At 71.8% G+C, this 57,671-nt stretch carries 51 protein-coding genes, 1 rRNA gene and 2 pseudogenes (1 of these 54 running past the window's edge); 13 read left to right on the top strand and 41 right to left on the bottom strand.

What is annotated here, in order from left to right; genetic code table 11:
- Positions 1-119, bottom strand: partial view of a class I SAM-dependent methyltransferase gene (locus PV682_RS36370; protein ID WP_319736016.1) — the beginning only. The gene continues 493 nt to the left of window position 1, outside the view; 119 of the gene's 612 nt are visible here — the first part of the coding sequence; its start codon is at positions 117-119; its stop codon lies off the left edge, out of view.
- A 107-nt stretch (positions 120-226) separates the two neighbouring features.
- On the opposite strand from PV682_RS36370, the gene PV682_RS36365 reads away from it, so the two are divergent.
- On the top strand, positions 227-358 hold the full coding sequence (locus PV682_RS36365; RefSeq protein ID WP_262414469.1) for a hypothetical protein: 132 nt from the start codon (positions 227-229) through the stop codon (positions 356-358).
- A 1-nt stretch (position 359) separates the two neighbouring features.
- Here PV682_RS36365 and PV682_RS36360 read toward each other — a convergent pair whose 3' ends face one another.
- The 6 genes from PV682_RS36360 to PV682_RS36335 form a co-directional block, all read right to left on the bottom strand.
- On the bottom strand, positions 360-809 hold the full coding sequence (locus tag PV682_RS36360) for a GNAT family N-acetyltransferase (protein ID WP_319736015.1): 450 nt from the start codon (positions 807-809) through the stop codon (positions 360-362).
- A 113-nt stretch (positions 810-922) separates the two neighbouring features.
- Complete coding sequence (locus tag PV682_RS36355; RefSeq protein WP_319736014.1) at positions 923-1,789, bottom strand: alpha/beta fold hydrolase; 867 nt, start codon at positions 1,787-1,789, stop codon at positions 923-925.
- A 469-nt stretch (positions 1,790-2,258) separates the two neighbouring features.
- Positions 2,259-3,059 carry a slipin family protein gene (locus PV682_RS36350; protein WP_319736041.1) on the bottom strand — a complete coding sequence of 267 codons (801 nt, stop codon included), beginning with the start codon at positions 3,057-3,059 and terminating at the stop codon, positions 2,259-2,261.
- Positions 3,060-3,214: 155 nt separating this feature from the next.
- Positions 3,215-4,114, bottom strand: a complete 900-nt coding sequence (locus tag PV682_RS36345) for a S1 family peptidase (RefSeq protein ID WP_109363750.1) — start codon at positions 4,112-4,114, stop codon at positions 3,215-3,217.
- A gap of 462 nt (positions 4,115-4,576) precedes the next feature.
- Complete coding sequence (locus PV682_RS36340) at positions 4,577-5,500, bottom strand: LLM class oxidoreductase (RefSeq protein WP_319736013.1); 924 nt, start codon at positions 5,498-5,500, stop codon at positions 4,577-4,579.
- A complete protein-coding gene (locus PV682_RS36335; RefSeq protein ID WP_319736012.1) occupies positions 5,497-7,317 on the bottom strand; it encodes an FAD/NAD(P)-binding protein in 1,821 nt (606 codons plus the stop codon). Before PV682_RS36335 ends, PV682_RS36340 begins: the two co-directional genes overlap by 4 nt.
- A gap of 681 nt (positions 7,318-7,998) precedes the next feature.
- Between PV682_RS36335 and PV682_RS36330 the strand changes: the two genes are divergently transcribed.
- Positions 7,999-8,439, top strand: a complete 441-nt coding sequence (locus tag PV682_RS36330; protein WP_055725150.1) for a cell division protein SepF — start codon at positions 7,999-8,001, stop codon at positions 8,437-8,439.
- A gap of 45 nt (positions 8,440-8,484) precedes the next feature.
- Here the strand turns inward: PV682_RS36330 and PV682_RS36325 are convergent, their stop codons facing one another.
- Together PV682_RS36325 and PV682_RS36320 are read right to left on the bottom strand one after the other, a co-directional pair.
- Entirely contained in the window at positions 8,485-9,651 is a 1,167-nt protein-coding gene (locus tag PV682_RS36325) for an acyl-CoA dehydrogenase family protein (protein WP_319736011.1), read from the bottom strand.
- 103 nt (positions 9,652-9,754) lie between these two features.
- On the bottom strand, positions 9,755-11,335 hold the full coding sequence (locus PV682_RS36320; protein ID WP_319736010.1) for an MFS transporter: 1,581 nt from the start codon (positions 11,333-11,335) through the stop codon (positions 9,755-9,757).
- A gap of 222 nt (positions 11,336-11,557) precedes the next feature.
- Here PV682_RS36320 and PV682_RS36315 point away from each other — a divergent pair, with 222 nt between their 5' ends.
- Both PV682_RS36315 and PV682_RS36310 read left to right on the top strand, forming a co-directional pair.
- Positions 11,558-12,841: a mannosyltransferase family protein gene (locus PV682_RS36315; protein ID WP_319736009.1), complete on the top strand. Its 1,284-nt coding sequence runs from the start codon at positions 11,558-11,560 to the stop codon at positions 12,839-12,841.
- A 239-nt stretch (positions 12,842-13,080) separates the two neighbouring features.
- A complete protein-coding gene (locus PV682_RS36310) occupies positions 13,081-14,091 on the top strand; it encodes a phosphatase PAP2 family protein (RefSeq protein WP_319736008.1) in 1,011 nt (336 codons plus the stop codon).
- Between the two features lie 81 nt (positions 14,092-14,172).
- On the opposite strand, the gene PV682_RS36305 is transcribed toward PV682_RS36310, so the two are convergent.
- Positions 14,173-14,388, bottom strand: a complete 216-nt coding sequence (locus PV682_RS36305; RefSeq protein WP_055719224.1) for an I78 family peptidase inhibitor — start codon at positions 14,386-14,388, stop codon at positions 14,173-14,175.
- Between the two features lie 352 nt (positions 14,389-14,740).
- Here PV682_RS36305 and ctaD point away from each other — a divergent pair, with 352 nt between their 5' ends.
- Positions 14,741-16,378, top strand: coding sequence for an aa3-type cytochrome oxidase subunit I (gene ctaD, locus PV682_RS36300; protein WP_319736007.1), 1,638 nt, complete (start codon positions 14,741-14,743; stop codon positions 16,376-16,378).
- Positions 16,379-17,450: 1,072 nt separating this feature from the next.
- Here the strand turns inward: ctaD and PV682_RS36295 are convergent.
- The 3 genes from PV682_RS36295 to PV682_RS36285 form a co-directional block, all read right to left on the bottom strand.
- Entirely contained in the window at positions 17,451-17,945 is a 495-nt protein-coding gene (locus PV682_RS36295; RefSeq protein ID WP_319736006.1) for a hypothetical protein, read from the bottom strand.
- Between the two features lie 103 nt (positions 17,946-18,048).
- Complete coding sequence (locus PV682_RS36290; protein ID WP_319736005.1) at positions 18,049-18,588, bottom strand: LysM peptidoglycan-binding domain-containing protein; 540 nt, start codon at positions 18,586-18,588, stop codon at positions 18,049-18,051.
- A 116-nt stretch (positions 18,589-18,704) separates the two neighbouring features.
- Positions 18,705-19,427: a LysM peptidoglycan-binding domain-containing protein gene (locus PV682_RS36285; protein ID WP_319736004.1), complete on the bottom strand. Its 723-nt coding sequence runs from the start codon at positions 19,425-19,427 to the stop codon at positions 18,705-18,707.
- Positions 19,428-19,949: 522 nt separating this feature from the next.
- Here PV682_RS36285 and PV682_RS36280 point away from each other — a divergent pair.
- On the top strand, positions 19,950-20,726 hold the full coding sequence (locus PV682_RS36280) for a hypothetical protein (protein ID WP_319736003.1): 777 nt from the start codon (positions 19,950-19,952) through the stop codon (positions 20,724-20,726).
- A 62-nt stretch (positions 20,727-20,788) separates the two neighbouring features.
- Positions 20,789-21,178 (top strand): hypothetical protein, encoded by a 390-nt coding sequence (locus PV682_RS36275; RefSeq protein WP_319736002.1) that lies wholly within the window; start codon positions 20,789-20,791, stop codon positions 21,176-21,178.
- A gap of 47 nt (positions 21,179-21,225) precedes the next feature.
- Here PV682_RS36275 and der read toward each other — a convergent pair whose 3' ends face one another.
- The 5 genes from der to aroH form a co-directional block, all read right to left on the bottom strand.
- Positions 21,226-22,707 carry a ribosome biogenesis GTPase Der gene (gene der, locus PV682_RS36270; protein WP_407705801.1) on the bottom strand — a complete coding sequence of 494 codons (1,482 nt, stop codon included), beginning with the start codon at positions 22,705-22,707 and terminating at the stop codon, positions 21,226-21,228.
- Between the two features lie 53 nt (positions 22,708-22,760).
- The gene (locus PV682_RS36265) at positions 22,761-23,429 is read right to left on the bottom strand and encodes a lysophospholipid acyltransferase family protein (protein ID WP_319736039.1); all 669 of its coding nucleotides are present in this window, start codon (positions 23,427-23,429) and stop codon (positions 22,761-22,763) included.
- 332 nt (positions 23,430-23,761) lie between these two features.
- On the bottom strand, positions 23,762-24,451 hold the full coding sequence (gene cmk / locus PV682_RS36260) for a (d)CMP kinase (protein WP_109363739.1): 690 nt from the start codon (positions 24,449-24,451) through the stop codon (positions 23,762-23,764).
- Between the two features lie 318 nt (positions 24,452-24,769).
- Positions 24,770-25,855: a prephenate dehydrogenase gene (locus PV682_RS36255; protein ID WP_319736001.1), complete on the bottom strand. Its 1,086-nt coding sequence runs from the start codon at positions 25,853-25,855 to the stop codon at positions 24,770-24,772.
- Positions 25,852-26,214 carry a chorismate mutase gene (gene aroH, locus PV682_RS36250; protein WP_319736000.1) on the bottom strand — a complete coding sequence of 121 codons (363 nt, stop codon included), beginning with the start codon at positions 26,212-26,214 and terminating at the stop codon, positions 25,852-25,854. The genes PV682_RS36255 and aroH overlap by 4 nt, the downstream gene beginning before the upstream one ends.
- A 165-nt stretch (positions 26,215-26,379) precedes the next feature.
- Here aroH and PV682_RS36245 point away from each other — a divergent pair, with 165 nt between their 5' ends.
- On the top strand, positions 26,380-26,799 hold the full coding sequence (locus tag PV682_RS36245; RefSeq protein ID WP_319735999.1) for a Rieske (2Fe-2S) protein: 420 nt from the start codon (positions 26,380-26,382) through the stop codon (positions 26,797-26,799).
- Between the two features lie 63 nt (positions 26,800-26,862).
- On the opposite strand, the gene PV682_RS36240 is transcribed toward PV682_RS36245, so the two are convergent.
- The 11 genes from PV682_RS36240 to PV682_RS36190 form a co-directional block, all read right to left on the bottom strand.
- Positions 26,863-27,882: an ADP-ribosylglycohydrolase family protein gene (locus tag PV682_RS36240; RefSeq protein ID WP_319735998.1), complete on the bottom strand. Its 1,020-nt coding sequence runs from the start codon at positions 27,880-27,882 to the stop codon at positions 26,863-26,865.
- A complete protein-coding gene (locus PV682_RS36235; RefSeq protein WP_319735997.1) occupies positions 27,879-28,598 on the bottom strand; it encodes an NUDIX hydrolase in 720 nt (239 codons plus the stop codon). Before PV682_RS36235 ends, PV682_RS36240 begins: the two co-directional genes overlap by 4 nt.
- A gap of 200 nt (positions 28,599-28,798) precedes the next feature.
- Positions 28,799-29,923 carry a pseudouridine synthase gene (locus PV682_RS36230; RefSeq protein WP_319735996.1) on the bottom strand — a complete coding sequence of 375 codons (1,125 nt, stop codon included), beginning with the start codon at positions 29,921-29,923 and terminating at the stop codon, positions 28,799-28,801.
- Positions 29,923-30,489: an SMC-Scp complex subunit ScpB gene (gene scpB, locus PV682_RS36225; protein ID WP_319736038.1), complete on the bottom strand. Its 567-nt coding sequence runs from the start codon at positions 30,487-30,489 to the stop codon at positions 29,923-29,925. The genes PV682_RS36230 and scpB overlap by 1 nt, the downstream gene beginning before the upstream one ends.
- Positions 30,490-30,539: 50 nt before the next feature.
- Positions 30,540-31,481 (bottom strand): segregation and condensation protein A, encoded by a 942-nt coding sequence (locus tag PV682_RS36220; RefSeq protein WP_319735995.1) that lies wholly within the window; start codon positions 31,479-31,481, stop codon positions 30,540-30,542.
- A 17-nt stretch (positions 31,482-31,498) separates the two neighbouring features.
- A complete protein-coding gene (locus PV682_RS36215) occupies positions 31,499-32,059 on the bottom strand; it encodes a hypothetical protein (RefSeq protein WP_319735994.1) in 561 nt (186 codons plus the stop codon).
- Complete coding sequence (locus tag PV682_RS36210; protein WP_075661776.1) at positions 32,044-33,213, bottom strand: ParA family protein; 1,170 nt, start codon at positions 33,211-33,213, stop codon at positions 32,044-32,046. The genes PV682_RS36215 and PV682_RS36210 overlap by 16 nt, the downstream gene beginning before the upstream one ends.
- 370 nt (positions 33,214-33,583) lie before the next feature.
- Positions 33,584-34,699 (bottom strand): alanine dehydrogenase, encoded by a 1,116-nt coding sequence (gene ald, locus PV682_RS36205; protein ID WP_319736037.1) that lies wholly within the window; start codon positions 34,697-34,699, stop codon positions 33,584-33,586.
- A 120-nt stretch (positions 34,700-34,819) separates the two neighbouring features.
- The gene (locus PV682_RS36200) at positions 34,820-36,877 is read right to left on the bottom strand and encodes a tetratricopeptide repeat protein (protein WP_319735993.1); all 2,058 of its coding nucleotides are present in this window, start codon (positions 36,875-36,877) and stop codon (positions 34,820-34,822) included.
- Positions 36,878-37,108: 231 nt separating this feature from the next.
- A complete protein-coding gene (locus tag PV682_RS36195; RefSeq protein ID WP_319735992.1) occupies positions 37,109-37,735 on the bottom strand; it encodes an NUDIX hydrolase in 627 nt (208 codons plus the stop codon).
- 87 nt (positions 37,736-37,822) lie between these two features.
- Positions 37,823-39,472, bottom strand: a complete 1,650-nt coding sequence (locus tag PV682_RS36190) for a CTP synthase (RefSeq protein WP_319736036.1) — start codon at positions 39,470-39,472, stop codon at positions 37,823-37,825.
- Between the two features lie 474 nt (positions 39,473-39,946).
- On the opposite strand from PV682_RS36190, the gene PV682_RS36185 reads away from it, so the two are divergent.
- The 3 genes from PV682_RS36185 to PV682_RS36175 all read left to right on the top strand — a co-directional run bounded on the left by PV682_RS36185 (position 39,947) and on the right by PV682_RS36175 (position 44,257).
- Complete coding sequence (locus PV682_RS36185) at positions 39,947-41,749, top strand: glycoside hydrolase family 15 protein (protein WP_109363733.1); 1,803 nt, start codon at positions 39,947-39,949, stop codon at positions 41,747-41,749.
- Between the two features lie 4 nt (positions 41,750-41,753).
- A complete protein-coding gene (locus tag PV682_RS36180) occupies positions 41,754-42,455 on the top strand; it encodes a hypothetical protein (RefSeq protein ID WP_319735991.1) in 702 nt (233 codons plus the stop codon).
- Between the two features lie 62 nt (positions 42,456-42,517).
- On the top strand, positions 42,518-44,257 hold the full coding sequence (locus PV682_RS36175; RefSeq protein WP_319735990.1) for a PucR family transcriptional regulator: 1,740 nt from the start codon (positions 42,518-42,520) through the stop codon (positions 44,255-44,257).
- Positions 44,258-44,261: 4 nt separating this feature from the next.
- Here the strand turns inward: PV682_RS36175 and PV682_RS36170 are convergent, their stop codons facing one another.
- The 5 genes and pseudogenes from PV682_RS36170 to PV682_RS36150 all read right to left on the bottom strand — a co-directional run.
- Entirely contained in the window at positions 44,262-45,383 is a 1,122-nt protein-coding gene (locus PV682_RS36170) for a glycosyltransferase family 4 protein (RefSeq protein ID WP_319735989.1), read from the bottom strand.
- A gap of 334 nt (positions 45,384-45,717) precedes the next feature.
- The gene (recN, locus tag PV682_RS36165; protein ID WP_319735988.1) at positions 45,718-47,460 is read right to left on the bottom strand and encodes a DNA repair protein RecN; all 1,743 of its coding nucleotides are present in this window, start codon (positions 47,458-47,460) and stop codon (positions 45,718-45,720) included.
- 89 nt (positions 47,461-47,549) lie between these two features.
- A complete protein-coding gene (locus PV682_RS36160) occupies positions 47,550-48,455 on the bottom strand; it encodes an NAD kinase (RefSeq protein WP_055721544.1) in 906 nt (301 codons plus the stop codon).
- Complete coding sequence (locus tag PV682_RS36155) at positions 48,452-49,267, bottom strand: TlyA family RNA methyltransferase (protein ID WP_319735987.1); 816 nt, start codon at positions 49,265-49,267, stop codon at positions 48,452-48,454. Before PV682_RS36155 ends, PV682_RS36160 begins: the two co-directional genes overlap by 4 nt.
- Before the next feature lie 13 nt (positions 49,268-49,280).
- Positions 49,281-49,463, bottom strand: a pseudogene (locus PV682_RS36150) (hypothetical protein); the annotation flags it as partial.
- A gap of 63 nt (positions 49,464-49,526) precedes the next feature.
- Between PV682_RS36150 and PV682_RS36145 the strand changes: the two are divergent.
- Positions 49,527-49,874 carry an SCP2 sterol-binding domain-containing protein gene (locus PV682_RS36145; protein WP_319735986.1) on the top strand — a complete coding sequence of 116 codons (348 nt, stop codon included), beginning with the start codon at positions 49,527-49,529 and terminating at the stop codon, positions 49,872-49,874.
- Here PV682_RS36145 and PV682_RS36140 read toward each other — a convergent pair.
- From PV682_RS36140 to PV682_RS36125, 4 genes are all read right to left on the bottom strand, one after another.
- A complete protein-coding gene (locus PV682_RS36140; protein ID WP_319735985.1) occupies positions 49,858-50,670 on the bottom strand; it encodes an ABC transporter ATP-binding protein in 813 nt (270 codons plus the stop codon). The genes PV682_RS36145 and PV682_RS36140 overlap by 17 nt on opposite strands.
- Before the next feature lie 100 nt (positions 50,671-50,770).
- Complete coding sequence (locus PV682_RS36135; protein ID WP_407705799.1) at positions 50,771-51,835, bottom strand: FecCD family ABC transporter permease; 1,065 nt, start codon at positions 51,833-51,835, stop codon at positions 50,771-50,773.
- The gene (locus tag PV682_RS36130; protein ID WP_319735984.1) at positions 51,832-52,866 is read right to left on the bottom strand and encodes a FecCD family ABC transporter permease; all 1,035 of its coding nucleotides are present in this window, start codon (positions 52,864-52,866) and stop codon (positions 51,832-51,834) included. Before PV682_RS36130 ends, PV682_RS36135 begins: the two co-directional genes overlap by 4 nt.
- A gap of 96 nt (positions 52,867-52,962) precedes the next feature.
- Positions 52,963-53,988: an HAD hydrolase-like protein gene (locus tag PV682_RS36125; RefSeq protein WP_319735983.1), complete on the bottom strand. Its 1,026-nt coding sequence runs from the start codon at positions 53,986-53,988 to the stop codon at positions 52,963-52,965.
- A 72-nt stretch (positions 53,989-54,060) separates the two neighbouring features.
- On the opposite strand from PV682_RS36125, the gene PV682_RS36120 reads away from it, so the two are divergent.
- A complete protein-coding gene (locus PV682_RS36120) occupies positions 54,061-55,347 on the top strand; it encodes a DUF1015 domain-containing protein (protein ID WP_319735982.1) in 1,287 nt (428 codons plus the stop codon).
- Positions 55,348-55,419: 72 nt separating this feature from the next.
- On the opposite strand, the gene PV682_RS36115 is transcribed toward PV682_RS36120, so the two are convergent.
- The 3 genes and pseudogenes from PV682_RS36115 to rrf all read right to left on the bottom strand — a co-directional run.
- Entirely contained in the window at positions 55,420-56,277 is an 858-nt protein-coding gene (locus PV682_RS36115; RefSeq protein ID WP_319736034.1) for a tetratricopeptide repeat protein, read from the bottom strand.
- Positions 56,278-56,532: 255 nt separating this feature from the next.
- Positions 56,533-57,450 (bottom strand): annotated as a pseudogene (locus PV682_RS36110) (hypothetical protein); the annotation flags it as partial.
- Between the two features lie 129 nt (positions 57,451-57,579).
- A 5S ribosomal RNA gene (rrf, locus tag PV682_RS36105) occupies positions 57,580-57,671 on the bottom strand; the annotation flags it as partial.

Here is a 57,671-nt window from a genome sequence, read left to right as displayed (position 1 = left end):
CCCCACGCCCGCCGCACCACGGGATCCCGCAGCCCGTGATCCGCCTCCTCGTCGAAGGACCCGGCGGCCTGGTCCCAGTCGACCCCGCCCGCCACCGCACCACCACGTCGATCACTCATGTCCCCAGAGTGACACCCGCCACTGACAACCGGCCCCCGATGAGCCACCCTCCCCCAAAGGGCCCGCCCCGCACCCACGGAACCAGGCGGCCCCCGAAGGAGGCCCCATGCGCCGCACAACCCTCCAGAAACCCCAGAAGAAGCAGTCCCCCCGCTCCCGGGAAACCCCGGACCCCACCCCCGCCACCCGCCCCGAGATCCGCAAGGACATCGCCCGCACGTGGTGGCCGGAGACGTGAGTCACACGAGGCGCTTGCGGTAGTGGACCCGGTCGTAGACCCCGTCCACCCGCCGTTCGACGACCTCGTACCCGTACCTCGGGTAGATCTCCTGGTTCTCCCACATGAGCGCGTTGGTGTAGAGCCGTACCTCCCCGAGCCCCGCCGCCCGCGCCCGCGCGTCCACGAACCGCAGCAGCCGCCCGCCGAGCCCCTGCCCGTGGGCGTCGGGGTGCACGGCGATGCTGTCGAGGAACAGATGGTCGTCATGGTCCCGGAGTACTACGACGCCTACGACCGGCTCCCCCACGACGAACACCCGCCCGGCGTCGACGTCCGCCGCGTGGTCCGCCTCCATCGGCTGGGGTACGACCCCGATACGCGCGATGTACGGCCGGTAGGCCGCGTCCGTCACACTCCGCACGGCCGGTACGTCGGCGGCGACGGCCGCCCTGATCTCCTGGTTCTCCATGCCCCGGACCGTACCCACCCCGGGAAACCCCGAAGGGCCGCCGCCCTGGGGACGACGACCCTCCGAAGGCCGTTCGAAGGTCATTTGAGGGTCACGTGAAGGTCAGGTGCATGTCAGCTGAAGACCGATGCGCAGGTCGTCGGCTTCGCCCGCGCCGGGTCCAGCGCGTTCGCGACCTCGTGGAACGCGATGCGGTCCGTGAGGCCGATGAGGGCGTGCTCGGAGAGGTCGAGGGGGCAGAGGTCCTGGATGAGGATGTTCTTGACGTTGGGGCCGGTCAGGAACTGGGACCGGTACGGGGTGACGACCTCGTCGTACTTCGTGGCGAGGACGGTGTACTTGACGCCCGGAACCGTGTCGCCCCCGGCGTTCAGCTTCGTCAGGAAGTCCGACCCGACGATCTGCTGCGCGAGCGCCGGCGTGTTGAGGTTGAGCCACTCGCGGGCCCCGGGGAAGTAGGGGAGCAGGTTGGTCAGCCCGCTGAGCGTCGTCCCCCGGTTGCTGGGCGAGATCGCGACGAGCTGGTTCACCTTCGCGGCGCCACCGAGGAACTTGAGGTAGTACCGGGGCATCATCCCGCCCTGGGAGTGCCCGACCAGGTCCACTTTCGCCGCGCCGGTCGCGGCCAGCACCTTGTCCACGTACGCGGCCAACTGCTCGGCCGACCTGTCGATCGGCCCGAGCCCGTGAATCAGCGGCACACCCTCCAACTGGCCGTAGTCCAGGGCGAAGACACAGTAGTCACGGCCGACGAGGTAGGGGCCCAGACCGAGCCAGTTGTCCACGGAGTTGGCGAGCGTCCCATGGACGAGCACGACCGGCCGGGGATGCGCGGCCGACGGCTTGCACGAGTAATCATTCCACCCACTGCTGACAGCGGACGAAGACTCCGCCTGCGCGGCGGACACAGGAACGGTGACGGCGCCGGCCGCCAGCAACAGTGCGGTCAGAGGTCTGAACAGACGTCTCCAGTGCAGCATCGATCGATCTCCTTGCGGCTCAAGGGGGGAGGTGCAACGGCACTAAGCCCTGTGATCCGGATCACGAGGATGCTGTTCACTCTTCAAGTTACGGACGAGTAGCCGAACTGGGAAGTTACGCGTCAGTAAAAACTCAGAACTCCATCCCACCCCCCACAACCCTCGCCAACCCCTTCCGCGGCATCTCCACAGCAGCCTCTTCGGCGGCCCGAGCACCCACCCACCCCGACTCGGTCAACACCACCACCCGCACTCGACGAGCCCGTCGGCGTACACGATCAGACCCCATCAGCTCCCGCCGCCGCACATGACACCAGGCGGAGGGAACTCGCTCCCCGTCCACCACCCGATACATGGGCCGCCGCCAAGCCATGCGGAAACACCAGGCCGACCAGGCCGTGCGGACGGCCTCAAGGCGGCCGGGATGCCCCGACCACCACGGCACGTACCCCCGAAGCCGCCGAGCCCGCTAGGCCGGCTTCCCCCCACCCTCCGGCGGCAACTGCTGCGGCGGCGCCGCCCGTTCCAGGAACCGCAGGAGTTCCACCGGGAACGGCAGCACGAGCGTCGAGTTCTTCTCCGCGGCGACGGCGACCACCGTCTGGAGCAGGCGGAGTTGGAGGGCGGCCGGGGTGTCGGCCATCTCCTGGGCCGCCTCGGCGAGTTTCTTGGACGCCTGGAGCTCCGCGTCCGCGTTGATGACCCGGGCCCGCCGCTCGCGGTCCGCCTCGGCCTGGCGGGCCATGGAGCGCTTCATCGTCTCGGGCAGGGAGACGTCCTTGATCTCGACGCGGTCGATGGTGACGCCCCACTCGACGGCAGGGCTGTCGATCATCAACTCCAGCCCCTGGTTGAGCTTTTCGCGGTCGGAGAGGAGATCGTCGAGCTCGCTCTTGCCGATGATGGACCGCAGCGACGTCTGCGCCATCTGCGACACGGCGAACCGGTAGTCCTCGACGCGCACGACGGCCTCGGCGGGCGCGGTCACCTTGAAGTACACGACCGCGTCAACCCGCACGGTCACGTTGTCCCGGGTGATCCCCTCCTGCCCGGGTACCGGCATCGTGACGATCTGCATGTTCACCTTGCGGAGCTTGTCGACCCCGGGAATGATCATCGTCAGCCCCGGCCCCCGCACATCCGGCCGCAGCTTCCCGAGCCGGAACACCACCCCCCGCTCGTACTGCTTGACGACCCGCGCGGCGGCGGTCGCGTACACGACCCCGGCGGTCACCAACCCCGCCCCCACCGCCACCAGTTCCTCGACCACAACGGCCACCGCCCTCCGTGCGTCAGACCTGCGTCCAGGGGCTCCTTCGACGGTAACCCGCCCCGCGTACAAGGGGGAGCCCCCGCACGCCGGTTGCGTACGGGGGCTCGGAGCGCCGGGCCCGGTGCACTCGGGCCAGAATCACTGACGGTACGTCAGAACACGCTGACCCCGTACGCGTTGAGCGCCTCGACCACCGGCTGGAAGAACGTCGTCCCGCCGACGGAGCAGTTGCCGCTGCCGCCCGAGGTCAGCCCGTAGGCGATCCCGCTGGTCGAGTACAGCGCGCCACCGGAGTCGCCGCCCTCGGCGCAGACGTTGGTCTGGATCATGCCGTAGACGACGTCGCCGCCGCCGTAGTTGACGGTCGCGTTGAGGGCCGTCACCCGGCCGCTGTGGATACCGGTGGTCGAGCCGTCACGGTAGACCGTGGTGCCGACGCTCGGCGTGCCCGCGCTGGTGATGTCCGTGTTCCCCGCGGTCCCGGACTTGGTCACCGAGTTGTTGGTGTACCGGACCAGCGCGTAGTCGTTGGTCGGGAAGCTGTACCCGGCGTTGGAGCCGAGCACGGTCGACTGGCCGGAGTTGGAGTACCAGGTCGACGCGACCTCGGCGCAGTGACCGGCGGTCAGGAAGTAGTTCGTGCTGCCGCTGCGGACGTTGAAGCCGAGCGAACAGCGGTAGCCGCCACCGTAGATGGCGTCGCCGCCGGCGATGAGCTTGTTGAACTTGCCGGGCGTGTGCTTGATCGTGAGGGCGCCGGCCTTGCTGCCCGCGTCCTTCTTGATCTGCGCGATCTCCGCGGCGGAGACCGTGCTGTCGACGGTGACGACCACCCGGTTGGTGGCCGCGTCGACGGCCCAGGCGGTGCCCGGGATGTCGGACTTCAGCACCGAGCCGCTGACGCCGCTGAGTTCGGAGGCGCTGAACGTGTGCGCGTCGGCGGCGTTCGCGGTGGGGACGGCGAAGCCGGCGGCGGCGACGAACCCGGCCGCGAGGGCGACCATGCGAGTGCGTCTCTTGTGGGTGGTGGGGGTGGTGCGCTTGTTCCTCACTTTTCGTTCCCTCCCGGGAAGCCAGGGGGCCCGCGTGGGGTCGGGGCCCGTGAGGCGCAGCCAGGGCCGAGATCCCGCCCCTGAAACCAGGGTTGGAGACCCCCGGCAAGCGCTGAGGAAGGAGTATTCGGCCGAACGGCCGGTCGGCGCAAGAGCCCCTCGACCACCCGCCGGACGCAAGAGCACCTTTCGGCCGAGAACCGGAGTTGAAACTGTGAGGTATGAGCTGTTTCAGGCCAACTTCCGCTTCCGTACGACGACGAGGGGCCCCGAACGGTTCCCCGGAACCCTCAACTCCCAGTTGAGCCGCACCCCCGTACCCACCCGCCACCGGCCCCGACCCGAAGGACCCCGGCGCGCGTCTACCCGGGTCACGCCCCACACCTGCGCGTCCCCGGGGGACGGCCGAAAACACCCCCCGGAACGCCCCCTTCCGTGAACTCCCCACCACCCTCCGCGACATCACCGCGACGCCTCGACGGGCCGCCCCAGCCCCAGGTGCTCGCGCACGGTCGCCCCGGGGTAGAACGTCCGGAACAGCCCCCGGTGTTGCAGCAGCGCGACGGTCCCGTTGACCAGCCGTTCCAGGTCCCGGCGCGGCTCGACCGGCGTCAGATGGAACCCGTCGACGACCCCCTCCCGGTGCCACCCGGCGATCAACTCCGCGAGATCCACGGGCCCGCCCCGGTACGACGGCCCCCGCGCACTCACCCGCGGCCCGCCCCCGCCATGTCCCGGTACGGCGGCCCGCTCCCCGTCCCCGAGGTCGATCACCAGCGCGGCCAGCACCCGCAGGGCGTCCGGGTCCCGCCCCGCCTCCCCGGCGAGCGCCCGCAGCCGCTCCCGCGCGCCCCGCGCCTCCCCGGCGCCCGCGACCCGCACGAGCGCGACATCGCCGTACCGCGCGGCGAAACCCCACCCGGCGGGGTCGCCGGCGTCGACGACCCGCAGCGGACAGGCACCGGGCGAGACACCGGCCCCCGGAGGCGCACCCGCACCCGAGGCCCCACCCACCGCGGAGAACGCACCCGGCACCGGCCCGCCCTCCGGAAACACACCCCCCTCCCCGAACGCACCAGCACCAGCACCAGAAATCCCGAAGTAACCGCTCCCACAACTCTCCGCCGACACCAACCCCCCACCCCTCCCCCCACTCACCCGATCCAGCCCCACCACCCCCGCCCCCTCCACGGACATCGCCACCAGCCCCACCCGCCGGGTCACCGCAGCCGCGTCAGCGAGCGCCCCCACCACATCCCCCGCGCCCCCGAGCGTCACGAAGTCCAGCCCACCCCGCTCGGCCAGCCCCACCAGCTCCGCGCAGTCCTCCCCCTCGGGCACATCCACGGCGGCGGCGAGATGCGGTAACCCCCAGGACGCGCTCACCGCGCACCCTCCCCGCGCAGGAACCCGAGCACAGCCCGGGCCGTGGCGTCGTTCTGCCGGAACGCCGGCCCCCCGGTCCGGGGCCGGGTGAACGCCCCCGGCGTACGCCCGTCCGTATACGGCCCGAGCGCGAACCGCCGGGGATGCGCGCGCCCGTCCGCGTCGAGCACCCGCCCGTCGCGGGGGTCCACCCGCAGCAGCCCCGCGTCCGTCTCCCCGGCCCCCTCCTCCGCGAGCCCCCGCAGCAGCGGATCGAGCGCCCGCCCCACGGACGCCTCCGGCAACCGCGCCTCGACGAGCGCACGAGCCTCGACAACCGCCCCGGGGACGTTGGGACTTGACGCCTGGAACACCCCGTCCTCGGCGCGCACCTCCAGCTCCCCGCCGACGAACCTCAGCACCCCGGCCCGGGACAGCGCGAGCATCTGCCGCAGCCGGGGCCCCGGCGGCCCGGACGCGAGGTAGCTGAAGAACCCGTGCCAGGAGGAAGCGACCTGCCCCCCGAGGGGTATCAACTGGACGTACACGGAGAGGAGTCCGAGGAAGACGGCCAAGTCGACGCTGTACGCGTCATCGTGACGTCGCGTCAGGTCCGCTTCGATGTGGGCCCGCAATCCGTCCTGGAACTCCTCCGGCGATCCGTACCGCATCCCCTCCAACGGCCGGTCCAGGGCCGCCAGATCGAGTCTGTCCCGGGGATCGGGCACGGCCTCGGCGACCAGCGCCCGCAGGTCCGCCCCGCTCCCCGCCGCGTACTTCTCCTCGAAGTCCGCCCAGTCCATCGCCGTCCGCCCGGGATGCGCCGAGAACAGCCGGTGGTAGTGCGCGAACCCCAACTCCTTCTCCACCAGCGGCCACACGTCCCGCCGGTAGTCGAACCCGCCCTCCCTGGCGAGGAGTTCGTCGATCTCGCCGGGCCCGAGGAACCGGGGCAGCGGCGGACGCCCACCGGTGAACTCGTACCCGATCTTCGACCGGTACGGCACACCCCGCCGCGACCCCACGTACAGCACCGGCTCCCGCCCCGACGGCACGTACACCTCACCCTCGTACCGCCCGCCCCGCCCCTCGGTGAGCAGCACCATCAGATCGACGAACGCGAGCCCGAACCCCCGCACGAGCACGGGCGCGCCGGGTTCGAGCGCGGAGAGGTCGCTGTCGGCGGTGAAGTCGGGCGGCAGATGGACAAGCCCGTGCCGAGCGGCGTACGAGGCCAACGCGCGCTGTTCGTCGTCGAGTTCGGCGTCGAGATGCCCGAGAGCGAGGACGACGAGGTCGGCATGGAGAACGTCGCGACCGACCCCCACCCCCTCGGAGCCGGACCCACCCCGCACCCCAGTCGCCGCCCCAGCCCCAGCCCCCGCCCCCGACCCCGCCTCCAGCCACACCTCCTGCCGCCCGTCCCACCCCCCGGTGACCCGCACCGCCCGCCGCGCGTGCCGATGCACCCGCACCCCCGCCGGCAGCGCGGCGACCGCCTGCTCGTAGAACCACCCCAAGTACCGCCCCTGAAGCTGCCGGTCGGCGAACGTGCTCCCCTCGATGCCCGCCCACTCGTGCAGCGTCGGCCCCGGCCGCACCGGCCCCTCCATGGCCACCGTCTCGTCGGTGAACATCGTGACGTCCTCGGCATGGGAGTTCATCCACAGCAGCGGCGACTGCGCGGCACGCCAGATGCGGCCCGCGCCCGGTGGGTGCGGATCGACGAGGTGGATGTCGAGGCCCGAACCGTCGTACAGCTCAGGCGCGTTCGCGGCGATGCGCTCGATCAGCCCGACCCCTCGGGGTCCGGCGCCGACGATGACGAGGGAAGGCATGGAAGGCTCCGTGGCGGAAGTCCCCCGGGCAGGGGGTGGCGGATGCCTTCACACGGGGCGCCGCGCGGCGCCGGTGCGGCCGAGCCCCTCAGCAGGACCGCACTCCGAGGGTACGACCGCGTTTCCCCTCACTGTCAAGGTCGTCCACAGTGTGGGCGGTTCGTCTCAGGTCGGTTGACTCGTATCCGGAGACCTGTTCCACTTGCCCCATGCATCCGCAGCAGTGGCTGGTCACCCGCTCCCACATCGACTTCGGTCGCGTGTGGTCCTGTTCCTGTTGAGCTGACCGCCATCCGCCCCACGGCTCTCGCCGGGGCGCTCCCGATGCCTTCCTCCCCGCCTTCACACGTGCGCCTCCCCTCACCCCGCACACCATCCTGACACTCAGTCAGCAGCCGCACACAGACAGACAATCGGCCCGGAGCGAGCCCGAACGGTCGCATTCGTTCACCCATACGCACCGCTTGTCACCCGTCCGCCACAAAGAATCATATTTCACTCTCAGTCAGCAGCCGTACACGTTACGACCCTTGGGGCACTTGGACTCTCGACGAATCGGCTGTGCACCAGTACCGTCACAAACCCCCCGCGCGGCGTCTATCCACTTGGCGCGACATCCGCATCATGGACGACCATGGGTCCTGCGGATAGCAAGCAAGACCGCTGTGAGAGGAGGCGTCCATGGGATCGGTGCGCAAGGCGAGTGCCTGGCTTGGCCTCGTCGACGACAACGATGACGAGCGTTACTACGACGACGACTACTCCGAGGGGACCGACTCCGGCGACGCCGCCTGGGTCACCGACCCCCGGGTCAAGGTCGCCACGGACACGGCCGAGGAGAAGGGCCGCCGGATCGGCACGGTCACCCCGGACAGCTTCCGGGACGCCCGGGCGATCGGCGAGCTGTTCCGCGAAGGCGTGCCGGTGATCATGAACCTGACGGCGATGGAGGCCGCCGACGCCAAGCGCGTCGTCGACTTCGCCGCCGGGCTCATCTTCGGCCTGCGCGGTTCGATCGAGCGCGTCTCCACGCGCGTGTTCCTGCTGACCCCGTCCAACACCGAGATCGTCAACGGCGACCCCGGCGGCCACCGCACGGACGGCTTCTTCAACCAGAGCTGAGGCAGGGCCGCTCACCGGCCCTGCCCCCTGGGTTCAGGTCCGGGGTCAGCGGAAGGCGTCGAGTCCGGTGAGCGCCTTGCCCAGCACCAACTGGTGCATCTCCACGGTGCCTTCGTACGTCAGCACCGACTCCAGGTTCGTCGCGTGCCGCATCACGGGGTACTCCAGCGAGATCCCGTTGGCACCGAGGATCGTCCGCGACGTACGGCAGATCTCGATGGCTTCGCGTACGTTGTTGAGCTTGCCGAAGCTGACCTGTTCGGGCCGCAGCCGCCCCGCGTCCAGCCGCCGGCCCAGGTGATGCGCGAGCAGCACCCCCTTGTGCAACTCGACCGCCATGTCGGCGAGTTTGGCCTGCGTGAGCTGGAACGCGCCGATCGGCTTCCCGAACTGCTCGCGGGTCCTGGCGTATTCGACGGCGGCCTCGAAGCAGGCGCGCGCCGCTCCCATCGCGCCCCACACGATCCCGTACCGGGCGTGCGAGAGGCAGCTGAGCGGCCCCTTCAGCCCCACGACCTCGGGCAGCACGGCACTCTCGGGCAACCGCACGTCGTCCAGCACCAGTTCACTGGTCACGGACGCCCGCAGCGACCACTTGTGCTTGATCTCCGGCGCGGAGAACCCGGCGGCATCGGTGGGCACGACGAACCCGCGAACCCCGCCTTCGGTCTGCGCCCACACGACGGCGACCCCGGCGACGGACCCGTTGGTGATCCACATCTTCCGCCCGTTGAGCACCCAGTCACCCCCGTCGCGCCTGGCGTAGGTCCGCATGGACCCCGGGTCGGACCCGTGATCGGGCTCGGTGAGCCCGAAGCACCCGATGACCTCCCCCGCGGCCATCCGGGGCAGCCACTCCTGCTTCTGCTCCTCGCTCCCGAACCGATGGACGGCGTACATGGCGAGGGACCCCTGCACGGACACGAGCGACCGGATGCCGGAGTCCCCGGCCTCCAGTTCCAGGCAGGCCAGCCCGTACTGCACAGCGCTGGCCCCGGCACACCCGTATCCCTCAAGGGACATCCCGAGGGCCCCGAGCGCCCCCAACTCCCGGGCCAGTTCCCGCACATCGGGCAGCTCCCCCGCCTCGTACCACTCCGCGACACCCGGCAACACCCGGTCCCCCACCCACCGCCGCACGGTCTCCCGCACAGCGAGATCCTCGGGCGACAACAAGTCATCGATCCCCAGCAGGTCCCCGACGTCGAGCATTCCCACGCTTCCTCCAAAACTAGCACCGCTAGTTACACGCCACTCAGGAACCTACGCCCCACGGTCCTACTCCCACAAGGAACGCCCGCCCGCCGGCAGACGGTCACGGGCGGCGCGCGGGCGGGCAGGCCCCCCGGGGCCCGGGCACCTCGACCTGCACGCTCCGCGGCAACCGCAACGCCATGACCGCCCCCAGCAACAACAGCCCCGCACTGACCAGCAACGTCACATGCAGCCCATGCACGAACGACTCCCGGGCCACCCGCCGCAACACCCCTCCCGCGGGCCCCCCGATCTCCCCGGCGACGTCGTACGCCTCCCCCAGCGAATGCCCAGCGGCGGCGGAGGCCTCGGCAGGCACCCCCACCACCCCCACGACCGCCGGCTTGTAGGCGGCATTCATCACGCTCCCCAGCAGCGCGATCCCGATCCCCGCCCCCAGCTGGTACGACGTCTCCCCCACGGCCGCGGCACCGCCCGCCTGCTCAGCGGGCGCCTCGCTCAGCATCGACTCGTACGCGGCGAACAGCGTCGTCTCCAGCCCGAACCCGAGCAGCACGAACCCCCCGAGCAGCAGCCCGGCGTTGTCGGATCCCCCCATCCCGGTGAGCGTCAGCACGGCGGCGGCGGTCAGCACGAACCCCCCGCAGACCATCCGCCGAGGCCCGACCCGCCGCAGCAACCGGGCCCCGGCGAGCCCCGCGGCCATGGCGGCGATGGTCAGCGGCAGCAACCGCAGCCCGGTCTGAAGCGGCGAGAGCCCCAGCACGAGCTGCAAGTACTGCGCGGCGATCAGCTCCAGCCCCACCAGCGCCAGCATGGCCAGCACGATGCACAGCACGGCGGTCCCGAACGCGGGCCGGGCGAACATCCGCAGATCGACGAGCGGCGAGGGCCGCCGCCGCTGCCGTCGCACGAAGAGGACGAGCAGCCCGACGCCCACCAGGAGCGGCGCGAAGGTCAGCCCCCCGAACTCCCCGCTGCCGAGCCGCTTCACCCCGAGCACGACACAGAACAACCCGGCGGCGGCCATCAGCGCCCCGACGACGTCCCAGGGCCCGTCGCTATCCCCCTTGGACTCGGGCAGCAGCCACCGCCCGACGGGCAGACTGACCAGCATCAACGGAATGTTGACGAGGAAGACGGCCCCCCACCAGAAGTGCTCCAGCAGGAACCCCCCGAGCAGCGGCCCCGCGGCGGCCCCGACGGCGGCGACCGCACTCCAGATCCCTATGGCCAGCGCCCGCTCCCGCCGATCGGGAAACACCTGCCGGAGAATCGACAGGGTCGCCGGCATGATCATCGCCCCGCCCACCCCGAGCAGGGCCCGCGCGAGGATCAGCACCTGCGCGCTCCCGGCGAACGCGGCCAGCCCGGAAGCGACCCCGAAGAGCGCGTACCCGAGCAGCAGCACCCGCCGCCGCCCGACCTTGTCCCCGAGGGTTCCGAAAAGGATCAGCAGAGAGGCGCAGACCAGCGGATACGTGTCGACGATCCACAGCAGTTCGATCGAACCGGGCTTGAGATCCTCGGTGACAGCGGGAACGGCGACGTGCAGCACCGTCGCGTCGACAGCGACCAGCAGCAGACTCACGCACAAGACGACGAGGACGACCCAGCGCTGTCCCCCGGCCCGCTCGGCGGAGCGTCCACGCACAGCTGTGGCCGTCATCGTCCCGGACATGCGCGTACCTCCCAGCTGATTCGCACGTCCGGCGGATTCACTGGGCGGGGACTCCCAGGACTCGGCCGGAGAGGAGCGGTGTCCCCGGCCCACGCAGACGAACGGCGAGTGCATCGCAGCGTACGCGAGTTCGTCGACCGATCACGTGGCGGACCTCTCAGACGCCACCTGCAACCCATGTGGCGTACACCACTCGTCCACACACCCCTGATAATCGAGCCCATGATCGAGACAGCGGCACGCGTCCCGTCGGCCCTTCGCCGGGCGGCCCCGGCCCTGCTGGGCTACGCGGCGGTCCGTGCCCTGGGCCTGGCGGCGCTGGCGATCTGGAGCGCGGCCAGGGACAAGAGCGCGTACACGTTGTTGACGGCGCGCTGGGACGCGTTGTGGTACGTCCGCGTGGCCGAGCAGGGGTACGGCTACGAGGTCCGCCTCCCGAATGGCGACGTCCACTCGAACCTGGCGTTCTTCCCCCTCCTCCCATGGCTGGAGCGCTTCCTCCACTGGCTGACCCCGCTGTCGTACGCCGACGCGGGTTTCATCGTCTCCCTCCTCTCCTCTCTCGCCGCGGCCTGGGGGATCTTCGCGGTCGCGGACCATGTGTACGGCGCCCGCGCGGCGGTGTACGCGGTGCTGGTGTGGGCGGTGCTCCCGGTCGGGATCGTGCAGTCGATGGCGTACAGCGAGTCGTTGTTCACCGCGCTCGCCGCCTGGGCGCTGTACGCCGTCCTGACCGGCCGGTGGGTCCTGGCGGGCGTGCTCGCGTCGCTGGCCGGTCTGACCCGCCCGGTGGGTCTCGCGGTGGTGGCGGCGGTGTGGGCGGCCGGGCTGGCCTCCCTGCTCCGAGAACGGACCCCGGCCGCCCCCGGTTCCCCCGGCGAGCCCGTTCACTCGTCCGTGTCACCCGGCAACACGGCGCCCGCAACCGGCGCGCACGAGGCAGCGCGCGCCCCCGGCACCTCCGTACCCGTACCGCCCCCGCGCGCGGGGGCGCCCACCGGCGCGCGGAAGCCGGTGCGCGCCCTGGGGCTTCTGCTCGCGCCGCTCGGCTCGCTCGGCTACGTCCTGTGGGTCGGCCACCGCACGGGCGACGGCCCGCTCGGCTATCTCGACGTCCAGGCGGGCTGGCGCAACGGTTTCGACGGCGGCTACGCCTTCGCCCGGTTCGTCGCGGAGAAGTTCACCTCGCCGCTCGGCGCCCTCGCGGGCCTGGGCCTGATCGCGGGGGTGGCCCTGCTGCTGCGCCTGTACGCCGTCTGCGTACGGCAGCGCCAGCCGCTGCCCCTGCTCGTGTACGCCGGTGTCGTCCTCGCCCTCGCGCTGTGCGCGTCTAGCTACTTCGGCTCGAAACCGCGCCTGCTGATGCCCGCGTTCCCGGTCCTGCTGCCCCTCGCGCTCGCGCTGGCCAGGTCGCGTACGGCGCGGTCGGTGCTGGTGGTGGGCGGTGCGGCGGTGGCGTCGGCGGTGTACGGGGCCTGGTGGCTGAATGGCTCGGGACCGCCCTGACCCCGCCATGATCGCTTTTCGCGGGCACCGTTAATTCCCGACTACCGCCAGTCGAACTCATTCATAACTCCACCGAAACCCGCACCCCGATTGATCAAAGGAAATGAAGGTACGAACGGCCGCCGATTTCGGATTGAGGGGGAATAAACCCCTTCCTGAGAGCAATCCCACATCACATCGTCATCACAAAGCCGTGGATTCGCGGGGGATCAGACCTCACTCGCTGTAACGTCGATTGGGTGCGTACCGAACGAAACCTCACCCGTCTGGACCGGGTGTTCGCGAGACTGGACCGGGAGCCCGAACGCCCGGCCCACATCGTTTTCCCGCGGATGAGCCGGCACCGGGTCGCACTGCTGTCCGCGACCCTGGCCTTCTACCTCGCGATCGTCTGGCTCGTGGTGACGACCTCGTGGCTGGTCCGGTTCGACTGGCAGGTCATGTTCTTCCGGCCCTACCAGCAGTGGCCGTCGATCCACGCCTTCCTCGACTACTACGTCGTCCTCGGCCAGCGCGGTCCGACGGCCGTGATGGTCGCGGCCTGGCTGGGCTGGCGTTCGTGGCGCCAGCACACCCTGCGCCCACTGCTCACGCTCGGCGCCTCGCTGCTGCTGCTGAACATCACGGTCGGCGCCGCGAAGATCGGCATGGGCCGCCTCGGTCCGCACTACGCGACGACCGTCGGCTCGAACGAGATGGGCCTCGGCGGCGATATATTCCCCAGCGGCCACACCGCCAACGCGGTCGTGACCTGGGGAATTCTCGCGTATCTGGCGTCCACGCCGAGAGCGCGCCGCTGGCTGTCCGCCGTCTCCGCGCTGGTCTCGCTGGGGGTCGGCCTGACCACCGTCTACCTCGGTACGCACTGGCTGAGCGACGTCCTGCTCGGCTGGGCCGCCGGTCTGCTGGTCCTGCTGGCGCTCCCCTGGTGCGAGCCGCTGATCGCGCGCGCCGAGGCCCGGATCCTGGACCTGCGCGACCGCTGGCGCGAGCGCCGCAGCACCGTGCCCGCGCCCGCCGCGCCGGTCACCGTGCCCGTCGCGCTGGCGGCCCCCCGCAAGGTCGTCGACCTGAAGAAGGCCCCGGTCGGTGCCCCCCGCACGCCGAGATCCCCGGCCTACCTGGCACCGGGCCCGCACACCACGCGCGCCGAGCGCACCCCGGTCACCCCGATCGGCAGCCGCCGCCCCCCGCACGCCGACCGGCTCCCACGCGGTACGACGGCCTCGGCCGCCCGCCCCGGCACCTGAGAAACACCGGTACGCACGCCCCGCGACGACGGCGCCGGCCCCAGTTCCCGGACTGGACCGGCGCCGTCGTCGCAGCGCGTCTCAGCCCTTCCAGGCGCGGGTGACGTGGTTGTCGCGGACCTCGAAGTTGAGGCGGCCCACCCGGTACTCCATGGTGATGATCGCGCCGGGCGGCAGGGACCTGACGGTCGACCACCCCCGTTGCCGGGCGCGCTGTTCGGCGTCCTCGGCCGTGCGGCCGACGTACTCCTCGGGGTTGTCCTGGGGCTCCTCGGCGGGAGGGGGAATCGGTGCCATGGCGCCACGCTAGGCCCACCGATCGCGTCGCGTGAAGCCCGGGTTCCCGCTTCTGGTCACACTTCAGTCACAGGATCACGGGGCGCGTTTCGATCCTCCTCCGTCACACGTACGAGCGGATCCGGGCGAGTTACGCGCGTATTCGAACGCAATTACCGCAGGGCCGGACGCGGCACCGGAAATCCGCTCGGTAATTCGTTTCCGGCCGTCTGGCGCATTCCCCTTCCGGGGCCGGTGCGGTGATCTGACGGGCCATGGGAAATGCGAGGCTTCCGCACAGGCCCCCTGTCGGAGCGGGCCCGGCGCGAGCATCATGGCGGGTTCCAGGGAGCCGGCGGCGAAGGAGCGGGCGATGGGGACGCAGACCGTGGCGGCGGCCGTACGGCCGGTGCGGGGCGGGCGGGTGGTCGTCGACTGGCTGACCACCACCGACCACAAGAAGATCGGCCACCTGTACCTGATCACGTCGTTCGCGTTCTTCCTCGCGGGCGGGGTGATGGCCCTGCTGATGCGGGCCGAACTCGCCCGTCCCGGGCTCCAGATCGTCGACAACCACCAGTTCAACCAGCTCTTCACCATGCACGGCACGGTCATGCTGCTGCTCTTCGCGACGCCCAGCTTCGCCGGGTTCGCCAACGAGCTGATGCCGCTCCAGATCGGGGCGCCGGACGTCGCCTTCCCCCGGCTCAACATGCTGTCGTACTGGCTGTTCCTGTTCGGCGGGCTCATCGTCATGGGCTCGCTGTTCGTCCCCGACGGGCCCGCCGCGTTCGGGTGGTTCGCCTACGCGCCCCTCAACAGCTCCGTCCACTCCCCCGGCGTCGGGCCCGACCTGTGGATCATGGGGCTCGCACTCGCCGGGTTCGGGACGATCCTCGGGGCGGTCAACTTCATCACGACGATCATCGGGATGCGGGCGCCGGGGATGACGATGTTCCGGATGCCGATCTTCACGTGGAACACGCTGTTCACGTCGATCCTCATCCTGCTCGCGTTCCCCGTCCTCGCCGCCGCGCTGCTCGTCCTGGAGGCGGACCGGCGGTTCGGCAGCCAGGTCTTCGAGGCCGCCAACGGGGGTGCGCTGCTGTGGCAGCACCTCTTCTGGTTCTTCGGGCATCCCGAGGTGTACATCATCGCGCTGCCGTTCTTCGGGATCGTCTCGGAGATCATCCCCGTCTTCTCCCGCAAGCCGATCTTCGGCTACCTCACGCTGGTCGGCGCGACCATGGCCATCACCGGGCTCTCCGTCGTCGTCTGGGCCCACCACATGTTCGCCACCGGTGCCGTCCTGCTGCCCTTCTTCTCCTTCATGAGCTTCCTCATCGCCGTGCCGACCGGCGTCAAGTTCTTCAACTGGACGGGGACGATGCTGAAGGGCTCCCTCTCCTTCGAGACGCCCATGCTCTGGGCCACCGGCTTCCTCGTCACCTTCCTCTTCGGCGGCCTGACCGGCGTCATCCTCGCGTCCCCTCCCCTCGACTTCCACGTCACCGACACGTACTTCGTCGTCGCCCACTTCCACTACGTCGTCTTCGGCACCGTCGTCTTCGCCATCTTCGGCGGCTTCTTCTTCTGGTGGCCCAAGTTCACCGGCAAGCTCCTCGACGAACGCCTCGGCAAGATCCAGTTCTGGACCCTCTTCACCGGCTTCCACACGACGTTCCTGGTCCAGCACTGGCTCGGCGCGGAAGGCATGCCCCGCCGCTACCCCGACTACCTCGCGGCGGACGGCTTCACGGCCCTGAACACGATCTCGACGATCGGCGCGTTCCTGCTGGGCCTGTCCACGCTCCCCTTCCTCTACAACGTCTGGCACACGGCGAAGTACGGCAAGCGCGTGGAGACCGACGACCCCTGGGGCTACGGCCGCTCCCTGGAATGGGCCACCTCCTGCCCACCCCCACGCCACAACTTCACCACCCTCCCCCGCATCCGCTCAGAGTCCCCGGCCTTCAACCTGCACCACCCGGAACACGCGGAGGGGGTATAGACCCGACAGCCGCCCGAGCGAGAAGTCGGCGCCGCACAGGAAGCGCGGCGCCGTGCAGGCGGAACAGCGAGTGGGCACGGAGCGACGGACGGCACCCGGCCGAGCAGGAAGTGCGGCGCGGTGCAGGCGAAGCAGGGTGGCGTCCCGCCAGGTGGTGTAGCGGACCAAGGCACCGGAATCCGCAGGTCATCGCCGCATCGGCGCGGTTCAGGGCCGCGCATCGCGCTGATGACAGGTCAGCTGCCGCGCAACTCGAGAGCCGTGCGCCAGCGGGTGGCCGACGCGCGGTCTACCGGAACGCGTCGAGCAAGGTCGCTTACACCCCGAGGCGGGACACGACCCGGAGCAGCGGGTGGATCAGCGCGGGACGGCACGCAGCACACGGCCGAGCGGGAGGCGCGGCGCCGTGCAGGCGGAACAGCGAGTGGGCACGGAGCGACGGATCGGCTCGGCACGCGGCACGCGGGGGTGCCTGTCGGTACGGCTTCTTGGCAATCAGGGCTAGCGTGCCAATCCAGGGGCGCGGGGCACCGGTCGCGGTATCCGGCGGGCGAGGTCGGGGCGTTCATCCGCGTGCGCGGGGTGGCCGCAGAGGCTGACCGTCACGCCGTTGCCACTGCCCCCTCCTCCTCGCCCCCTCACGCCCCCACGCGATGGCGCGGCGCCGGGTGGTGCGGCCGGCGGAGCCTCATGGCACTTGTGCGCTCCCCCGCGCGAGGCCGGGTCGGCCCGGCACATGCGTGTGCGCGGGGCGGTGAGGGGCATGCGCCCGGCGAGGGGAGTTGTCGGCCGGGTACGTGGCGGGCCGAACCCGGGGCAGAGCCGTTGCGCCTCAGCCGCCTCGCCCGTCGCATTCGCGTGGACGGGAAGGCCACGGCGTACGGACCAACGCGCGTACGCCCGCCGGGCCCCGTACCCGCAAGCACCCGCACACCGCCCACCCTCGCCCGGACCGCCGGCTCACCCCGCGACAACGCGACAACCCCGAGCCGGCGTCGTACACATCGGTCCCCGCATCCGCGAACCACCGTCACCCGTACCCCGGTTGCCCCCTCGGCGCCCGGCCCTCGCCTCAACACACCGGCGCGCCCGGCGGAGTTGCCGTGGGTGTCGGCTTCGGCAAGCCGCACAGGGTGCTTGCCGAGATCTTCCAGGCCCCGGCCTGTTCGATGGCCGTGCCGGTCGCGTCCTTGGGTGTGGCCGTGCCGGTCAGCGTGTACGTCACCAGCGCCCGCTTGTCCGAGGCGAACCGGATGTCCTTGACCTCGGCGCCGCCGCCCGTGGACGTGTCGTAGGTCTGGAGGACTCCGGTGAGGAGTTTGCCGTTCTCCAGGAGGGACTGTCTGTCCTTGAGGGACGTCTTGGGGGCGAAGAACTTGGTCCAGGCGGCGCGGATGGACTGTTCCGCGGCGGCCGTGTCGGCGGGAGCCGTGGGCCGGGCGGAGGAGGGCGACGGCGAGGGGGTGAAGCGGGGCAGTTTGTCGTCGGGGTCGTGGCTGCACCCGGCGAGGGTGAGGAGAAGCGCGGCCACCCCTACCACGCGCCGCGTGCCGTTCCGGAGAGCCATCTGATGCACCACCATGTGTCGACGTCGGCCTGCCAGAAGGCATCTTGCAGTCAATTGCCGTTGTACGACAGCCACTTGAGCCACAGCGAGATCAAACCGCCACCTACCCGAGGGGCGGCCCGAAGACGGCCGGCGGGCGTTCGCGGGCCGTGGACCGGGGGAGCACGAGGAACGTACCGGGGTTGAGCCGGTCCGGATACGCGCCCACCGCATCCTTGTTGGCCTGGTACAGCGCCTTCCACCCGCCCACGACACGGTACTTGGCGGCGATCCCGGAGAGCGTGTCCCCGGACCTCACGATGTACACGCGCCCCCGCAGCCGGTACCGCTCGGAGCACGCGGGCCACGCCTCCCACCCCTGGAGGGCCAACACCTCCTGCGCGACGGCGATCTGCTGCTCCCGGGACGCGAGGTCGGCGCGGGGCGCGTACGAGAGCCCCCCGAACTCCTTCCAGGTCGGCGCCCAGAACTGGAGCCCGCCGTAATACCCGTTGCCGGTGTTGGCGTCCCAACGCCCGCCGCTCTCGCACTCGGCGACACAGGCCCAGGGCCACTGGTCGCGGGCGCAGTCGTAGGAGACCGGCGCGGGGGACGGAGCGGTGAGGACCGGCAGCAGGGCCGTCAGCAGAGGCACGAGAAACATCGCGTCACCGTAGGCGGCACCCCCGTACCCCTCCCCCAGCCGCGCCGCGCGACGGCGGGGGCCCCACCCGGTCGGCTCACCGGATGGGGCCCGGCCCCGGACACGCTGGCGATGGCTCAGACGAGCAGCCGCTGCCCCGGCATGATCAGGTCGGGGTTCCCCCCGATGACGGCCTTGTTGGCCGAGTACAGCCGACCCCAGGTCGTGCCGTTGCGCTCGGCGATCCCGCTGAGCGTGTCACCGGCGCGGACGGTGTAGTTCGCGCCCGGCGTCGCCCGGACAGTGCCTCGCGCGGTGTTCCCGGTGGAGCGCTCGGGCGCGGAGTTCTTGCGCGAACTCTCGCCGGAGGAGCCCTTCTTGGAGCTGCTCTTCTTGTACGAGCTCTCGCTCTTGTACTTCTTGACCGAACCAGAGCCGGAGTTGGACGACCCGGAGCCCGAAGACCCGGACCCGGACCCGGAGTTGGACGGCGCGCTGCCGTAGGCCCCGGCACGGGACGAGCACACCGGCCAGGCACCCCAGCCCTGCCCGCGCTGGACCTTGCTCGCAACGGCGATCTGCTGCTCCCGGGACGCCTGGTCGGCGGTGGACGCGTACGCGGTCCCGCCGTAGGCACGCCACGTGGAGGCGGAGAACTGGAGTCCCCCGTAGTAGCCGTTGCCGGTGTTGATGTGCCAGTTGCCGCCGCTCTCGCACTTGGCGATCCGGTCCCACACCCCGCTGTCGGCCGCGGCGGCGTTGCCGCTCGCGGCCAGCAGGCCGAGGGGCGCGAGGAGCGCTGCCCCGGCGAGGACAGCGGTCGTGCGGGCGCGGCGGGTGTTATCGGCACACTCGGACATGAAGTTCCCTCTCTACGGACCCGGATTTCCCCCTGACGAGCGGGACGCTATCCGCGTATGGACGCCGATATCGCGTTCCGCCCCCTGTGCGCCGACGTGATGCATCGGCGCGCTGTCTGTCCCAGCGCGGTCGCCGCACAGGTTCCGGGTGGTGCTCTGTGCACCGGCGGAGGAATCTAGGAGCCCTGACGAGCCGTTAGCAACCAACTCCCTGTTTCCGCAGGCCAGTTAGGCGTTACCAGAGGTAACAAAGAGAATTGAACGGCCTTTACATCCACCCATTTCACGATGTGTCGACCATGAACCAGAGCGCCCTGTGAGTCACCTCACGGAACCAACGTCCGTGACCCACCCGTTACTTGACCACGAGTGTTCGAACATGAGCCCAAAGTGACCGACCGCGTCAGGTGGCTCGGTTCAGTCCTCCCAGGTGCGTGACTCCCACCACAGCTCGCCCGTTGAGTCTGAATGAGCCGGGGACCCACCCGGCCCGCCACAGCACCGCATCCCGAGGGAGCCACCGTGCCGCGCATGCTCGACGTCAGCGACGAGGTACGCGCCGAGATCGGCGACGAAGAAGCCGACCGGCTGCTCACCGGAGACAACGCCCCGGGCAGTTACGACTGCACGTCCTGCCGCACCCCGGGCGACTCCGAGCACGAGCGCACCAGCACCGTCCTGTTCATCGGGGACGAGACCGCCGTCCTCGCCTTCGCCCACGCCGGCTGCCTGCCCTCCCAGGTCGTCCAGGTGACGGAGGAACAGCTCCAGGGCGCCGTCCGCTCCATCAGCGGCAGCGCCGCCGAGCCCGCCAAGGCCGTACCGGAGCAGGCGGTCCTCGGGGTGACCAGCGGACTCGTGCTGATCGCCGGGGAGTTGCACCCCGCGCTGGTCGTCGAGCCGACCGCGCCGATCGCGCGCCCCGGCTCCACCGGCTCCGGGGACGACTTCCTGCCGCTGCTCGTCGAGCAGGGCTTCACGCCGGTCGGCCAGATCACCGAGGTGCCGCCGGTACGGCACGGCTGGTCGGTGCTGCTCGCCGTCGGCCAGCTGCACGCGATCCTCCAGCCCGGCCCGAACGGCGCCCAGCCCGCGGCCTGGTGGCAGGCGCACCAGCCGCTCCAGGTCACCGACGGCTGGCGGGCCGCCGCCAACAAGCACCAGCAGGTGCTGATGTTCGCGGCACCGGTCGGCTCCATCGGCCGCCAGCCCCGTGAGGACCTGCTCCGCGACGCCCTCGACAAGGCCGCGGCGAACGGCCGCCTGGTGGCCGCGGCCCTGCCCCTCGCGGGCACGTGACGCTCACCCCGCTCACACCTTCCGCACCGCATCCCTTGCCCGGCCGGGTCGTTTGGAGTGACGTGCACACATACGACTCTTCCCTGTGGCCGTCCTACGCCGCGATCCCGTCCGCCCGCCCCGGACAGGACCCGCAGTCGGCCACCCCGATCTACGACGCGCTCTACGCCGAGTACGTCAAGTCCTTCCGGGCGCTGCCGGGCGACCGGAGCGGGGAGGAGGAGCTGGGGTTCACGGCGTTCGGGGGCGGGCCCGGACACGGCGGCGGGTACGCCGGGGGGTACGCGGGCTCGTACAACGGCTCGTACAGCGCCTACAGCGCGGGGGCGCAGAGCGCGCGGCAGCAGGGACAGTGGCAGCGCGTGGGGACGCTGGGGCAGCAGCAGCCGTACCAGTACCAGGGGGCGCAGAACCTCCCCGCGCTGCCACCGGGACCGCGCCGGGGGTACTGAGCGAAAAGGGCGGCTCCCGAAGGAGCCGCCCTTTTCGCTGCAACCGTTTACTTCTTCTTGCCGCGCTTCTCGCGCACGCGCACCGAGATGTGGATCGGGGTGCCCTCGAAACCGAACTCCTCGCGCAGACGGCGTTCGATGAAGCGGCGGTAGCCCGCCTCGATGAAGCCGGAGGCGAAGAGCACGAAGCGCGGCGGCTTGGTGCCGGCCTGGGTGCCGAAGAGGATGCGGGGCTGCTTGCCGCCGCGGATCGGGTGCGGGTGCGCGGAGACCAGCTCGCCGAGGAAGGAGTTCAGCCGGCCGGTCGGCACGCGCGTCTCCCAGCCCGCCAGCGCCGTCTCGATCGCCGGGACGAGCTTCTCCATGTGCCGCCCGGTGCGCGCCGAGACGTTCACCCGCGGCGCCCAGGCGATCTGCCCCAGCTCCGTCTCGATCTCCCGCTCCAGGTAGTAGCGGCGCTCCTCGTCGAGCGTGTCCCACTTGTTGTACGCGACGACGATCGCGCGGCCCGCCTCGACGGCCATCGTGACGATCCGCTGGTCCTGTACGGAGATGGAGTCGGCGGCGTCGATGAGGATGACGGCCACCTCGGCCTTCTCCACGGCGGCGGCGGTGCGCAGCGAGGCGTAGTAGTCGGCGCCCTGCTGGAGGTGGACGCGCTTGCGGATACCGGCCGTGTCGACGAACTTCCAGGTGACGCCGCCGAGTTCGATCAGCTCGTCGACCGGGTCGCGGGTCGTGCCCGCCAGCTCGTTGACGACGACGCGCTCCTCGTTCGCCACCTTGTTCAGCAGCGAGGACTTGCCGACGTTCGGGCGGCCGATCAGCGCGATCCGCCGGGGACCGCCGACAGCGTTCCCGAACGACTGCTCCGGCGCCTCCGGCAGTGCCTCCAGGACGGCGTCCAGCATGTCGCCGGTGCCGCGGCCGTGCAGCGCGGAGACCGGGTGCGGCTCGCCGAGGCCCAGCGACCACAGGTACGCCGCGTCCGCCTCGCCGCTCTGCCCGTCCACCTTGTTCGCGCACAGCACGACCGGCTTCCCGGCCTTGCGCAGCAGCCGTACGACCGCCTCGTCGGTGTCCGTCGCGCCGACCTTGGCGTCCACGACGAAGACGACCGCGTCGGCCGCCTCGATCGCGTACTCCGCCTGCGCGGCGACCGACGCGTCGATGCCGAGGACGTCCTGCTCCCAGCCGCCCGTGTCGACGACCTTGAAGCGCCGGCCGGCCCACTCGGCCTCGTACGTCACGCGGTCGCGGGTCACCCCCGGCTTGTCCTCCACGACGGCCTCGCGCCGTCCGATGATCCGGTTGACCAGCGTCGACTTCCCGACGTTCGGCCGGCCGACCACGGCCAGCACCGGCAGCGGGCCGTGCCCCGCCTCCTCGATGGCGCCCTCGACGTCCTCGACGTCGAAGCCCTCTTCCGCGGCGAGCTCCATGAACTCCGCGTACTCGGCGTCACCGAGCGCTCCGTGGTCGTACTCGGAGTGGTTGTCGTCGTTCATGAAGTTCCGTACCTCGTTCATCGTGGTGATCGGTGGACCGGCCCGTTATCGGCTGATCCACTACTAAGTGTCGCCTAGCGTCCGGTGAGACGCCTGGCGTTTTCCAGGTGCGCGGTGAGCTGCTTCTGAATACGTTCCGTGGCCTCGTCGAGAGCCTTGCGGGTACGACGTCCGGTGCCGTCGCTCGCGTCGAAGGGGTCGCCGAAGACGACGTCCACGCGCGAACGCAGCGGGGGCAGCCCCTTGACCAACCGTCCCTGGCGCTCGGAACTTCCCAGGACGGCCACGGGGACGATCGGCGCGTTCCCGCGTACGGCGAAGTAGGCGAGGCCCGCCCGCAGCGCCGCGAAGTCCCCCTCACCCCGGCTGCCCTCGGGGAAGATCCCGAGGACACCGCCGTTCTTCAGCACGTCCAGCGCCTGGGTGACGGCGCCCCGGTCGGTCGAGTCCCGGTCCACCTTCAGCTGGCCGATGCTCAGCAGGAAGGGGTCCAGGGGGCCCACAAAGGCTTCCTTCTTGATGAGGAAGTGCGTCGGCCTCGGGGCCACGCCCATCACCATCGGGCCATCGATATTGTGCGAGTGGTTGACCGCGAAGATGACCGGCCCGGTGGACGGCACTCGCCAGGAGCCGAGCACACGGGGTTTCCAGAGGCCGTACATAAGCCCCACACCGATCCGACGCCCCACCTCAGCGCCCCTCTCCGAGGGGGTGGCCGACGGGGAGGGCTGGGTACGCCGCATCAACTGAAGCCGCCGGGCAAGCCGGGAACCCGTGGCGGGCCGGAAGCCGGGGGTGGCGGGGCCGACGGACTGGGCGGGCCGGGGGCCGGGCGTTGAGGCGGCGACGGACTGAGCGGGCCGGGCGCTTCCGGCGGACTGCGGGGGCTCGGAGCCTCCGGTCGGCTGGGAATCCCCGATGGGCCCGACTGGCTGAGCGTTCTCAGCGAGCCGGGTGGGCTGGAGATCCCCGGCCGACTGGGAACCGCCCCCGGCCTGGGTGAGCTGGGCATCCCCGGTCGGCCGGGAGTCCTCGCCGGTCCGAGTGGGCTGGGGATCCCCGGAGGGCTGTGTGGTCACTTGCCCGCCCGCTTCTCCTCGACGAGGGTCACGACGCACTCGATGACCTGCGTCAGCGTCAGCTCCGTGGTGTCCACCTCGACCGCGTCGTCCGCCTTGGCGAGCGGCGAGGTCTTGCGGCTGGAGTCCGCCGTGTCCCGCTTGATCAGCGCCTCGCGGGTGGCGGCGACGTCGGTGCCCTGACCCAGCTCACCGCTGCGCCGGGCGGCCCTCGCCTCGGCGGACGCGGTGAGGAAGATCTTCAGATCGGCGTCCGGCAGAACGGTCGTCCCGATGTCCCGGCCCTCGACGACGATCCCCTTCTCCGCGCCGGCCGCGATGGACCGCTGCAACTCCGTGATCCGGGCACGCACCTCGGGCACCGCGCTCACGGCACTGACCTTGGAGGTCACATCCTGCGTCCGGATCGGCCCGGCGACATCCACCCCGTCCACATGGATCGTCGGCGCCGCCGGATCGGTCCCCGACACGATCTCCGGCTTCCCGGCGACCGCGGCGACGGCGTCCGCGTCATCGACGTCGATCCCATTGCTCACCATCCACCAGGTGATCGCCCGGTACTGGGCCCCGGTGTCCAGATAGCTAAGCCCGAGCTCCCCGGCCACAGCCTTCGACGTACTCGACTTCCCGGTGCCGGAGGGACCGTCGATAGCAACGATCACAGGCTGAGCGGCGCCGTTTTCCACGGGGGGACACCTTCCTGGTGCATGGTGGTGGGATCCGGGACGACAAGAACGCCCCGCACAAGGTTACTGCGTACACATCACGCCCTACTCCGACGCCCAGGGCCACCCACCTCCAGCTCTGCTGCCCACCCCGCCCAGCACATCCCAGCCCGTCCGGCGTTTGAGGACGAGGCCCCTTCAGGGCCGATCCCCACCCACCCGGGGTCCAGGGGCGGAGCCCCGGGCGGGGTCGTCCAAGGGGCAGCGCCCCTTGGGGATGTGGGGGTCCCCCCTGCTCGAAGAGCTTGGGGGAGGGTAGGGGCGGCGGGGGCGAGGAAACTACTGGCGTACCCCCCAGCCCCGCTCCCGCAGAGCCGCCGACAACACCGGCGCAGCCTTGGGCTCCACCATCAACTGCACCAACCCGGCCTGCTGCCCCGTCGCATGCTCGATCCGCACATCCTCGACATTCACCCCAGCCCTCCCCGCATCCGCGAAGATCCGAGCCAACTGCCCCGGCTGATCATCGATGAGCACGGCGACCACCTCGTACACCCGATGCGCGGCACCGTGCTTCCCCGGCACCCGAACCTGCCCCGCGTTCCCCCGCCGCAACACATCCTCGATCCCGGCGACCCCCAGCTTCCGCTGATCGACGTCCCCGGACTCCACGGCCCGCAACGCCCGCACGGTCTCATCGAGATCCGCGGCGACATCGGAGAGCAACTCGGCCACAGGCCCGGGATTCGCGGACAGGATGTCGATCCACATCCGAGGATCGGACGCGGCGATCCGCGTGACATCCCGAATCCCCCCACCGGACAACCGCACGGCGGACTCCTCCGCATGCTCCAGCCGAGCAGCGACAAGGCTGGACACGATGTGCGGCATGTGGGAGACGAGCGCGACGGCCCGATCGTGGGCGTCGGCGTCCATGACGACGGGCACGGCCCGGCAGTGGGAGACCAGCTCCAGCGCGAGATTGAGCACCTCGGTCTCGGTGTCCCGCGTGGGCGTCAGCACCCAGGGCCGCCCCTCGAACAGCTCGGCGGAAGCGGCGAGGGGCCCGGACTTCTCCCGCCCGGACATGGGATGCGTCCCGAGGTACCGGGAGAGATCGACCCCGGCGGCCTCCAGCTCCCGCCGGGGCCCACCCTTGACGCTGGCGACGTCGAGATACCCGTACGCGACCTCGCGCCGCATGGCATCCGCGAGCACGCGGGCGACATGAGCGGGCGGCGCGGCGACGACGGCGAGATCGACGGCCCCGTCGGGAGCCTCGTCGGTCCCGGCCCCGAGCGCGGCGGCGGTCCGGGCCTGCTCCGGATCGTGGTCGGCGAGATGGACGACGACCCCCCGCTGCGCGAGGGCCAGGGCGACGGACGTCCCGATGAGCCCGGTCCCGATGACGAGCGCGGTCCTCACTGGGCGATGTCCTTCCGCAGCCCGGCGGCGGCACCGAGGTAGACGTGGGCGATGTCGGCCCGCGCACGCGCGGACTCGACGTGCGCGAGCAGCCGTACGACGCGGGGCATGGCCCCGGTGATGTCGAGCTCCTGCGCGCAGATCAGGGGAACGTCGACGATCCCGATCTTGCGCGCGGCGGCGGCCGGGAAGTCGCTGTGCAGATCGGGCGTCGCCGTGAACCAGATGCTGATCAGATCGTCGACGACGAGATCGTTGCGCTCCATGACGGCCGTCAGCAGCTCCCCGACCCGCCGTTCCATCTCCCCGGCGTCGTCCTCGTCCAACTGGACGGCCCCCCGGACCGCTCGTACCGCCACGCCACCGCTCCTCGCTGTTCCCGTACACCGCGCCTCTGGACCACCCAGCGTAATCAGCCCCACCGACATCGGCGCGCCCGCCCGCCCCCTGAGACGTCCGACGCCTTTGTGCCACTCCGTCCCGGTTGCTTCTCGTCGCCGCCCGCCGGTGCCAGGATGACGCGCATGACGCTCCCCACGACCCGTCGCACGGTCCTCCTGACATCCCTGATGACGACGAGCGCGGTGGCGCTCACGGCAGCCTGCGGCGGCTCCGACGACGACAAGGACAGCTCCTCCCCGGGCGGTACCCCGGGGGCGACGGACCTCGCGAAGACCTCCGACATCCCGGTGGGCGGCGGCAAGGTCTTCACGGACCAGAAGGTCGTGGTGACGCAGCCGGTGAAGGGCGAGTTCAAGGCGTTCTCGGCGGTCTGCACGCACCAGGGCTGCACGGTGGCCAAGGTCGCGAACGGCACGATCGACTGCCCCTGCCACCAGAGCAGGTTCGGCATCGCGGACGGCGCGGTGAAGGGCGGCCCGGCCCCGCGCCCGCTGCCCGCGAAGGAGATCACGGTGAAGGGCGACACGATCACCCTGGTGTGAGCACCGCACGCGCGCGTGAGAGGCCGCTCAAAAAAGCCCCCTCGCACGCGCGCACAGCCCCCCTCACTCGTCCCACAACGCCCCCAGCGTCACCAGCTCACTCCCGTACTCGATCCGGTCCGCCCACTCCGTGGGCCACGCGTCGATCCCCAGCCAGGCCCCCGCGAACGCCCCGGTCAGACAGGCGATCGAGTCGGAGTCCCCGGAGGAGCAGGCGGCCCGGCGCAGCGCGGTGACCGGCTCCTCGGGGAACAGCAGGAAGCAGTACAGCCCCGTGGCCAGCGCCTCTTCGGCGATCCACCCGGCGCCGGTCGCGAGACACGGATCGGCCTCCGGGTCGGGGGCCCGCAGAGCCGCCTCCAGCCGGTCCAGGACGGCGAGGCACTCGTCCCACCCGCGCGCGATGAAGTGCTCGGGGTTGGGGTCCTGGCTCCGCGTCCACAGGTCCCCCAGCCAGTCCTGCCGGTACCGGGACCGGTTCGCCAGCGCGTACGCGCGCAGGAGCCCGATCAGCTCGGACGGCCCGCTCCCGTGCGCGAGGAGCCGTACCGCGTGCGCGGTGAGGTCGGAGGCGGCGAGCGCGGTGGGGTGGCCGTGGGTGAGGGCGGCCTGGAGCTGGGCGGCGCCCGCGCGCTGTTCGTCGCTGAGCGCGGGCGCGAGCCCGATGGGCGCGACGCGCATGTTGGCGCCGCACCCCTTGGAGTCGATCTGGCTGGCGTCCTGCCAGCGCCGACCGGGGTCGTCGAGCAGTTCGCAGGCCCTGAGGCAGGTCCCGCCGGGCGCGCGGTTGTTCTCCGGGGAGTGGTACCACTTCACGAACTCCTCGCGCACCGACCGCTCCATCCCCTGCGGCCCGAGCACGCCCCGGTCCCTCGCGGACCGCAGCCCGCGCGCGAGGGCCAGCGTCATCTGGGTGTCGTCGGAGACGATCGCCCGCGCGGGCAGGGGCATCTGCCGCCAGGGCCCGAACTTGGCGACGATCTGGGGGACGTCGTTGAACTCGGTGGGGAAACCGAGCGCGTCCCCCAGCGCCAGCCCCATCAGGGCCCCGGAGGCGGCGCGCTTGTGCACGGTGAAACTCATGAGGGGCGTCCTTCTGTGGAGGGCCGGACGAGCGGCGGGTGGAGAGCGGTGGCCGTCCCCGCGCGGTAGAGGGCGGCGGGTTTGCCGCGCCCTCCGGTGAGCCGGGCGCCCGCGCGGGCCGGTTCGACGAAGCCGGGTGTGGCGAGGACCTTGCGGCGGAAGTTGGGCCGGTCGAGGCAGGTGCCCCAGACGGTCTCGTAGACGCGTTGCAGCTCGCCGAGGGTGAACTCGGGCGGGCAGAACGCGGTGGCGAGGCACGTGTACTCGAACTTGGCGCCCACGCGTGCGCGCGCGTCGGCGAGGATGCGGTCGTGGTCGAAGGCGAGCGGCCCGGTCTCGTCGTACGGCGTCCAGCGGGCCTGTACGGCGTCGCCGCCGCCGTGCGGTTCGGGGCCGTCGGGGACGAGGGCGGCGAAGGCGACGGAGACGACGCGCATGCGGGGGTCGCGGCCGGGGTCGCTGTAGGTGCGCAGCTGTTCCAGGTGGAGGCCGGCCGCGTCGGCGAGGCCGGTCTCCTCGGCGAGTTCACGCAGGGCGGCGTCCTCGGCGGACTCCTCGGGCAGGACGAACCCGCCGGGCAGGGCCCACTGTCCGGCGTACGGCTCCCGGCCGCGTTCGACGAGCAGGACGTGCAGGGCGCCCGCGCGCAGGGTGAACACCGCGAGGTCGACGGTCACGGCGAAGGGTTCGTACGCGTGCTTGTCGTAGCCGTCCACAGTCGCCCCCCGCCTTTATGGTCACTCCGACCATAAGCAGCGCGTGCAGTGGCGGACAAGACCCCGGCCGCGACCGGCACCAGCCCTCCACAGAACCCCCGAAAGCCCTCAGTGCACCCCAGGAGCCCTTTTCGGGAACACAATGACGGCCGACCCCGGAGAACCCGGGGTCGGCCGTCACGGAGCCGTACAGCCGCCTTCTAGAGGTCGACCTCCTGCATCAGCATGCCCACCTCGGTGTTCGACAGCCGCCGCAGCCAGCCCGACTTCTGGTCGCCGAGGGTGATCGGGCCGAAGGCGACCCGCACCAGCTTGTCCACCGGGAAGCCCGCCTCGGCGAGCATGCGCCGCACGATGTGCTTGCGGCCCTCGTGGAGCGTGACCTCGACCAGGTAGTTCTTGCCGGTCTGCTCGACGACCCGGAAGTGGTCCGCGCGCGCGTACCCGTCCTCCAGCTGGATGCCGTCCTTCAGCCGCTTGCCCAGGTCGCGCGGGATCGGGCCGACGATGTGCGCGAGGTAGACCTTCTTCACGCCGTACCGGGGGTGCGTCAGGCGGTGTGCCAGCTCGCCGTGGTTGGTGAGCAGGATGACGCCCTCGGTCTCCGTGTCGAGCCGCCCCACGTGGAACAGGCGCGTCTCACGGTTGGTGACGTAGTCGCCGAGGCACTGCCGCCCCTCGTTGTCCTCCATCGTGGAGACGACCCCGGCGGGCTTGTTCAGCGAGAAGAACTGGTACGACTGCGTCGCGACCGTCAGCCCGTCGACACGCACCTCGTCCTTCTCGGGGTCGACGCGCTTGCCCTGCTCCAGGACGATCTCGCCGTTGACCTCCACGCGCGCCTGCTCGATCAGCTCCTCGCAGGCCCGCCGCGAGCCGTAGCCCGCGCGCGCGAGGACCTTCTGGAGCCGCTCGCCCTCCTGCTCGGCGCCGGGGAAGGTCTTGGGCAGCTTGACGTCCTTCTTGCCCGCGTACCGCTCCCGGTTGCGCTCCTCCGCGCGCGCGTCGTACTCGCGCGAGGTCGCCGGCGCCCAGCGCCCGCGCCCGCTGCTGCCCGAGGACTGCTTCGGGCCGCCCTTGGCGCCGCCGCGCGCGGAAGTCCCGCGCCCGGACCTGGGACCCTCCGGGGAGGCGCCGGGGCCCACGTCGTAGCGCCGCTCCTCGGGGCGGGGCTTCTTCGGCCGGCCGCCCTGGTTGTCGTCGCGGTTGTTGCCGGCGCCGCGGTAGTTGCCGCGGCCCCCGCTGTTCCCGCCGCGGCTGCCGCTGTTGCCACCACGGCTCCCGCCGTTGTTTCCGCTGCTGTTCCTGCCGCTGCTGCTTCGCATCAAAGTTCCGTCTTGTCGTCTTCCTCGGTATCCGGAGCGTCCGGATCGAACGACGGGACCCCTTCCAGCGTCTCGGCCTCGATCGCCTCCGCCTCCGGGAGGAAGGGCGCGAGTTCCGGAAGCTCGTCCAGACCGCGCAGGCCCATCCGCTCCAGGAAGTAGTTCGTCGTCCCATACAGGATCGCACCTGTTTCGGGTTCCGTGCCCGTCTCCTCGACCAGGCCCCGCTGGAGCAGGGTGCGCATCACGCCGTCGCAGTTCACTCCGCGCACCGCGGAGACGCGGCCGCGGCTGACCGGCTGGCGGTAGGCGACGACGGCGAGGGTCTCCAGCGCCGCCTGGGTGAGGCGGGCCTGCTGGCCGTCCAGGACGAAGCTCTCGACGGCCGCCGAGTAGGCGGGCCGCGTGTAGTAGCGCCAGCCTCCGGCGACGGCTCTCAGCTCGAAGCCCCTGCCCTGTGCCGTGTACTCGTCCGCCAGCTCCCTGAGCGCGTCCGCGACCTGCCGCCGGGGCCGCTGGAGGAGCTTCGCGAGGTGCTCCTCCGTCGCCGGTTCGTCGACGACCATCAGGACGGCCTCCAGGGCGGGCTTGAGGTCCAGCTCAGCGACGGCCTCGCTCACGTCTTCTCCTCCTCGGTCGGCCGGTCGAACTCGTCCGTCACCGCGGCGGTCGCGTCACCGCCGGTCCACCGCACGAGCAGGTCCCCGAGCGCCGTCTCCTGGTCCAGTTCGACCGCCTTGTCCCGGTACAGCTCCAGCAGCGCGAGGAACCGGGCGACGACGGTGAGCGTGTCCTCGGTGTCCTCGACGAGCACCCGGAAGCTGGCCTCGCCGAGTTCCCTGAGCCGCGCGACGACGACCAGCGCCTGCTCCCGCACACTCACCAGCGGCGCGTGGATGTGATCGACGTACACCTGGGGCTTCGGCTTCGGCTGCATCGCCTTCACGGCGAGCCTGGCGAATCCTTCCGCCCCGATGCTGATCACGACCTCGGGCAGCAGTTCGGCGTGGTGCGCTTCGAGCCCGACGGTACGGGGGTAGCGGCGCCCCTCGACCTCCAGCCGGTGGCTGAGGATGTCGGCGATCTGCTTGTACGCCCGGTACTGCAACAGCCGCGCGAACAGCAGGTCCCGCGCTTCGAGGAGCGCGAGGTCGGCCTCGTCCTCGACCTCGGCGGCGGGCAGCAGCCGCGCGGCCTTGAGGTCGAGCAGCGTCGCGGCGACGACGAGGAACTCGGTCGTCTGGTCGAGGTCCCAGTCCGGCCCCATCGCCCTGATGTGCGCCATGAACTCGTCGGTGACCTTGGACAGCGCGACTTCGGTGACGTCCAGCTTGTGCTTGGCGATCAGCTGGAGCAGCAGGTCGAAGGGGCCTTCGAAGTTGGTGAGCCGGACCTTGAAGACCCCGTCGGGAACCGCCTCTTCACGCCCCTCCGCCTCGACGGGGACCGGCGCCTCTGCGGGAACCGGCGGTTGTTCCCCGGCCCCCGGCCCCCGACCCAGTGCGCGTCGGCGGCCGGCCGGGGCACCGGTGGCAGAAGACGTGTCGTACGAGGTCATAGCCCCCGAAGGTACCCCTACCGCCCCCGCAACCGGCGTACGAGGATGCTCGCGTCACCGCGGGACTCCAGGTCGGCGAGGACGACGGCGACCGCTTCGCGGACGATGCGGCCCCGGTCGACGGCGAGGCCGTGTTCGCCGCGGAGCACCAGGCGGGCGTGCTCCAGGTCCATGAGTTCCTCGGCGGAGACGTACACGGTGATCTTCTCGTCGTGGCGTTCGCGCCCGGAGGGGCGGCGGGCGGCGGCGCGGCCCCGTTTGCGGGGCTCGGCGTCGGCGGGAGCGGCGGGGTTGGCAGAACCTTCCTGCGCCCGCCGCACACGGCCGTCGCCCCTGCTGCGGGACTCGCCGCCGTCGCCCTGGCCGGCGTCGGCGGCGACGTGTTCGGCCCCGTCGCCGTCCCCGCCCTGCGCGGGCACGGCGAGCGGCGCGTCCTCGGCGGACGCCCCCTCGCTCTCACCCGCCTGCCCCGGCACCCGGCCCTCGCCGGGCCGCCGGGGAGTGGACGGCTGGAGCGCCGTTCCCCCTGTCGTGCGGAAGAGTTCGTCGGCCCCCGGCAGACTCACTCGGCGTGACACCGGGCGAGCACCTCCCTGGCGAGCTGGCGGTAGGCGGCGGCGCCGACGGAGTTGGACGCGTACGTGGTGATCGGCTCGCCCGCGACCGTGGTCTCGGGGAAGCGGACGGTCCGGCCGATCACCGTGTGGTAGACGTGGTCGTCGAACGCCTCGACGACCCGCGCGAGCACCTCGCGGCTGTGGACGGTCCGCGAGTCGTACATCGTCGCGAGGATGCCGTCGAGTTCCAGCTCGGGGTTGAGGCGCTCCTGGACCTTCTCGATGGTCTCGGTGAGCAGCGCGACCCCGCGCAGCGCGAAGAACTCGCACTCCAGCGGGACGATCACCTTGTGGGCGGCCGTGAGCGCGTTCACCGTGAGCAGGCCGAGCGAGGGCTGGCAGTCGATGACGATGTAGTCGTAGTCGTCCATCAGCGGCTTCAGCGCCCGCTGGAGGGTCGACTCGCGCGCGACCTCGGAGACCAGCTGGACCTCGGCCGCCGAGAGGTCGATGTTGCTCGGCAGCAGGTCCATGTTGGGGACCGCGGTCTTCAGCAGGACCTCGTCGGCCGACATGCCCCGCTCCATGAGCAGGTTGTAGACCGTGAGGTCGAGCTCCATGGGGTTGACGCCGAGACCCACCGACAGCGCGCCCTGCGGGTCGAAGTCCACGAGCAGCACCCGCCGGCCGTACTCCGCGAGGGCGGCACCCAGGTTGATGGTCGACGTGGTCTTGCCCACGCCGCCCTTCTGGTTGCACATCGCGATGATCGTCGCGGGTCCGTGATCGGTCAGCGGGCCCGGGATCGGGAAGTACGGCAGCGGACGCCCGGTCGGGCCGATGCGCTCGCGACGCTGGCGTGCGGCGTCGGGCGCGAGCGTGGCCGCGTACTCGGGGTCGGGCTCGTATTCGGCGTCGGGGTCGTAGAAGTGCCCGTCGGGCAGTTCGTCGTAGTCGGCGAAGTGGTTGTGGGGCGCGCCACTTCCGTCGCCGGCCATGGCGTTCACGTGATGGCCATCCATGCTCTGGTCTGCTGTCCGCAGGGTCTGCGGACTCTGGTGGGCTGCGAAGGTGCGCACAGCGACGGAGCCGACAGCCTCGGTTCCCTCAGGGCTCCGGCCCCGGACAGGCGTTCCTGCTCGACCACCCCCGGGAGAAAATGTCGACTCATTCACAAGTCGTCTTACCTCCTTGGTGACCAGGGGATTTCTGGACAGGTCAGCGTGGCACCATGCCGACGGTTGGCGACTCTATGGCGTGTCGGCCGTTCGCAGCAACACAATCCGCCGGACCCGGCCGGATGTGTCGGCAAAGAAACATGACGCTGTCAAGGGCGTACGGCCGTCGCACAGCAGGTTTCACCGGTGTGCGAATCGGTCGAAGGGTTACGTTCGCGGCGAGTTGACCGAGCATCGCAAAGTGACCATACACACATTGGGCCGGACCTTATGGACAAGGCCCGGCCCGCTGTGCGTCGTTGACGCTTCTTGTTGACGTATCGCCTTTATCAAAAGGTGACTTGGCCACGCCCGATGGGCGGGTCGCTCACCCCAGCAGCGACGTCAGTTCGACGTGCTCGAGGCCGTGCGCCTCGGCGACCTCGCGGTAGACGACCTTGCCGTCATGGGTGTTGAGCCCCTTGGCGAGCGCGGGATCGCGCCGCAGCGCCTCGGCCCAGCCGTGGTCGGCGAGTTCGACGATGTACGGCAGGGTCGCGTTGGTGAGCGCGTACGTCGAGGTGTTGGGGACCGCGCCGGGCATGTTGGCGACGCAGTAGAACACCGACTCGTGGACGGTGAACGTCGGTTCGGCGTGGGTCGTCGGACGCGAGTCCTCGAAGCAGCCGCCCTGGTCGATCGCGATGTCGACAAGGACACTTCCGGGCTTCATGCGGGCCACCAGCTCGTTGGTGACCAGCTTCGGCGCCTTGGCGCCCGGGATGAGGACGGCGCCGACGACGAGGTCGGCGTCCAGGACGGCCTTCTCCAACTCGAAGGAGTTGGACATGATGGCCCGCACCTGCGTGCCGAACACCTTGTCGGCCTCGCGGAGTTTGTTGATGTCCTTGTCCAGCAGCGTGACGTGGAAGCCGAGTCCGATCGCGATCTGCGTCGCGTTCCAGCCGGAGACCCCGCCGCCGATGACGACCGCCTTGGCGGGCTGGGTGCCCGGCACCCCGCCGGGCAGGACCCCGCGCCCGCCGGCCGAGCGCATCAGGTGGTAGGCGCCGACCTGGGGCGCGAGCCGCCCCGCCACTTCGGACATCGGTGCGAGCAACGGCAGTGCGCGGCCCGGGAGTTCGACCGTCTCGTAGGCGATCGCGGTGGTGCCGGAGGCGACGAGCGCGTCCGTGCACTCCTTGGACGCGGCCAGGTGCAGGTAGGTGAAGAGCGTCTGGTCCTTGCGCAGCCGGTGGTACTCCTCGGCGACCGGCTCCTTGACCTTGAGCAGCAGATCGGCGGCGCCCCACACCTCGTCCGCCGTGTCCAGGATCGCGGCGCCCGCCGCGACGTACTCCTCGTCCGGGATCGAGGACCCCACCCCGGCGCCGCGCTCGATGACGACCTCGTGGCCGTGGCGCACCAGTTCGTGCACGCCGGCGGGGGTGATGGCCACCCGGAACTCGTTGTTCTTGACCTCGCGGGGGATGCCGACCTTCACGTCGATCACGGTCCTCGACTCAAGGGACGTATACGTATGCGTATACCGGGATATGTCGCACTGGTGGCGCGACAGAGCCAGTCTAATGAAGGCGTTCCCGGTGTCCAGCCTTTCAAAGCATCAATCTTCGGCCGATGTGCCACGGATTTCGTAGGCGTTGCTTCCGTGTTCCCCCTCGGATTCAGGCCCGGGGCGCTCCCCGGCCAGCATCCGGTCGGCCGCCGCGCGGTGCACCCGGGCCGCCGCCGGGTCGCCGAGGTGCTCCAGGGTGTCGGCGAGGCGCAGGTGGAGCGCGGCCTGCAAGCGCTCGTCCTCCGCGCGACGCGCCCACTCCACCGCCTCCTGGCAGGTCCGCAGCGACTCCTCCGGCCGGCCCGCGTACTCCTGGACCCGCGCCAGTTCGCTGAGCGCCCGCGCGTGCGCCCCCACGTCCCCGTTCTTCCGGTGCCCGGCGGCCGACGCCCGCCACGCCCGCTGCGCCTCCCCGTACCGGCCGGCGTAGGTCTGCGCGGTGGCGATACGGCCGTACAGGCGCGCGGCGTCGGCGCGTTCGTCCCGGGCGAGCCGCTGGGCGAGGGCGCGGCCGTACCAGTCGGCGGCCCGCTCGTAGTCCCCGAGTTCGAGGTGCGCGCCGCCGATCGACTCCATGGCCCGGCCGGTCGCATACGGGTCGCCCGCCTCGCGTCCGGCGTCGAGGGCGGCCCGGTAGCGGGTCAGCGCCTCCTCGGTGCGGCCGGTGCTCGCGTCGACGTCGGCGAGGTTCAGCAGGGCCGCGGCGCGCTCGCGCGGGAGGTCGCGGCGTTCGGCGACGTCGAGGACGAGGCGGTGGACGCCGTACAGGTCGGGGGCGGCGGCCCGGGTGCCGAAGTGGGCGACCATCGCGCGCACGAACTGGGACATCAACCGGCGTGCCAGGGTGTCGAGTTCACCGTCCGCGACCGCGAGGCGGGCGGAGGCCAGCAGGGCCGGGCGGCGCAGCCGCAGCCAGTCGCCGGCCGCCCGCCGGCTGGAGAAGCGCAGGGCGCGCGGGAGACCCTGGAGGCGGGCGCGGGCCTGCGGGTTCTCCGGTTCGGTGATCGCGCGGCAGGACTGGAGGAGGCGGACCGTGCGCTCCAGCATGCGCGCGCGGGCCAGGTGCAGTTCGGCCGGGCGGTCGTGCGTCTCGGCGGCGGCCTTCAGCAGGGGGTACAGGCAGCCGGGCACCTCGTACTGCGGGATCGGCGAGTCCACCGCGTGCAGCAGGCCCTGCGCGGTCAGGTCGTCCAGGGTGGTGCGGGCGGCGCCGATCGAGCAGCCGGCCAGCGCCGAGGCGGTGTGCGGGTCGACGAGGCCGGCGGGGGCCAGGCTCAGCAGTCGCAGTATCCGCGCGGCCGGCGCCGGCAGTCCCGCGTGCACGAGCCGGAAGACCCGGCTGAGCGGCGTCCCCTCGTCCCCCTCGGCGCGCAGGTGCTTGGCGAGGTCGGCGACGGCCGCCGTGGGCCGCGCGGCCAGCCATCCCCCGGCCAGCACCAGCGCGGCGGGCTGCCCCTGGCACACCTCGACGAGCCCCTCCGCCGAGCGCGGGTCGACGGTCACCCGCACCGACCCGGTCGACCGGGTCAGCAGTTCCAGCGCCGACTTGGTGTCCAGCCCGCCCAGCGTGCACGGCCGCACATCGGCGATCCCGGTCAGCGGCCCCCCGGACACAGCGACGACCAGGCACTCCGGGTTGTCCGGCAGCAGCGCGTCCACGTGTTCGGCACCCGGCGCGTCGTCGAGCAGCAGCAGCGTACGGCGCTCGGCGAGCGCGTCCCGCAGCAGCGCGGAGAGGTCGTCCTGATCGGCCCCTGCGGGCGCCTCGACGTCCAGCTCGGCCAGCAGGTCGCGGGCGGCCCGCTCGACGGGCACGGGCGTGCCGTCCGGCTCGGCGAGCCGGACCCGCAGGACGCCGTCCCGGTAGTGGCCGGCGACCTGGCGGACGAGTTCCTCGGCGAGCGCGCTGCGGCCGGACCCCGGCCGGCCGGCGATCAGCAGCACCCGCGCGCGGGGCGACTTCTTGCCGACCAGGGTGTCCAGGCCGACGCGCTCGATGTCGGCCCGCAGTTCCTTCAACTCCCTGGTACGGCCCAGGAATTGGCCCTCCGTCGCAGCGTGGCCCGACAGCACCGCGCCGTCCGTCTCCACTGCCTGATCCGCCACGGGCCACGCTCCCGTCTCACACACGCGCAACACCGGCACGCACTCTCGGCTCACTCCACGGGAGCCTAGTTCACGCTCTGCAACCTTCCTCGCGGAGCGCGGCCATGACGGCCCCTCAGGTCCCCTGATCGGATCAGCCGATGGTCACACCGGGAACGTGAACCTCTGAGGGAGCGCGAAACGATCACGCAGGGTTCACGTTTGCGTCAGAAACGGTCGGGCGCCGACCCCTCACGCCTCGAACGGCCGCGCGGGCCAGGCCGCCTCGGCCGGACGCAGCGCCGAGAGGCCGTCCCCGGCGCGCGCCGCCGCCAGCGACAGCACCCCCACCACCAGACAGTTGTTGTGCAGCTCCCCCGCGAGGATCCCCCGCACCAGCTCGGCGACCGGCACGCGCGCGTACTCCATGTCCGCCTCCTCGTCCTCCACCTCGAAGCGCTGCCCCTCCGCCTCCGAGAGTCCCCGCGCGAGGAAGACGCGCACGGCCTCGTCGCAGCCGCCGGGCGTGGTGTAGACGTCGGTGAGGACGTGCCAGCTCTCCGCCTTGACGTGGGCCTCCTCGTACAGCTCGCGCTGCGCCGCGTGCAGCGGGTTCTCGCCGGGTACGTCGAGGAGACCGGCCGGGATCTCCCAGAGCTTCTCGCGCACGGGGTGGCGGTACTGCTTGATCAGCAGCACCCGGTCCTCGTCGTCGAGGGCGAGGACGGCGACCGAGCCGGGGTGGACCTGGTAGTCGCGGCGGACGACCGAGCCGTCCGGCATGACGACGTCGTCGGTGCGCACGGACGTCTTCTTGCCGACGAAGGGAGTGTCCGTCGCGCGGACCTCCCACTCCTGCGGGGTGTCCTTGACCGTCATTGCTCTTGCCTCTCCGACGTGCGCAAACGAAAACCGGGGCGCTCCCGTTGAGAGGGAGACACCCCGGCCACCGTACAACCGGCCGTGTTACTTCGAACTCTTGGCGGCCACCGCCGCCTTCACGAGCCCGGCGAACAGCGGGTGCGGCCGGGTCGGGCGCGAGCGCAGCTCCGGGTGGGCCTGCGTGGCGACCAGGTAGGGGTGGACGTCGCGTGGGTACTCGACGTACTCGACGAGCTTGCCGTCCGGGGACGTGCCCGAGAACTGGATGCCGGCCTTCTTCTCCAGTTCCGCGCGGTAGGAGTTGTTGACCTCGTAGCGGTGGCGGTGCCGCTCCTCGACGTACTCCTTGCCGTCGTAGACCTCGCGGACGATGGAGCCCTCGGCGAGCTTCGCCGGGTACATGCCGAGCCGCATCGTGCCGCCCATGTCGCCCTCGCCGGCCACGATGTCGAGCTGCTCGGCCATGGTCGAGATGACCGGGTGGGCCGTGGCCGCGTCGAACTCGGTGGAGTTGGCGTCCGGGATGTCCGCGAGGTTGCGGGCCGCCTCAATGACGATGCACTGGAGACCCAGGCACAGGCCCAGCAGCGGCACCTTGTTCTCGCGGGCGTACTTGATCGCGCCGACCTTGCCGAGGACGCCGCGGTCGCCGAAGCCGCCGGGGATGCAGATGCCGTCCACGTCCGCCAGCTGGGCGGCGGCGCCGGCCGGGGTCTTGCAGTCGTCCGAGGTGACCCACTTGATCTTCACGCGGGCCTTGTTGGCGAACCCGCCCGCGCGCAGCGCCTCGGTGACCGAGAGGTAGGCGTCGGGGAGGTCGATGTACTTGCCGACCAGGGCGAGCGTGATCTCGTGGTCGGGGTTGTGGACGCGGTCGAGCAGGTCGTCCCACGTCGTCCAGTCCACGTCGCGGAACGGCAGGTCCAGCTTGCGGACGACGTACGCGTCGAGGCCCTCGCCGTGGACGGTCTTCGGGATGTCGTAGATGGAGCGCGCGTCCGGGCAGGCGACGACCGCGGACTCGTCGACGTCGCACATCAGGGAGATCTTGCGCTTGATCGCGGTCGGCACCTCGCGGTCGCAGCGCAGCACGATCGCGTCGGGCTGGATGCCGATGTTGCGCAGGGCGGCCACGGAGTGCTGGGTGGGCTTGGTCTTCAGCTCGCCGGACGGGCCGATGTACGGAAGGAGCGAGATGTGGACCACGAACACGTTGTCCCGGCCGACCTCGTGACGGACCTGGCGGACCGTCTCCAGGAACGGCAGCGACTCGATGTCACCGACCGTGCCGCCGACCTCGGTGATGACGACGTCGACCTCGTCGGTCGCCATGCGGCGGATACGGTGCTTGATCTCGTTGGTGATGTGCGGGATGACCTGCACGGTGTCGCCCAGGTACTCGCCGCGCCGCTCCTTGGCGATCACGGTGTTGTACACCTGGCCGGTGGTGACGTTGGCGCTGCCGTCGAGGTCGCGGTCGAGGAAGCGCTCGTAGTGGCCGATGTCCAGGTCGGTCTCGGCGCCGTCGTTGGTGACGAACACCTCGCCGTGCTGGAAGGGGTTCATCGTGCCGGGGTCGACGTTCAGGTAGGGGTCCAGCTTCTGCATGACCACGCGCAGGCCACGGGCCTTCAGGAGCATGCCGAGGCTGGAGGCGGTCAGGCCCTTGCCGAGCGAGGAGGCGACACCCCCGGTGACGAAGATGTGCTTGGTCGTCGAAGATTTCGGCGTGATGGCCAAGAGGGGGCTCCCGTGGTCGCGGTCTGGGGGTCGCTGCGGTTCGGGGGATTCGTGCCCTCCGCTCCACGGGCTACCAGCGTATCAGCGCCCCGGAGAGATGGCTTCCGGCCACGCTCCGCGCACGCGCCGACACAAGTCTTTGACGAGGATTTCGTGTTCCTTGACGACGCTTTCACCCTCACTCACCCGTTCGGCCCAGGCACGTCGGTGAGAGCGGCACACAGATGATCTGCGTGAGTCGTATCCTGCTCAGACACTCGCTGTCGAGTCCCTCCGTGCACCACGGCACACCCCCGCCCACGGACCGGAACAACGAAGGCTCGTCAGCTCGTTGAACAAAAAATGGCGTTTTGCCAGACGGCGGGACGACCGGTTGACTTCATCGTTCAACGACTTGCATTTGGACCGACCCCCTTGACCACAACGCCCCCCTCAGGGGGTGGCGTGGCCGTTCGACTGGAGTTGCACGTGGCCGGGCGCATCGAAGACTACGCACTCATCGGAGACATGCAGACCGCCGCACTGGTCTGCCGGGACGGCACAGTCGACTGGCTGTGCCTGCCCCGCTTCGACTCGCACGCCATCTTCGCGGGCCTGCTCGGCACGGAGGATCACGGCTTCTGGCGCCTGGGCCCCGCCCATCCCGCCGAATCCGCTCCCCCGCCGGCCACCCGGCGCACCTACCGGGGCGACTCGCTGATCCTGGAGTCCGAGTGGGAGACCCCGCGCGGCACGGTCCGGGTCACCGACTTCATGCCCCCGCGCGACGGAGCGCCCCAGCTCATCCGCATCGTCGAGGGCGTCTCGGGGCGCGTGCCGATGCGCTCGGCGCTGCGCATGCGCTTCAGCTACGGCCGGATCGTCCCCTGGGTCCACAAGCACGAGGGCCGCACGGTCGCCGTCGCGGGCCCCGACTCGGTGTGGTTCGACACGACCGCACAGACGTACGGCAAGCAGCTCACGACGTACTCGGACTTCACGGTCGCGCCGGGCGACCGGATCGCGTTCACGATCTCCTGGGAGCCCTCGCACAAGCAGCCCCCGCCGCTCCCCGAGCCGGAGGCGTCGCTGGAGGCGACCGAGGAGTTCTGGCGCGAGTGGGTCGCGCAGTGCACGTACCACGGCCCCTACCGCGAGGCCGTGATCCGCTCGCTGATCACGCTGAAGGCGCTCACGTACGCGCCCACCGGCGGGATCGTCGCCGCGCCCACCACCTCGCTGCCGGAGGACATCGGCGGCGTCCGCAACTGGGACTACCGCTACACGTGGCTGCGCGACGCCGCGATCACCCTCTCCTCGCTGCTGCGCACCGGCTACCGCGACGAGGCGCGCGCCTGGCGCGAATGGCTCCTGCGGGCCGTCGCCGGCGACCCGGAGAACCTCCAGATCATGTACGGCATCGCGGGCGAGCGCGAGCTCGGCGAGGCGGAGCTCGACTGGCTGCCGGGGTACGAGAAGTCGGCGCCGGTCCGCGTCGGCAACGGCGCCGCGCACCAGCTCCAGCTGGACGTGTACGGCGAGGTCACCGAGGCCCTGCACCTCGGCCACATGACCGGCCTCGCCCGCAACGACTACGCCTCCCTGCTCCAGCTCAAACTGATCCGCTACCTGGAGGACCACTGGAACGTGCCGGACGAGGGCATCTGGGAGGTCCGCGGCCCGCGCCGGCACTTCGTGCACTCCAAGGTCATGGCCTGGGTCGCCGTCGACCGCACGATCAAGCTCATCGAGTCCGGCGACGCGGACGGGCCCCTGGAGCGCTGGCGCGAGCTGCGCGACGACATCCACCGGGACGTCTGCGAGAAGGGGTACGACAAGGAGCGCAACACCTTCACGCAGTCCTACGGCTCGAAGGAACTCGACGCCTCGCTCCTCCTGATCCCCCAGATGGGCTTCCTGCCGCCCGACGACAAGCGCGTGATCGGCACGATCGAGGCGATCCAGCGCGAACTGTCCACGCCGGACGGCTTCATCCTGCGCTACCCGACCTCCGGCGGCGACGAGGGCGTCGACGGCCTCCCCGGCGACGAGGGCGCGTTCCTGGCGTGCTCGTTCTGGATGGCGGACGACCTCGCGATGATCGGCCGCGTGGACGAGGCCCGCAAGCTCTTCGAGAAGCTCCTCGCCCTGCGCAACGACCTCGGCCTCCTCGCGGAGGAGTGGGACCCCCGCCTCAAGCGCCAGGTCGGCAACTTCCCGCAGGCCTTCAGCCACGTCCCCCTCATCGACACGGCCCTGCGCCTGACGGCATCGGGCGCGTACGGCGGCTGACCCCGTGCCCAAGGACCAGGTCGCACAGCGGCTCCTGCACCTCGCCCGCCAGGACCCCGCGATCACGGGAGCCGCCTTCACCGGCTCCCACGCCACGGGCCACGCCGACGCGTGGTCCGACCTCGACCTGGTCCTCGCGGTCCACGGCGACCGCACACCGGTCGTCGCCGCGTGGACGGCCCGCCTGTACGCCGACTTCGACGCCCTCCACCACTGGGACCTCGGCACGATCCGCGTCTTCCTCCTCCCCGGCTGGACGGAGGTCGACATCACGTTCGCCCCGGAGGCGGAGTTCGGCCCACGAGGCCCGCAGTGGCGCACGCTCTTCGGGAGTACGAGGGTGCTGGAGCCGTTCGGCGACCCGGACCCGGCGCACCTGATCGGCCTGTCCTGGCATCACGCCCTCCACGCGCGCGTGTGCGTGGAGCGGGGCCGGTCCTGGCAGGCCGCACACTGGATCGGCGCGCTACGGGCCCACCTGATCACCCTCGCGTGTCTCCGGCAGGGGGTTCCCGCGGCGCACGCCAAGGGGGCGCACCTGGTGGACCTCGCCCTGGAGCCGACGCTCGTGCGCTCCCTGGGCGCGGAGGAACTGCTCAGGGCGCTGGGGGCGGCGGTGAGGCTGCTGGCGGCCGAGGTCGGGCACTGGGACGCGGGGCTCGCGGAGCGGTTGGGGCCGGCGCTGGAGGAGCTGGCCGCCCGGTAGGGGGGTGCCGGCGGTGGTCATGGCCGTACGCCAGCGCCCGCCGTCCCAGGTAGCGTCCCCGTATGGACACCCCTGTCGATCACATCACCGTGCGCCGTGCCCTGGAGCTGCCCGGGCTGCGCAGGGGGCTGCCCGAGGTCCTCGCGGGGGCGGAGGCGCTGGACCGGGGGGTGCGGTGGGTGCATGCCGGTGAGGTGCCGCACATCGCCTCGCTCCTCAAGGGCGGCGAGCTGCTCCTCACCACCGGGTACGGCCTCGGCACCCGCCCCGCCGAGCAGCGCGCGTTCGTCCGCACCCTCGCGGAGCGGGGCATCGCCGCGCTCGTGGTCGAACTGGGGCCCCGTTTCACCCGGTTGCCGGCCGCGCTGATCGAGACGGCGCGTACGTCGGGGCTGCCGCTGGTCCAACTCCACCGCGAGGTGGCCTTCGTGACGGTCACCGAGGAGATCCACACGGAGATCGTGAACGGTCACTACGCGCTGCTCCAGCGGGCGGAGGAGGTGCACCGGCGCTGCACGGACGCGTTGCTGGGCGGAGGGGGGATTCCTCACGTCCTCGGCATCCTCGGGGAGTTCAGCGACAACCCGGTGTTCCTGGAGACGGCCGAGGGACACCTGCTGTACGCGGCGGGGGCGGGCCCCGAGGGGGCTGATCCGCTCCAGGTGTGGGAACGGCTGCGGGGACCGGGCCGGGAGGCGCCGTCGGGGACGGTGGTGGTGGACGTGCCGGGCGGGTCCGGGGCCGGCTCGACGCTGAGGGCCGGGCGGAGCGGCGGTGGACCGGGGGCCGGGTGGGCCGGTTCGCCGCCGGGGAGCGGGAGCGTCGGTGCGGCCGGTTCGGAGGCGGTCGGCGGTGGTGGCAGGGCCGGCTCCGTCGGGGGCACCGGCGGCGCTGCGGTGCGTGCCCGGCTCGTCCTGCTTCCCGTGCGCGCCCCCCTCACCCCCGTACACCGCATCGCCGCCGAACGCGCCGCGGGCATCCTCGCGGTCGTCCTGATGCAGGCGCGGCAGGAGGAGGAGCTGGCGGCGCGCGGGCGGGGAGATTTCCTCAGCGACCTCGCGGAGGGGCGGATCGGCGCGGAGGACGCGCCGGCCCAGGCGAGGGTGCTGGGGTTCAAGCCCGGCGCCGGGCCCCTGCTGCCGGTCGTGATGCGCCTCGGTGACCCCGGGGCGCTCACGGCGAGGGCGCTCGCGGAGGAACTGGCGTCGCTGGGCGTCCCGGTGCTGCTCGGCGTGCGTCCCGTGGAGGGGCGTGTCCTGGTCCTCCTGGGCCTGCGCCCGGAACAGGACCGCGCGGCGCTGGCCGACCGGGCGGCAGCCGCCCTCCACGCCGGGGCGGACCGAGCGGGTACCCGGCGCCCGGGTTCCCCGCCGCCGGTCGTCGTCGTGGGAGTCCCCGGCACCTGGGCAGCGGCGGCGGCCGGCCTCCACCACGCGACCGAGGCGGCGACAGCGGCCCAGGGCCTCCCGCCCCAACCCTGGTACGACGCCCGCCACTTGGACACGGACCTGTTGCTGTGGCGACTGCGGGACCACCCGGACCTGGCGGCGTTCGTGACGAGAGCGATCGGCGCCCTCCGGTCCCACGACGCCAGAGCCAAGCCGCCTCTGCTCCCCACGCTGGAGACGTACTTGGCGCACGCGGGCAGGAAGGCGGAGACGGCGAGGGAACTCCACCTGAACCGCCAGACGCTGTACAACCGCCTCGCGAAGATCGGCGAGTTGCTGGGGACGGACCTGGAGGACCCGCGGACGGTACTGACCCTGAGCCTGGCCCTCAGGGCACGACGGTACGTGTCATGAGCGGCTACCCGATGGGCCGAGGCTGGGTCAACTCGTCGTAGACGCTCAGCACTTGAGCCACCGTCTCGTCCTCCGTGGGCCAGCTCCCCACCTGCCGCTCCCCCGACTCCCGCAGGGCGTCCCGCCGTTCCGCGTCCCCCAGCAGCCGCACCACGGCCCCCGCCAACGCCTCCGCGTCTCCCGCGGCCACCAACTCCGCCGCGTCCCCCACGAGTTCCCGCACCCCGCCGGTCAGCGGAGCGACCAGCGGCACCCCGGCCCGCAACGCTTCCTGCGCGAAGACGGACCGGGACTCGTCGGCCCCCGGCAGCAGCGCCAGATCGGCCGCCCCCAGCAGTTCGGGAACGTCGTCCCGGCGCCCGACGAGCAGTACGGGCAGCCCTTCCCGGTCGATCCGCGCCTGCAACTCCCCGCGCGACGGCCCCTCTCCGGCGACGACGACGAGCGGCACGGGATCGAGGAACCGCCAGGACCGGGCCGCGTCGAGCAGCACCTCGTACCCCCGATACCGGTCGAGCGATCCGACGGCGAGCAGCAACGGCCGCTCGCCGACCCCGAGTTCGGCCCGCACCTTGTCCCCCGGCAGCACACCGCAGGCCCGCTGCCCCGGCAGGGACACGGCCGCGAGCCGGGCGTCCCGGGCCCCCGTGCGCCGAGCCCGGTCGACGAGGTCGGAGGTGGTCCCCAGCACGACGGTGGCCGCCTTGACGACACGCCGCTCCAGCACGCGCAGCAGATGCGCGCGGGCCCCCTCGGCGCGGGCCCCGTTGTGCCAGGTGACGATCAGCGGCGTACGGCGTCCGCTGAGCGCGAGGACGGCCCGGAACGAGGCGTGCAGCCCATGCGCGTGCACCAGGTCGGCGTCGGAGCAGGCGGCCCGCAGCGCGGCCACCGACCCCGGATCGCTGCTGCGCGGCACGGGCACGTGGTCCGCGCCGGCGCCGGAGAAGTCGTAGGCGTGATCGGACTCGGAGGGGGCGCACACCGTGACCCGTACGCCCCGTGCGACGAGCCCGGCGGTCAGCGAGCGCACGTGCGCGCTGCTGCCGGCGTTGCCGCCGCCGAGCACCTGCACGGTGCGCAGCGGCGCCTGGCCCTGGGACGAAGGGCTGCTCACGTGGCTCACGTGGCCGGAACTCCTGGTTCGGCGGGGGACGGTCACGGAGAAACGTACCGAAGGAACACGCGGAGACCCGCCCCGCGCACCTTCCTCCGTGTCCTCCAAGGATGCCAGCACGTACGGGTGTTCCGGACCGCCCGGCGGCCGTGGACCCCCGCACCTGAGCCCTCTTGTCACCCACATGAGTGACGCCGTCCGGTTACGTACGAACAACCTCTCCACGGGTCGAGAACTTCGCACACCCGGCCGTCACAGCACCCCCGGACGACCCGCACATCACCCGTCCGGCCGACAAGGCCCGGGGGCGCGCCCCGTACGGAACGCGCCCCCGCGAGACCCTCTACGCGTCCGCGCGAGCCGTCGCCAGGAGTTCCTCCGCGTGCGCCCGGGCCGTCTGCGAGTCCTCCTGCCCGGCGAGCATCCGGGACAGCTCCCGGATCCGCTCCTCGCCCTCCAGGACCTTCACGCCGGAGCGGGTGACGGACCCGTCGTTGGTCTTCTCGACCAGCAGCTGCCGGTCGGCGAAGGCCGCGACCTGCGGGAGGTGGGTGACGACGACGACCTGCGCGGACTTGGCGAGCTTGGCGAGCCGCCGGCCGATCTCGACGGCCGCCTTGCCGCCGACGCCGGCGTCGACCTCGTCGAAGAGGTACGTGGGGACGGGGTCCGTGCCGGCGAACACGACCTCGACCGCGAGCATCACGCGCGACAGCTCACCGCCGGACGCGCCCTTGGCGATGGGCCGGGGCGGGGCGCCGGGGTGCGGGGCGAGCAGCAGCTCGACCTCGTCCGCGCCGGAGGGTCCGTACGCGACCCTCCGGCCGCCGACCTCGACGCCCTCGGGGTCCTCGGTCTGGCGGATCGCGAACGACACGCGCGCGTGCGGCATCGCGAGGGAGGCCAGTTCGGCGGTGACGGCGGCGGCGAAGCGGTCGGCGGCCTCGGTGCGGGCGTCGGTCAACGCCTGGGCGAGGGCGCCGAGTCCGGTGCGCAGGGCGTCGCGTTCGGCGGTGAGTTCCGCGATGCGTTCGTCGTCGGAGTCGAGTTCGGTGAGGCGGGCGGCGCTCGTCTCGGCCCACTCCAGGACGGCGTTCACGTCCGCGCCGTACTTGCGGGTCAGGGCGGTGAGGGCGGCGCGGCGCTCCTCCACGGCCGCCAGGCGCCGGGGGTCGGCGTCCAGGTCGTCGGCGTACCCGGCGAGTTCGCCCGCCACGTCGCCGAGGAGGATGCCGATCTCGCCGATGCGGTCCGCGAGCGCGGCCAGCGCCGGGTCGTGCGAGCGGACGGCCTCCAGGGCGCGCTGGGCGCCCGCCACGAGGGTCGCCGCGTCGATGCCCTCCGGGTCCTCGGGGTTGCCGGCGAGGGCGGCGTGGGCGAGGGTCGCGGCCGAGGACAGCGCCTCGGCGTGCCCGAGCCGCTCCGCCTCTTCGGCGAGCTCGACGTCCTCCCCGGCGCGGGGCTCGACCCCGGCGATCTCCTCCAGCCCGAAGCGCAGCAGATCGGCTTCCTGAGCCCTCTCCCGCGCGCGCGTGGTGATCTCGTCCAGCTCGGCGGCGACCGCCCGCAGCCGCCGGTACGCCTCGCCGTACTTGGCGAGCTGCCCGGCCACGGCGTCACCGGCGTACCGGTCGAGCGCCGCCCGCTGCCGGGTGAGCTTCAGCAGGCCCTGCTGATCGGTCTGCCCGTGCACGGCGACCAGTTCATCGGCCAGCTCGGCCAGCACCCCCACGGGCACGCTCCGCCCGCCGACGTGCGCCCGCGACCGGCCCTCCGCCGAAACGGTACGGCTGATGAGCAGCGCCCCGTCGTCCAGCTCGGCCCCCGCCTCCTCGGCCCTGAGGGCGACGGCGGCCCCCGAGGGCAGGGAGATCCGCCCCTCGACGACGGCCCGCTCGGCCCCGATCCGCACCAGCGCCGGATCCGCCCTCCCACCGAGCAGCAGACCCAGGCTGGTGACCACCATGGTCTTCCCCGCCCCGGTCTCCCCGGTCACGGCAGTGAACCCGGACGACAACTCGACAACCGCGTCGTCGATGACTCCGAGGGACCGTATCCGCATCTCTTCCAGCACGCAGAAGACCATACGAGGTGGACCGGGAAGAGCGCGAGGCACCCTTGTCACCCGGGCGGGTGGAGGTGGGGGACGCGTGAAGACGGTCCCGCGCGAACCGCCTAGTGCGGCGCCCCCCGCCACCCGGAGACCGGCAGCGCGAACTTCGCCACCAGCCGGTCCGTGAACGACGCGTGGTGCAGCCGGGCCAGCCGCACCGGAACGGCCCCCCGCCGGACCTCCACCCGGGCCCCCGGCGGCAGTTCGACCGTCCGGCGGCCGTCGCACCACAGGACCCCCGGCGGGATGTGCGGGAGGACCTCCACAGCCAGCACCGAATCCGGCGAGGTCACCAGCGGCTTGGCGAACAGCGCGTGCGCGCTGATCGGCACCATCAGCAGCGCCTCGACCTCGGGCCAGACCACAGGGCCCCCGGCGGAGAAGGCGTACGCGGTGGACCCGGTCGGCGTGGACAGGCAGATGCCGTCGCAGCCGAACCCCGTCACCGGCCGCCCGTCGATCTCCAGGACGACTTCGAGGAGCTTCTCCGCCCCGGCCTTCTGGACGGCCGCCTCGTTCAGCGCCCAGTCCGTGTGCACGATGTCCCCGTTGCTGTGCACGACGACGTCGACGGTCATCCGCTCCTCGACCTCGTACGCCCGGGTCACCACCCGGTCGACGACCTTGTCGAGGTCGTCCCGCTCGGCCTCCGCGAGGAACCCCACGCTCCCGAGGTTGACGCCGAGCATGGGCACCCCGGACGCGCGGGCGAACTCGGCGCCGCGCAGCAGCGTCCCGTCCCCGCCGAGGACGATGAGCAGCTCGCACCCTTCGAGGCACTGCGGAGTGGCCTCGCCGACCAGCTCGACCTCGGCGGGCAACGGCAGGTCACGCGCCTCGTACTCCAGGACCCGCACCCCGATCCCGGACCGCAGCAGCCCCTTCACGACGAGCTCGGCGCTGCGGATGGCGGCGGGCCGCCCCGTGTGCGCGAGCAGGAAAACAGTACGACCTGAGTTCTGGGTCACCGCGGCCCCTCCGCCACTGCACGATCGACATCGGCCGGGTCCAGGGCGGGCGCCCCGGCACGCAGCCACAGAAAGTATTCGACATTCCCGGAGGGCCCGGGCAGCGGACTCGCGGTGACCCCGTTCACCCCGAGCCCGAGCTCGGCGGCGCGCGCCGCCACCCCCCGCACGGCTTCGGCCCGCAGTTCGGGACTGCGGACGACGCCCCCGCTGCCGAGCCGTTCCTTCCCCACCTCGAACTGCGGCTTGACCATCATCACCAGGTCGGCGCCGGGTTTCGCGCACCGCGCCAGCGCGGGCAGCACGAGCCCGAGCGGGATGAAGGACAAGTCCCCCACGACTAGATCCACAGGCTCCCCATCGATCGCTTCAAGCGTCAACTCGCGTACGTTCGTACGGTCCTTGACGGTGACGCGTTCATCGCTCCGGAGAGACCACGCGAGTTGTCCGTATCCGACGTCGACGGCGACGACGTGCGCGGCCCCGGCCCGCAGCAGCACATCGGTGAACCCGCCGGTGGAGGCGCCCGCGTCGAGCGCGCGCCGCCCCTCCACGACGAGCCCCCGCGGCACGAACACCGACAGCGCGCCCGCGAGCTTGTGCCCGCCCCGGGACACGTACTCGGGATCGCCCTCGTCGGCCTGCACGACGATCGCCGCCGCCGTCTCCACCTGCGTCGCCGGTTTCGTCGCGACGGTCTTGCCGACCGTCACCCGCCCCGCCGCGATCAGCTGACTGGCGTGCTCCCGCGACCGCGCCAGCTTCCGCCGCACCAGCTCCGCGTCCAACCGTCGACGCGCGACTCCTGCCACCTGGGTCCCACTCCTAGTTCACGTACGGCGTTGAGGGCCCCGGAGGACCCGGGCGGGCGTCGAGCGCGGTGAGCGCGTCGCGCAGCCCCCGGTGTACATCCTCGTACACCTCGATGTGCCCCTCGGTCGCGAGGTGCTCGGTGTCGGTGAGCCGGTCGAGGAGGGTGTCGACCTCGGGGTTCCCGGTGGGCGCGCGGCCGTCGGCGGCTTCGTTCATGCCCCGACGCTACCCCGGGCCGCCGGTGTACCGTCGATCATGATGGCCACGATCGAGGAGTGCCGTACGGCACTGGAGAAGCTCGCGCAGAACATGCGCGGCGCCGACGGCGACGTACGCGCCGCGGCGAGCATGGAACGCACGGTGAGCTGCCGTATCACCGACCTGGACGTCACGTTCGCCGGCCGGATGACCGGCGGCGCGATCGTGGTGGACGACGTCGCGCCCGGCCCACCCGCCGGGAAGGCGCAGATCAGGCTCACCATGACCGGCGACGACCTGGTCGCGATGGTCGCCGGTGAGCTGAACTTCGCGAAGGCGTGGGGCTCGGGCCGGGTGAAGCTGGAGGCGGGCTTCCGCGACCTGCTGAGCCTCAGGAAGCTGCTGTAGCGGCCTTCGTACGGGCCTGGCGGGCGGCCGGCACGACCAGCGGCGTACCCGTCTCCGGATCGTCGATGACCTGGCAGCGCAGCCCGAACACCTCCTCGACGAGCCCCGCCGTGACGATGTCGCCGGGCGCGCCCTCCGCGATGACCTGCCCGCCCTTGAGCGCGATCAGGTGGGTCGCGTAGCGCGCGGCGTGGTTGAGGTCGTGCAGGACCGCGACGAGCGTGCGCCCCTGCTCCTCGTGGAGCTGCGCACACAGGTCGAGGACGTCGATCTGGTGCTGGATGTCCAGGTACGTCGTCGGCTCGTCGAGCAGCAGCAGCGGCGTCTGCTGCGCGAGCGCCATCGCGATCCACACGCGCTGCCGCTGCCCGCCGGACAACTCGTCGACGTACCGCTCCGCGAGCTCCGCGACACCGGTCTGCTCCATCGACTCCCGCACGACACGCTCGTCCTCCGTGGACCACTGCCGCAGGATGCCCTGATGGGGATAACGGCCCCGCCCCACGAGATCCCCGACGGTGATCCCGTCCGGCGCGATCGACGACTGCGGCAGCAGGCCGAGGGTACGCGCGACCTTCTTCGCCGGCATCGACTGGATCACCTGCCCGTCGAGCAGCACACGGCCCTGCTGGGGCTTCAGCATCCGCGAGAGCGCGCGCAGGAGCGTGGACTTGCCGCAGGCGTTCGGGCCGACGATGACCGTGAACGACCGGTCCGGTATCTCCACGGAGAGCTGTTCCGCGATGACCCGCTGGTCGTAGGCGAGGGTGACGTTCTCGGCGGAGAGGCGGTTCACGGTGCTCCTTGGGGGGTCTGGGGTGCCGAGGGCGCGGCGGGGGTGGCGCTGGGGGCGGGGGCTTCGTGCCGGGGGCGGGGTGGGTGGTCGTACGATCCGGTCATATGCGGCCCGCCTTGCGTTCCGTGACCAGCAGCCACAGGAGGTACACGCCGCCGAGGACGCCCGTGACCACGCCGACCGGCAACTGGCCGTCGCCGAAGAGGCGTTGGGAGGCCCAGTCGGCGGTGACGAGGAGGGCGGCGCCCATGCAGAGGGACGGGACGAGGTTGGGGCCCGGGGAGCGGGTCAGGCGGCGGGCGAGCTGGGGGGCGGTGAGCGCTACGAAGCCGACGGGGCCCGCGGCGGCGGTCGCGGCGGCGGTGAGCAGGACGGCGGAGACCATCAGGAGCATCCGTACGCGTTCCACCCGTACCCCGAGCGCGTTCGAGACGTCGTCGCCCATCTCCATCATGCGCAGCCCGCGCGCGTTGGCCAGCACGAGCGGCACCAGGGCGCAGACCAGCGCGAGCAGCGGCCAGACCTGCTTCCAGTCCCGCCCGTCGAGGGTCCCGGTCATCCAGACGACGGCCCGCGCGGCGTCCACGATGTCGGCCTTGGTGATGAGGTAGCCGTTGACGGCGGTCGCCACGGCGGAGACGCCGATCCCGACGAGGACGAGCCGGTAGCCGTGCACGCCCCGCTTCCACGCGAGCAGGTAGATCAGCGCCCCGGTGACCAGCCCGCCGACCAGTGCTCCCAGCGTGACCTGCGTGGTCGACCCGGAGAACAGCACGATCACGACCAGCGCCCCGGCGGTCGCCCCCTGGCTCAGCCCGAGGACGTCGGGACTGCCCAGCGGGTTGCGCGACACGGCCTGGAACAGCGCCCCGCCGAGCCCGAGCGACGCCCCGACCAGCAGCCCGACCAGGACACGCGGCAGCCGCAGGTCGTGGACGATGAACTCCTGCCCCGGATTCCCGTCCCCGAACAGCACCTTGAGGACGTCGGACGCGGGGATCGGGAAGTCGCCGGTGCCGATGAGGACGACGCTCGCGGTGAGCGCAGCCAGCAGCAGGAGGAGGGTGACGGTCAGGGCGCGGGGGTCGAGACGGACGGAGAGGCGACCGGCGCGCAGGGCACGGGGTGCGCGGGGCGTAGGGCTCTTGAGCGTCGTCGTCTTCACAGCTGGGCCGTCCTCCGCCGCCGTACGAGAAAGACGAACACCGGCCCGCCGACGATCGCCGTGATGATCCCGACCTGCACCTCGGAGGGCCGCGCGACGACCCGGCCGAGCACGTCGGAGCCCAGCAGCAGGACGGGCGACAGGACCGCCGCGTACGGCATGATCCAGCGCAGGTCGGGGCCGGTGAACGAGCGCACGGCGTGCGGGACCATCAGGCCCACGAACGCGATCGGACCGCACGCCGCGGTGGCCGCCCCGCACAGCACGGTCGCCGCGAGCATCGACAGCGCGCGCGTACGGCCCAGGTTCGCGCCGAGCGCCTTCGCGGTGTCGTCGCCCATCGCCACGGCGTTGAGGGGGCGGGCGAGCGCGAAGGCAAGGAGTGTGCCGACGGCGAGGAAGGGCAGTACCTGGCGGATCGTCTCGTCCGAGGCGCTGGAGAGCGAGCCGACGGTCCAGAAGCGCATCCGCGCGAGCGCCGCCTCGTCCATGATCATGACGGCCTGGAGGTAGCCGTACAGCGCCGCCGTGATCGCCGTCCCGGCGAGCGCGAGCCGCACCGGGGTGGCCCCCCGGCTGCCGCCCAGGAACCAGACGAGCGCGCCGACCGCCGCCGCGCCGAGGAACGCGAACCACACGTAGCCGCTCAGGCTGGTGACGCCGAGGAAGGTGATCGCGGTGACCACGGCGGCCGAGGCGCCCGCGTTGATGCCGAGCAGGCCGGGGTCGGCGAGCGGGTTGCGGGTCAGCGCCTGGAGCACGGCTCCGGCGAGGCCCAGCGCGGCGCCGGCCAGGAGGCCGAGGAGCGTCCGCGAGAGGCGGTCGCCGACGACGACGTCCGCGTAGTTCCCGGAGTCCTGGAACAGGCCGTGCCAGACCTGCCCGAGGGACAGCTCCTTCGCGCCGATGGCGATACTCGCGACGGCGACCGCCACGAGAAGCGACGCCGAGAGCACGAGCCCTAGGGAGCGCGCCCCACGCCCGCTTCGGGGTGGGGAGACCGCCTGTTCCGGAACACTGTCGACCAACACGGAAGTTAGGTTAGCCTACCCTGCCATGCGCTCCGCTGGGTGCCGACCGAGGGCGGCTCCGGCGGCTGCATCGCCCGTCCGCCCGGTGACAGCGCCTCAGACGCCCAGCCGCGCCAGCGCCTTCCCCCCGTCCAGCTCGCAGGAGCCCTCGCCCGCCGCCGTCCACGCCGCCGCGCACAGCGCGCGCAGGCCGTCCAACGCATCGCCCTCGCCGGTGAGTTCGAGGTGGCCGCCCGCTGTCGCCGTCCAGCCTCCGCAGCGGAAGCCCGGGCCGTCCGGGACGACCTCCGGCTGGCCCGTGAGGAGGCCGCGCAGGTCGCGGTCCACGTACGTCGGGCGGTGGTGCGGCGGGGCGGCGAGGAGCTGGGCGCCGTCCGTCACACCGGTCAGGACGAGGAGGGAGTCGACCTCGCCGTTGAACGCGCCCTCGATGTCCGTGTCGAGACGGTCCCCGACGACCAACGGCCGCCGCGCGCCCGTACGCAGGATCGTCTCCCGGTGCATCGGAGGCAGCGGCTTGCCCGCCACCTGCGGCTCCGCGCCGGTCGCGATCCGCACGACCTGGACGGCCGCGCCGTTGCCCGGCGCGATCCCACGCCCGCTGGGGATCGTCAGGTCCGTGTTGGACGCGAACCACGGCACCCCGCGCGCAATCGCGTACGACGCCTCCGCGAACCGCCCCCACGGCAGCTCCGGGCCGCCGTACCCCTGGACGACGGCCACGGGATCGTCGTCCGCCGACTCGACCGGCACGAGCCCGCGCTCGCGCAGCGCGACCCGCAGCCCCTCGCCGCCGATGACCAGCACGCGCGCGCCCGCGGGAACCTGCTCGCTGATCAGCCGGGCGACGGCCTGCGCGGACGTGATGACGTCCTCCGCGGCGGTGTCGATCCCCAGCTCCGTCAGGTGGCCCGCGACCGTGTCCGGCGTCCGCAGAGCGTTGTTCGTCACGTACGCCAGGCGCATGCCCCCCGCACGGGCGCTGTGCAGCGACTCCAAGGCGTACTCGATGGCGTTCCCTCCCGCGTACACCACCCCGTCGAGATCCAGCAGCGCCGTGTCGTACGCCTCGCTCAGGGCCTGCTCACTGCCGTCCGGAACCCTCCGCACGCCCTGCCCCATACCCCACGCTCCTCGTTCGCTCGCCTTTCCTCCGATCATCCCCCATGCCACTGACAGCCGTACGATGCCCTGATGAACACAGCAGGTCACTCGCAGGCAACGGCGCCCCGAGGTCTGGAACTCACCCCGTTCCGAGGACTTCGCTACGACCCCGACCGGGTCGGCGGGCTCGCCGCGGTCACCTCACCGCCGTACGACGTCGTCGTCCGCCCGGACGGTCTGCACGAACTGCACGACGCCGACCCGCACAACATCGTCCGCCTGATCCTCCCGCAGGCCACCACCCCGCGCGCGCGGGGCGAACAGGCCGCCGCGACCCTGCGCGCGTGGCTCACCGAGGGCATCCTCACCCCCGACCCGGCCCCGGCCCTGTACGTCTACGAGCAGCGCCACGCGGACGGCATGCTCCAGCGCGGCCTGATCGGCACCCTGCGCGTCTCGGAGCCCTCCGAGGGCGTCGTCCTGCCCCACGAGGACGTCATGCCGCACGTCGTCGCCGACCGCGCGGCCCTCATGCGCGCGACCCAGGCCAACCTGGAACCGCTCCTGCTCACCTACCGGGGCGACGGCGGCCCGACGGCGGACCTCGTCGAGCGGACGGCGGCCCGCGCGCCCCTGCTGGCGACCACCACGGACGACGGCTACCACCACCGCCTGTGGCAGATCACCGACCCCGCCGAGGTCGCCGGCGTCCAGGCCGACCTGGCCCGCCACCAGGCGCTGATCGCCGACGGCCACCACCGCTGGGCGACGTACCTCATGCTCCGCGCGGAGCAGCCCTCCCCCGGCCCCTGGGACCACGGACTGGTCCTCCTCGTCGACACGGCCCGCTATCCCCTGCGCGTGCGCGCGATCCACCGCTACCTGCCGGACCTGCCCGTCAGCGAGGCGCTGGCAGCCCTGGACGGACGCTTCCGGGTCCAGCGGCTGGAGGGCGCGCTTCCCGAGGCGCTGGCCGCGCTGGCGGACGCCGCGTGCGCGGGGAACGCCTACCTCCTCGCGGGCGACGGCGCGCTGTGGCTCGTCGACCGGCCTGATCCGGAGCTGCTGGCACGCACCGTCCCCGCCGAGCATCCGACCGCCTGGCGCACACTCGACGCGACCGTCCTGCACGCCACCCTCCTCGCCGCCGTCTGGGACATCCCGGAGGACGATCCCGCGCGCGTGGCGTACATCCACGACACGGAGGCGACCGTGCTGAAGGCCGAGCGGGACGGAGGGACGGCGGTCCTGCTGCATCCCGTACGGGAGGAGGTCGTGCGGGAACTGGCCCGGCAGGGGGTGACGATGCCGAGGAAGTCGACGTCGTTCGGGCCGAAGCCGGCCACGGGGCTGGTGTTGCGCGCGGTGGATGTGTGAGGACCTCGACAGACGAAATGGGCCTCCTCTTTAAAAGAGGAGGCCCATTTCGATCGTCAGACGCTGTCGCCGTCAGGCGTTGTCGTCGGAGTCCTTCTTGACGTCCTTCTCGACATCGTCCTCAAGGGCCGACTCGGCTGCTACGGCCTCTTCGTCCCCTTCGGCCTCGTCGCCCTCGTCGTCCTCTTCGGCTTCCTGGGACAACGGGGTCTCGGTCGCCTCGGTCGCCTCGGGGGTCTCGGCGTCGTCGTCCGTCATGGCGTCCACGAACTCCACGCCGTCCAGCTCGGCCAGGCGGTCGGACGCGTCGGTGCTGCCGTCGCGGTCAGCCTCCACGGCCTTCGCGAACCACTCCCGCGCCTCGTCCACGCGCTCGGCCTCAAGGAGGGCGTCCGCGTACGCGTAGCGCAGGCGCGCGGTCCACGGCTGGACCGAGTTGGACGCCAGCTCGGGGCTCTGCAACGTCACGATGGCCGCGTCGAGCTGGCCCATGTCACGCCGGGCACCCGCCGCGACGAGCCGCATCTCGACCTGGCCGGCCTTGTCCAGCTTGTTGACCTCCGGGGCACCGGCCATGTCCAGCGCCTTCTCCGGCCGCCCGAGCCCGCGCTCGCAGTCGGCCATCATCGGCCACAGCTCCGTGTTCCCGGTCATCCGCCGGGCCGCCCGGAACTCGGCGAGCGCCTCGCTGTACTTCTGGTTCGCGTACGCCGCGAACCCGGCCGCCTCGCGCACGGCGGCGACCCTCGACGCCAGCCGCAGGGCGACCTTCGAGTAGCCGTACGCCTTCTCCGGCTCCTCGTCGATCAGCCGCGCCACCATCACCAGGTTCCTGGCGACGTCCTCCGCGAGCCCCTTCGGCAGGCTCAGCAGTTCCTGCCGTACGTCCTTGTCGATCTCGTCGCCCGTGACGTCGTCCGGGATCGGCAGGCGCTTGATCGGCTCGCGGTCGCGGTCGCGGTGGTCCCGGTCCCGGTCATCCCGGAAACGGCCACCGCCACGGCGGTCGTCACGCCGGTCGTCCCTGCGGTCGTCGCGGCCACGGAAGCCGCCGCCGGGCCGTCCACCGCGGTCGTCGCGACGCGGGCCGCCGTAGCCGCCACGGCCGCTGTCGCGGCGGTCGTCACGCCCACGGAAGCCACCGCGGTCGTCGTCCCGGCGGAAGGGGGGACGGTCGTTGTCGCGGCGGTCGCCCTGCGGACGGTCGTCACGGCGGTCGTCCCTGCGGAAACCGCCACGGTCGCGGTCGTCGCGCTGGAACGCGGGACGGCCACCACGGTCGTCACGCCGGGGGCCGCCGTAGCCGCCACGGTCGCCCTGGGGGCGGTCGTCACGCCGGTCGTCGCGGCGGAAGGGGGCACGGTCGTTGTCGCGGCGGTCGCCCTGCGGACGGTCGTCACGCCGGAATCCGCCACGGTCGTCCCTGCGGTCGTCACGACGGTCATCGCGCCGGTCGTTGTCACGGCGGAAGGACGGACGGTCGTCGTCACGGCGGAACGAGGGCCGGTCATCGCGCCGGCCGTAGCCGCCGCGGTCGCCCTGGGGACGGTCGTCACGGCGATCGTCGCGCCGGAAGCCACCACGGTCGTCACGTCGGTCGTTGTCACGCCGGTCGTCGCGGCGGTAGCCACCGCGGTCGTCGTCGCGCCGGAAGGGCGGACGGTCATTGTCGCGGCGGAACGAGGGACGGTCGTCGCGCCGGTCGTCACGACGGAAACCACCCCGGTCGTCACGACGGTCGCCGCCGCCCTGCGGACGGTAGCCGCCACGGTCGCGGTCGTCGCGCTGGAATGCGGGACGGCCACCCCGGTCGTCACGCCGAGGACCGCCGTAGCCGCCACGGTCACCCTGGCCCTGGGGACGGTCATCGCGACGGAAACCGCCACGGTCGTCGCGGCGGTAGCCACCGCGGTCGTCGTCGCGCCGGAAGGGCGGACGATCATTGTCACGACGGTCGTCGCGCCGGTCGTTGTCACGGCGGAACCCACCCCGGTCACCCCGGTCGCCCCGCCCGCTGTCACGTCGGTCGTCGCGGCGGAAACCGCCTCGATCGCCGCGCTCACCACGGTCGTTGCGGTCCCCACTGTCCCGTCGCCGCTGGTCGCGCTCCGGTCGGTCGTCGGGAGAGTTGGTGGACATGGGTGACTCCTGTCTTCGGTACCTCAAGCATTGTAAAAACAAAAGGACCCCTGGTCCCAGCTGAACGCTGGGACCAGGGGTCCTCCAAAGATTGTTCGGCGGCGTCCTACTCTCCCACAGGGTCCCCCCTGCAGTACCATCGGCGCTGTAAGGCTTAGCTTCCGGGTTCGGAATGTAACCGGGCG

This window comes from Streptomyces niveiscabiei (assembly GCF_033794345.1).
Taxonomy (GTDB): Bacteria; Actinomycetota; Actinomycetes; order Streptomycetales; family Streptomycetaceae; genus Streptomyces; species Streptomyces niveiscabiei.
The sequence above is the reverse complement of the archived record's forward strand: the minus strand, read 5'-3'. Positions and strand labels throughout refer to the sequence as shown.

Excerpts from the sequence above, each read along its gene's own strand:
- PV682_RS36365 (WP_262414469.1), top strand. The coding sequence starts at position 227 with ATGCGCCGCACAACCCTCCAGAAACCCCAGAAGAAGCAGTCCCCCCGC.
- PV682_RS36360 (WP_319736015.1), bottom strand. The coding sequence starts at position 809 with ATGGAGAACCAGGAGATCAGGGCGGCCGTCGCCGCCGACGTACCGGCC.
- PV682_RS36355 (WP_319736014.1), bottom strand. The coding sequence starts at position 1,789 with ATGCTGCACTGGAGACGTCTGTTCAGACCTCTGACCGCACTGTTGCTG.
- PV682_RS36335 (WP_319736012.1), bottom strand. The coding sequence starts at position 7,317 with ATGCCTTCCCTCGTCATCGTCGGCGCCGGACCCCGAGGGGTCGGGCTG.
- PV682_RS36330 (WP_055725150.1), top strand. The coding sequence starts at position 7,999 with ATGGGATCGGTGCGCAAGGCGAGTGCCTGGCTTGGCCTCGTCGACGAC.
- PV682_RS36325 (WP_319736011.1), bottom strand. The coding sequence starts at position 9,651 with ATGCTCGACGTCGGGGACCTGCTGGGGATCGATGACTTGTTGTCGCCC.
- PV682_RS36320 (WP_319736010.1), bottom strand. The coding sequence starts at position 11,335 with ATGTCCGGGACGATGACGGCCACAGCTGTGCGTGGACGCTCCGCCGAG.
- PV682_RS36315 (WP_319736009.1), top strand. The coding sequence starts at position 11,558 with ATGATCGAGACAGCGGCACGCGTCCCGTCGGCCCTTCGCCGGGCGGCC.
- PV682_RS36305 (WP_055719224.1), bottom strand. The coding sequence starts at position 14,388 with ATGGCACCGATTCCCCCTCCCGCCGAGGAGCCCCAGGACAACCCCGAG.
- ctaD (WP_319736007.1), top strand. The coding sequence starts at position 14,741 with ATGGGGACGCAGACCGTGGCGGCGGCCGTACGGCCGGTGCGGGGCGGG.
- PV682_RS36295 (WP_319736006.1), bottom strand. The coding sequence starts at position 17,945 with ATGGCTCTCCGGAACGGCACGCGGCGCGTGGTAGGGGTGGCCGCGCTT.
- PV682_RS36290 (WP_319736005.1), bottom strand. The coding sequence starts at position 18,588 with ATGTTTCTCGTGCCTCTGCTGACGGCCCTGCTGCCGGTCCTCACCGCT.
- PV682_RS36285 (WP_319736004.1), bottom strand. The coding sequence starts at position 19,427 with ATGTCCGAGTGTGCCGATAACACCCGCCGCGCCCGCACGACCGCTGTC.
- der (WP_407705801.1), bottom strand. The coding sequence starts at position 22,707 with ATGAACGAGGTACGGAACTTCATGAACGACGACAACCACTCCGAGTAC.
- PV682_RS36265 (WP_319736039.1), bottom strand. The coding sequence starts at position 23,429 with ATGCGGCGTACCCAGCCCTCCCCGTCGGCCACCCCCTCGGAGAGGGGC.
- PV682_RS36245 (WP_319735999.1), top strand. The coding sequence starts at position 26,380 with ATGACGCTCCCCACGACCCGTCGCACGGTCCTCCTGACATCCCTGATG.
- PV682_RS36240 (WP_319735998.1), bottom strand. The coding sequence starts at position 27,882 with ATGAGTTTCACCGTGCACAAGCGCGCCGCCTCCGGGGCCCTGATGGGG.
- PV682_RS36230 (WP_319735996.1), bottom strand. The coding sequence starts at position 29,923 with ATGCGAAGCAGCAGCGGCAGGAACAGCAGCGGAAACAACGGCGGGAGC.
- scpB (WP_319736038.1), bottom strand. The coding sequence starts at position 30,489 with ATGGTCGTCGACGAACCGGCGACGGAGGAGCACCTCGCGAAGCTCCTC.
- PV682_RS36220 (WP_319735995.1), bottom strand. The coding sequence starts at position 31,481 with ATGACCTCGTACGACACGTCTTCTGCCACCGGTGCCCCGGCCGGCCGC.
- PV682_RS36195 (WP_319735992.1), bottom strand. The coding sequence starts at position 37,735 with ATGACGGTCAAGGACACCCCGCAGGAGTGGGAGGTCCGCGCGACGGAC.
- PV682_RS36175 (WP_319735990.1), top strand. The coding sequence starts at position 42,518 with ATGGACACCCCTGTCGATCACATCACCGTGCGCCGTGCCCTGGAGCTG.
- recN (WP_319735988.1), bottom strand. The coding sequence starts at position 47,460 with ATGGTCTTCTGCGTGCTGGAAGAGATGCGGATACGGTCCCTCGGAGTC.
- PV682_RS36145 (WP_319735986.1), top strand. The coding sequence starts at position 49,527 with ATGGCCACGATCGAGGAGTGCCGTACGGCACTGGAGAAGCTCGCGCAG.
- PV682_RS36125 (WP_319735983.1), bottom strand. The coding sequence starts at position 53,988 with ATGGGGCAGGGCGTGCGGAGGGTTCCGGACGGCAGTGAGCAGGCCCTG.
- PV682_RS36120 (WP_319735982.1), top strand. The coding sequence starts at position 54,061 with ATGAACACAGCAGGTCACTCGCAGGCAACGGCGCCCCGAGGTCTGGAA.